Genomic DNA, 57671 nt, shown 5'->3' with positions numbered 1-57671 from the left:
GCGCGAGGAACGCCGCCATTCGCCCATGGCCGCGCCAAACACGGCGGCCATCGGGTGCACGGGCTTGGCGCCATCGGATTCGTACAGATCCTCAAGGCTGCCACCGGCCCAGAAGCGCTCCTCGAAATCGTTGGCCTGCCGGTTGACCCGGCGGATGGTGGTGAATTTATCAAAAATGATGGCCCAGACAATCACGCTGCTGGTCACCAGCCCGATCATGACGAGCTTGACCACAATCGAGGCGTGCATGAACAGCGCCCACATTGAAAGATCACCCGCTGCAGCACCCAGATTCGCTGCATTAACCGCTTGGTCCAAATACGCCTCCTGCCCACCTTGGCCGTTCGCTCAAACACGAAGATTGCCCGTTTGGCAAGCCACGGCCAACCTGCTTTCCGCACAGCCCTGCGCCACGGTCAACCCATGACACAAAAAGAACACATGCCCTGCATGGCTTTGTTACGTTCAGCCGACCAGCCCGCGCAACAGATCACGCCATAACGGCGGAAATCGGGCCGCGCGCCCGTCGGCTGCCCGCACGCAGGCCAGCCGCACATCCAGCGTGCCACAATCAGGTTTTTCAGCCGCCCCTGCCCGGTGAAAGGTCTGGAGCAGCCTGCAACTTGCAGCGCCCAGTTCCGTCAGGCGAGTCGTAACGCACACGATGTCATCAAGCCGCAGGGGGGCGCGGTAGTCCATGGCGGCATGGCGCACCACGAAGGCCAGGCCGAAATCATCCAGCAGGTCGGCGGCCGAGTGCCCCTGCGCGCGAATGGCCTCGGTGCGGGCGCGCTCGCCAAAGGCGAGGTAGCGGGCGTGATAGACCACGCCGCCCGCATCCGTATCCTCGTAATAGATGCGGAAATCAATACTATGCTGAACCATCAGTCCCCTCTCCGAGCAGGTCGCCCTGGCCGGGCACGCGGGCGGGGGGCTGGAGGCCCAGATGCCGCCAGCCCCGCTCGCCCAGCATGCGGCCGCGACTGGTGCGTAGCACAAGCCCTTCCTGAATCAGGTAAGGCTCGATCACGTCTTCGAGCGTGTCACGCGCCTCGGCCAGGGCGGCGGCCAGCGTCTCGACCCCCACCGGGCCGCCATGATGGTATTCGGCAATGCGGCGCAGGTAGCGCCGGTCCATGCCATCAAGCCCCATCGAATCGACCTCGAGGCGGGATAGCGCGGCATCGGCCAGCGCGCGGTCAACCGGGCCGCGCCCCGCCCGCGCCACGGCGGCGAAGTCGCGCACGCGGCGCAGCAGGCGGCCTGCGATGCGGGGCGTGCCGCGTGAGCGACGGGCGATTTCCTCCGCCCCTTCCGGTGTCAGGTCGAACTCCAGCTTGCGCGCCCCGCGTGAGACGATCTGGCACAGTTCCTCGGGCGTGTAGAACACCAGCCGCAGCGGAATGCCAAAGCGGTCGCGCAGCGGCGTTGCCAGCAGCCCCGCCCGCGTGGTCGCGGCCACCAGCGTGAACGGCGAAAGGTCGATGCGCACGGAACGCGCCGCCGGTCCCTCGCCAATAATCAGGTCGAGCTGAAAATCTTCCATCGCCGGGTAAAGCACTTCCTCAATGGAGGGGTGCAGGCGGTGAATTTCATCAATGAACAGCACGTCGCGCGGCTGGAGGTTGGTCAGGATGGCGGCCAGATCTCCCGCGCGCTGGATGACCGGCCCCGACGTGGCGCGAAAGCCCACCCCGAGTTCGCGCGCCACGATCTGCGCCAGCGTGGTCTTGCCCAGGCCCGGCGGGCCATGCAGCAGCACATGGTCCAGCGCATCGCCGCGCTGGCGGGCGGCGGCGATGAAGATGGCCAGATTCTCGCGGCTGGCCTTCTGGCCGGTAAAGTCATCGAGCGTCTGCGGGCGCAGGCTGCCTTCGTTGCCGTCTTCCTCCGCCCGGCGGGCGTCGATCTCGCGCTCGGGGTGCTCACTCATCGGGCCAGTTCCTTCAGCGCGTCACGGATCACCACATCAAGGTTCACATCACCCTCGAAGCGGTCGATTACGCGCTCGACCACAGGCTGCGCCTCAGCCCGCCTGAAGCCAAGGCCGGACAGCGCCAGCACTGCATCCGCCGCAATGCTGCGCGGCGTGGGCACAGTAATGGTCACACCCGGCACGCCGCCACCCGCAGGCGCACCCGTGGGCATGCCCTCGCACTTGTCGCGCAGTTCGGTCACGATGCGCTGGGCCAGCCGCGCGCCCACGCCGCCCGCACGGGTGAGCATGGTTTTGTCGCCACTGCCAATGGCCATCATCAGTTCAGGCGGCGGCAGCACCGACAGGATGGCCAGCGCCACCTTGGCCCCAACCCCCTGCACGGTGGTGAGCAGGCGGAACCATGAGCGCTCGGATGCCTCGGCAAAGCCGTAGAGCAGGATCGCATCCTCGCGCACCACGGTCTCGACCAGCACAAGGGCCAGTTCCGGCGGCTGCGGAAGGGCCGCGAGCGTGCGGCTCGAGGCCTGCACAAGGTAGCCCACGCCACTGACATCAATCACGCAGCGATCGGCCTCGACCTGTGCCAGCAGGCCGCGCAGCTGCGCGATCATGCCATCCTCGTGGCGTTGGCGATGTGGGCGGCACTGGCGCGGTGATGGGCGTGGCAGATGGCCACCGCCAGCGCATCCGCCGCATCGGCGCGCCTGAGCAGGGCGGTGGGCAGGATACGGCGGACCATCATGCTGACCTGCTCCTTGGTGGCGGCACCCGTGCCCACCACCGCGCGCTTGACCGTCTTGGCGCCATATTCGGCGACCGGAATATCAAGCAGCATGGGCACCAGCAGCCCCACGCCACGGGCATAGCCCAGCTTGAGCGTGGCGGCGCCATTGCGGTTGACATAGGTTTCCTCCACCGCCGCTTCATCGGGGGCGAAGTTGCGGGTCAGCTCCAGCAGCGCATCATGCAGGTGGCGCAGGCGCTCGGGCACGGATAGCGCCGAATCGGTAGCAATCACGCCATCGGCCACGTGGCTCAGCCGGTTGCCCTGCGCCGTTATCACCCCCCAGCCCGTAAAACGCAGGCCGGGGTCGATGCCCAGGATGCGGACCACAGGCCGGATCAGGCCGAGAGCTTTTCGGCCACGTCGTCCGGCACGTCAAAATTGGCGTACACGGCCTGCACGTCGTCATGGTCTTCCAGCGTGTCGATCAGCTTGAACACGCTGCGGGCCTTGTCCTCATCGAGTTCGACCGTGTTGGACGGCCGCCAGTCCAGCTTGGCGGAAGCGGGTTCGCCAAAGCGGGTTTCCAGCGCGTCACGCACGGCGAAGAAGGATTCGACCGGACAGGTCACCTCATGCATGCCGTCCACGGTCTCGACATTTTCGGCGCCGGCCTCGAGGCCCGCCTCGATCAGGTCATCCTCGCTCGCGGCATCGAGCGGATAGGCGATCACGCCAAGGCGGCTAAACATGAACGAGACCGAATTCGTCTCGCCCAGCGAACCGCCATGCTTGGAGAACGCGGCCCGCACATCAGACGCGGTGCGGTTGCGGTTATCCGTCAGCCCCTCCACGATCACGGCCACACCTGCGGGGCCATAGCCTTCGTAACGGACCTCGGTGTAGTCATCGCCACCGCCCGCGCCGCTGGCCTTCTTGATGGCGCGCTCGACCGTATCCTTGGGCATGTTCACTTCACGCGCGGCCGAGATGGCGGCGCGCAGGCGCGGGTTCATGGCCGGGTCAGGCATGCCCTCGCGCGTGGCCACGGTAATTTCACGGATGACCTTGGCAAACTGCTTGGCCCGCTTGGCGTCCTGCGCGCCCTTGCGGTGCATGATGTTCTTGAATTGGGAATGACCTGCCATCGTTCGTCCCTGATCGTGTTGTTCTTGGTTACTGTCTTGTCTATCGGCCCGGGTGGGGCTGGCCGTTCAGACCAGCCGCCCGTGGCAATGCTTGTATTTCTTGCCCGACCCGCACGGGCAGGCCGCATTGCGCGAGACCTCGCCCCAGCTTGACGGGTCATCGGGCATGATGGCCGCGGCCCCGATCGGCCTGCCCATGGCGGGATCGGGCAGGTTGCCCTGCGCATCCGGCATGAGGCCGGGGCCCGGCTCGTTCTCCAGCCCCGGCACCTCGGGGTCGGCATGGATTTCGGCAACACCGGCGAAGGGGTTGTCGATAGGCGGCGGCGCAATTTCCACCCGCGCCATGGAGGAGGTCACGCGCGCGCGCAGGTGGTCGAGCATGGCGTTGAACAGCTCGAACGCCTCGTGCTTGAACTCGTTAAGCGGATCCTTCTGCCCATAGGCGCGCAGGCCAATGCCCTGGCGCAGCTGGTCAAGGGCGAGCAGATGCTCCTTCCACACCGCATCAAACGTGGTCAGCAGCACCTGCTTTTCCACAAAGCGCATGACGGACGGGCCAAAATTGGCGGCCCGGCTGGCCTGCGCCTGAGCCGCGGCCTGCTCGATGCGCTCGGTCACCACCGTGCCATCCACGCCATCTTCCTCCGCCCACTCCCTGATGGGCAGCGTCAGGTTGAGCGCGGTCTGCACATCGTGGGCCAGCTCATCCTTGAGCCACTGTTCGGGGAAGGATTTCTCGGGGATGCGGCGGGCCACGATCTCGTGGATCACGTCCTCGCGCATTTCGGTGATGATGGGCGAAAGGTCTTCCGCCGCCATGTATTCGCGGCGCTGGGCGTACACTTCCTTGCGCTGGTCGTTCATCACGTCATCATATTTGAGCGTGTTCTTGCGCATGTCGAAGTTGCGGGCCTCGACCTTTTTCTGCGCGCGCTCAAGGGCCTTGTTGATCCAGGGGTGAACGATCGCCTCCCCTTCCTTCAGGCCCAGCTTCTGCAGGATGTTGCCCATGCGGTCGGTGCCGAAGATGCGCATGAGGTCATCTTCAAGCGAGATGAAGAAGCGTGAATTGCCCGGATCGCCCTGCCGCCCGGCGCGACCGCGCAGCTGGTTGTCGATACGGCGGCTTTCATGGCGCTCGGTGCCGATCACGTACAGGCCACCCGCCTTTCGCACAATATCGTGATCGCGCGCCACGGTCGCGCGCAGGGCCTCTTCCTGCCGGGCGCGCTCCTCTGGGTCTTCAATGCCGCCGAGCTTCTGGCTGATCAGCATGTCCACGTTGCCGCCGAGCTTGATGTCGGTGCCGCGCCCGGCCATGTTGGTGGCGATGGTGATGGCCCCCGGCGCGCCCGCCTGCGCCACGATCTCGGCCTCAAGCTCATGGAAGCGGGCATTGAGCACGCTGTGCTTGATGCCGTTCTTGCGCAGCAGCGAAGAGAGATGCTCGCTCTTCTCGATCGAGGTCGTGCCGACGAGCACCGGCTGGCCCGAAGTGCTGCTGATTTCCTTGATCAGGGCGGCGACCGCCTCGTATTTCTCGCGCGCGGTGAGATAGACCTCGTCATCATCGTCCTTGCGGGCGACAGGCAGGTTGGTCGGGATCTCGATGACGTCGAGCTTGTAGATATCAGCGAATTCATCGGCTTCCGTCATGGCGGTGCCGGTCATGCCCGACAGGCGCGGATACATGCGGAAGTAGTTCTGGAAAGTGATGGAGGCGAGCGTCTGGTTTTCCTGCTGCACCTCCACATGTTCCTTGGCCTCGAGCGCCTGATGCAGGCCATCGGAGTAGCGGCGGCCTTCCATCATGCGGCCGGTGAACTCATCGATGATGACCACCTTGCCGCCGCTTACGATGTAATCCACATCGCGCGTGAACAGCGTGTGCGCGCGCAGCGACTGCTGCACGTGGTGGATTACCGCCACGTTCTGGCTGTCATACAGGCCGCCATCATGCAGCACGCCAGCATTGCGCAGCAGCTCCTCAACCTGCTCGGCACCTTTTTCGGTCAGGATGACGGAGCGGAATTTCTCGTCCTTTTCATAGGCCTCGGGGTCAGCCACGAGGGCGACCATCACTTCATCGACCGAGCGGTAGAGGCCGGAACTGTCCTCGGCGGGGCCGGAGATGATGAGCGGGGTGCGGGCCTCGTCGATCAGGATCGAATCGACTTCATCGACGATGGCATGGTGGAAGGGCCGCTGGACCATGTCTTCCACGCGGTATTTCATGTTGTCGCGCAGGTAGTCGAAGCCGAATTCGTTATTGGTGCCGTAGGTAATGTCGGCGCGGTAGGCGGCGCGGCGCTCGTCCTCGGGCATGTTGGGTACGACCACGCCCACGCTCAGCCCAAGGAAACCATAGAGCTTGCCCATCTGCTCGGCATCGCGGCTGGCGAGGTAGTCATTCACGGTCACAACATGCACGCCCTGCCCCGCAAGCGCGCTGAGATAGACGGCAAGGGTGGCGACAAGGGTCTTGCCCTCGCCGGTGCGCATTTCCGCAATCTTGCCATCATGCAGCACCATACCGCCAATGAGCTGCACATCGAAGTGGCGCATGCCCAGCACGCGCTTGGCCGCCTCGCGGCACACGGCAAAGGCTTCGGGCAGAAGGGCGTCAAGGCTTTCGCCCCTGGCGATGCGGGCGCGGAATTCCGGTGTCTTGGCGGCAAGGGCGGCGTCATCCAACGCCTGGACCTGCGGCTCAAGCGCGTTGATTGCGGGCACGCGCCGCTGATACGATTTCAGCGCCCGGTCATTGGCGGTTCCGAACAGGGCGCGGGCAATACTGGCGAACATGAAGACCTTCCCGGAATGACATTCCCGCACGCCCGCAACACAATAACTGGCGGGGACGGGGCAGGCGTGCGGATAAAATTCTCGCGCGGAGACATGAGATAGGACCCACGCCGCCACGGGTCAACCGATGGACCGCAGCGCCATGGAAAAAGCGGGGGAAAACGGCCATCCGCCATACGGCCCTTGCAGGGCGGGCCGCCCTTCGCCATGATGCCTGCCGAACGCGTTCATAACTAGGGTTTTTTGCACATGCGGACTATCAGTCCGGCAAAGGCTGTCGCAACGATGGCCCTGCTTGCTTCCTCTTTCATCATTCCTCCTGCAATGGCGGCCTCCCCCGCGCCGGCGGCGCCCGCCGCACCGGCCACGGCGGACCAGAATCCGCTGCTCGCCAGCGTGAACGGGCAGGACATCCGCCTCAATGACGTGCGGCAGGCCATGGCCACGATGCCCGAGCAGCTGCGCAAGCTGCCCGACAACATCATCGTGCCGATCCTGCTCAACCAGCTCGTTGACCAGCGCGCCATCCAGCTTGCCGCCACGAAGGCCGGGCTCGACAAGCAGCCCGACGTGCAGCAGCAGATGCAGCAGGCCTCGCAGGGCGCGCTGCAGAATGCCTACCTGTCGGCCCAGGTCGCCCCGACCCTGACCGATGATGCGGTCAAGGCGTATTACGACAAGAACTACGCCAACAAGCCGGGCGCTGAAGAAATTCATGCCCGCCACATCCTGGTCCAGACCGAGGCCGAGGCCAACGATGTAATCAAGCAGCTCAAGGGCGGCGCCGATTTCGGGCAGCTGGCCACCAAGCTGTCGAAGGATCCCGGCTCGGCCAAGCAGAATGGCGGCGACCTCGGCTGGTTCAAGAAGGGCGACATGCTGCCGACATTCTGGGATGCGGCGTCTTCCATGCAGCCCAACAGCTACAGCCAGACCCCGGTGCACACCCAGTATGGCTGGCACGTGATCCAGGTGCTTGGCAAGCGCACGGCGCCCACCCCCACGCTTGACGCAACGCGCGACCAGATCCGCCAGAAGCTGATCCAGGACGGCGTGCAGAAGGCGGTTGCCAACGCGCTCGCACAGGTCAAGGTCGTGCGCTACGGCCCCGACGGCAAGCCCCTGCCTGAAAACCAGCCCGCCCACTAAAAGCGGCCTGCCGCGCGGCGGGGTCCATGCCCTGCCGCGCCACCTGAGTCCCTATCCCCGCCCCTGCACCGGAAGCCGACCGACCATGGCCAAAGCCCTGCCCGTCTCCCCCCTTGCCCAGCCCCTGCCCGAACTGCCAGCACTGGCTGGCGTGCGTTTTGGCGCGACCGAGGCCGGCATCCGCTACAAGGGGCGCACCGATCTGGTCATGGCTGAATTCGCACCGGGCACGACGGTGGCGGGCGTCTATACAAAAAGCAAATGCCCCGGCGCACCGGTGGACTGGTGCCGCGCCGCCATGGCCGATGGCCGGGCGCGTGCGCTGGTGGTCAATGCGGGCAACGCCAATGTCTTTACCGGCCGGGCCGGGTTTGAAGCGACACAGGCCAACGCGGCGGATGCCGCGCGCCTGGTCAACTGCGCCGCAAGCGAGGTGTTCCTCGCCTCCACCGGCGTGATTGGCGAGGTCCTGCCCTACCAGAAGATTTCGGCCGCCCTGCCCGGCCTGTACGCCACCCTCTCGGCTGATGGCTGGGCGGATGCCGCGCGTGGCATCATGACCACCGACACCTTCCCCAAGGCCGCGACCCGCACGGCGAAGATCGGCGACACCACGGTGCGCATCCAGGGCATTGCCAAGGGCAGCGGCATGGTCGCACCCGACATGGCCACCATGCTCGCCTTTGTCGCGACCGATGCGAAGCTGCCCGCCAGCGTGCTCCAGTCCTTCCTGACCGAGGGCGTGAACCGCAGCTTCAACTGCATCACGGTGGATTCGGACACCTCCACCTCCGACATGGTGCTGCTGTTCGCCACAGGCCAGGCGGGCAATGCCGGGATCACCGACCCCGCCTCGCCCGCACTGGCCCAGTTCCGCGCGGCCCTTGATTCGCTGCTGCTGGAACTGGCGCTGCTCGTCATCCGCGATGGCGAGGGAGTGACCAAGATGATGCATGTTGTCGTAACCGGTGCGACGTCGGATGAATCAGCCCACAAGGTGGCGATGGCCGTAGCCAACTCGCCACTGGTCAAGACCGCCGTAGCGGGCGAGGACGCCAACTGGGGCCGCGTGGTCATGGCGGTGGGCAAATGCGGCGAGCCCGCCAACCGCGATACGCTTTCCGTTGGCATTGGCGGCACATGGATCGCACAGAACGGCACCGTGGTGCCTGATTATGATGAAACTCCGGTGGTAGCCCACATGAAGGGCAAGGAAATCGAGATCACGATTGACCTTGGCCTGGCCAACGGCACGGCGCAGGCGTGGGGATGCGACCTGACGCATGGCTATATCGACATCAACGGCTCCTATCGCAGCTAACAGGAAGTAAAAGTTCCTGGGCGTCGGCCTTTGGGAAAAAGCTTCATCAAGAACTTTCTTGTGTTTTGACACAGCCGCCGGGCCTGTCTGATGGATGGAGCGTTTTTCCTGCTTCCGCTGCGCCCCGAGCAATGGCATTGCTGTACGGGTGACCCCCTTGGCAGCCAGACAGGAATGCCCTGCATGACGAACCCGTTTTCCCGCCCTGCCTCCCCCACCGAGATCTGGACCTATGCCGGGTTCTGGATGCGTGTGGTCGCCCATGTGATCGATGGCATCGTGCTCTGGGCGGTGCTGGGGCTTATGGGCCTGCTGCTGGTGCCGCCCAGCCTTTCTGTATCGGTGTTCGACCCGCAGGTGACTGGCGGCAGCGGTGGTGACTACCGCATCTCCTACATCGAGCCAGCGGGCTATACGCAGGCCGACTACACCATTGTCTCGAGCATGCCCCACCTGCACTGGAACGGGAACGGGCTGTTCGAGCTGACATCGCTCCTGCTGCCCGCGTTCTATTTCATCCTGTTTGAATCCTCGCGCTTTCAGGCCACGCCCGGCAAGCTGGCGTGCCAGATGCGCGTGACCGACCTTTATGGCAACCGGATCACGCCGCTGCGCGCGGCGGGGCGCTATTTTGGCAAATATCTCTCGACGCTACTGCTTGGCATAGGCTTCCTCATGGTCATGTGGACGCAGCGCAAGCAGGCGCTGCACGACATTCTGGCCGGTACCTGCGTGATCCGGCGCGAGGCCCGCGCCCTGGCCCCACAGCCCCCGCAATGGGGCTGAAAAACGCAAAAAAGGCATGCCAAGGATGCAACCATGCAGGCTTTGGCAATCTTTTGTCCTGATATTGCATGTTTTCAGGCGGTAAGATGGCACACCCCCGCGCAGTGATGGGCGGGGGTGCTGTGTCATTCGACAGGGGAGCCTGACCCCGCTCCGGCGGGGCTTTAATATTTTCAAGGAGGTGAACAATCGGCATGTCAGCCCATTTCACGACGCGCGCCCATCCCGTATCCAGACAGTCCCGACGGGGCGGCATCCTGACAGTGCTGGCGGCTTTCCTGCTCGCCCTCCTGCCCTGCATTCCCCACGCCCATGCCGCCGATCCCGGCACCGCGGCCGCCCAGGCCACGGGGCAGACCATCACCGCCCAGCAGGCCCAGCAGGTGCTCGCGGTGATGAACGACCCGCAGAAGCGCGAGGAATTCACCCACACCCTTGACGCCATCGCCAAGGGTCTGCCCGCGCCGACCACGCCTGCCGCAGCCCCGGCACCTGCCCCGGCTCCCGCCAAGAAGGCTGCCGCAGCCAAGTCCGACGTGGAAGTCGAGCCAGGCAGCATCAGCAGCGAAACCATGAACGAGCTGAGCCATATCCGCGATATCGCGCTGAAGCAGGGCCAGAACTTCATGGCGCTGTTTGCCGATCTGGCCTTCGTGGGGCGGTGGGTGCACTCCATCCTGTCCAATACGGATTCACGCCAGATCCTGCTGGATGCGATGGGGCGCGCTGGCATCATCTTCATCCTCGCCCTCGTGGCCGAGCGTGGCCTGTCCATTGCCCTGCGCAAGCCGCTTGCCGGCGTGACCGCGCGCGCGGTGGCCACCGAGCAGCGCCTGAACCAGCGCCTCGCGCGCGAGGACCAGGCCGATGCCGACCAGCCTACTCCCCCGCCCGCCACCGCAGCCGATGCCCAGGCCGAACAGCAGACCGAGCAGACCCGCGAGCAGGATGACCGCAAGCAGCATGAAACGCTGCGCATCATCACGCGCATTCCCTATTCCCTGCTGCATTTCCTCATCAAGCTGCTTCCGGTCGCCCTCTTCTTCGGGCTGGGCTATGGCGCCTCCGCGCTGTTCGCCACCACCCACCAGGCGGCGATGGTCACCATCACGCTCACCAACGCCTATGTCATCGCGCGCGTGATCTACCTGCTGCTCGAGACCGTGTTCGTGCCGCACTCGCCCACCATCCGCCTGTGCAGCGCATCCGATGCAACGGCGCGCATGGTCACGCGGTGGTGGAACTTCCTTGTGGCCGCGCCTTCCATCGTGGTCTGCCTGTCCACGCTTGGCGGCGTGTTCGACATGCCCGCCCGTGGCACCGAGGCCATCATCCGCGCCGTGGTGCTGATCGAGCACATGCTCATCGCCATCTTCATCTGGCGCATCCGCCACCATGTGGGCGCGGCGCTGCAGCCCTCGGGCCGCCTGCGTGACAAGCCGTTCTGGATGTTCGTGGGCAAGATGGTCCGCTTCTGGTGGATCCCGGCCATGTTCTTTGACTTCGCGCTGTGGCTGGTCTGGGCTACCCAGATCCAGGGCGGCTATGCGTGGATCCTGCGCACGCTGTCACTGACCATTGTGGTCATACTGGGCGCGCGCCTGCTCTCGGTGCTGGCCTTCAGCCTGCAGAACAAAATCTTCCACGTGCCCGAGGCAACCGAGAAGCGCTATCCCGGCCTGCAGGCCCGCGTGGACTACTACTACCCCATGGCGCGGCGCACGCTGTCGGTGCTGCTGGTGTTCTTCACGGTCGTGCTGCTGCTGCAGTCATGGGGTCTGCCGGCCATCCGCTTCTTCGTGCATGGCTCGCTGGGCACCAAGATCGTGGGCGCGATGCTGACGATCATGATCGCCTACACCATCGCCATTGTGGTGTGGGAAGTGGCCAACGCAACCCTGCAGAACCAGATCACCCGCTTCGAGACATCGGACCAGGCCTCCCGCGCGACACGGCTGCGCACGGTGCTGCCGATCATCCGCACGGTGCTGCTCACCTTCATCATCATCATCGTAACCGTGACCACCCTTTCGCAGATCGGCATCAACGTCGCCCCGCTGCTTACGGGTGCGGGCATCATGGGTGCGGCCATCGCGTTCGGTTCCCAGAGCCTGGTCAAGGACTTCATCACCGGCTTCTTCATGCTGGTTGAAAACGCCATGCAGGTGGGCGACTGGGTCACGGCGGGCGCCGTTTCAGGCACGGTGGAGCATCTGTCCATCCGCACGCTGCGGCTGCGCGCGGTGAACGGGGACCTGCACATCATCCCGTTCTCGTCGGTCACCTCGATTGCCAATACCTCGCGCGACTACAACCTCGTGGTGGTCAGCTTCATGCTCGACCTGTCGGAAGACCCGCACCGGGTGGCTGCAATCCTGCAGGATGAACTGGCGATCCTGCGCAAGGACCATGTGTATGGCCCGCTCATCAAGTCGGACTTCTCCTTCCTCGGGCTGGAACAGGCTGATGGCAATGGCTCCAAGTTCCTTGGCTCCATCCGCACCTCGCCGGGATCGAAGTGGAAGGTCTACCGCGAGTATTACAGCCGTCTGAGCGCGCGCATGGTGAAGGAAAAGGTCAAGTTCCCGATCCCGACTTCGATGAACCTGCTGACCAACGGCCCCTCCGGCACGCTGCAGATGAACATGGAGGAGAACTTCCCCAGGGCCGCCCTCGACAGGCCCGCGCAGCCTGAAACCGGAGACAGCGCAACCGATGCGCCAAAGGTTGAAGGCCCCAAGGCCGAAAACCCCGAAGCGGACGCCGCGCCAAAGGGAAATGACTCCACCCATGGCTGAGGATACGGCAAGCGCTCTGGCCCGCCTTGAGGCTCCCCTGCGCGCGGATGGCTTCGCCTTCGTGCCCGCGGGGGCCATGCGCGCCCTGCTTGGCCAGCAGGCCGTGGCGGACTGGGCCAGCTTTGCCGCAAGCTGGAACCGGCTGGGGCTGGACCGCTACATGGCCGATGGCGGGCGCTACCGCCGCCGCCGCCATGCCACCTTCGCCATCAGCGCCGGGGGCATAAGCCGCAAGAAGCACCAGCCCCATTACCAGAGCCGCGACTACAACGAGCTCAATGGCGGCATCGAGCGCTGGTTCCGCGCCATCGAGCCCGAGATGGGCGCCCACCCTGCCCTGCTGGCCATATTGCAGCTCATGCACCGCATCGTGACCGACCTGAGCGAACCCGCAAACCGGCCCGACGTGTGGCATACCGAGGTGCACCAGTTCCGCATCGAGGCGCTGGAGAACAACCCCGGCCAGCCCACGCCCGAGGGCCTGCACCGCGATGGCGTGGACTGGGTGATGGTAATCATGGTGCGGCGTGAAAACGTCATGTCGGGCGAGACCTCCATCCATGACCTGCAACGCACCCTGCTGGGCGGGTTCATGCTCGACCAGCCGCTTGATACGGCGGTGGTCAATGACAACCGCGTCTATCATGGCGTGACGGCGGTGCGCCCGCTCGACCCCACCCGCCCGGCCTACCGTGATGTTCTGGTCGTGACGTTCCGCCATCAATGAGGCGGCCCACGCGGGCGGGGCAGGCAGGCCCATGGCGGCGCTTTGCCCTGCTGGCCCTGCTGGCGACAGTGGTGACGGGAGGCGGGCTCTACCTGTTCATCGTCACGGTTGACCCGTGGAACATCCTGCCCTTCTCGCCGCGGCTTGCGCGCATACCCGTCACGTCCAACGCCCGCTACACCATGCCCGCGCTGGCGCGCGCGCCACGGTTTGATTCCGTCATCATCGGCACCTCGACCAGCCGCCTCATGCAGCCTGCCGTGCTGGGGCCGCCGCTGGGCGCGCATTTTCTCAACATGGCCATGAACAGCGCCAGCCCGTGGGAGCAGTCGCGCGAACTCGACGCTTTTCTGCGGGCTCATCCGGTCCCGCGCATTATCATGATCGGCATCGACGCCGCCTGGTGCCACCCCCGCCCCGGTAGCCTGAGCGGCCCCAACCGCCCCTGGCCGGAATGGATGTACGGCCACCCCGCATGGATGGGCTACCTGCACATGGCCAGCCTGTATGCCCTGCAGGAAGCGGCCAATGAGTTCTGGTGGCTGGCCGGGCGCAAGGCCCAGCGCTTTGGCACCGATGGCTATACCAGCTTCGTGCCGCCCGACGGGCAGTACGACCCCGCCCGCGTGCAGGCCATTTTCAGCCGCTGGGCCCCGCCAGACAATACCCCTGCCCCGCCCGGCATGGCCGAAACCCCGCCACCAGGCATGGACCTGCTGGCTGACATGCTGGCGCGCATGCCTGCCGCCACGCTGCGCGTGGTGTGGTTTCCACCCGCCTCGGACTTTCTGCACGGCACGCCCGGCAGCGTGGCCGATGCGCGACTCAAGGCCTGCCGCCTGGGCGTAAGCCGGGTGACAGATCCCCGCCGCGACACGCTCGTGCTCGACTTCAACCATGACACCGCCCTGACCGGAAACCGGGACAATTTCTGGGATCCGCTGCATTACCGCCAGCCCGTCGCCCGCCGCGTCATGGCCGACATCACTGCCGCCATCATGACCGGGCATGTGGATGACCCTGTGGTGGACATGCCCCACGCCCCCACCCCGCCCTGAGCACAGGCGCGCCAAAGCCATGCGCTGCCATCGCGGAGCCTTCACGGCAGCGGGGCTTGTGCCGGGCGGGTCATCTGGTATTGAAAACAGAACACCGTGAGAGACCCGCCACCTGCCTGCCAGCAAGCAGGCGGATGACGAGAACGGGGATCGTTTTGTGCATGCCGCCCCGCAACCGGGTGGGCGAGGTTGCGGCACTGAGGTTGGAGAGGCTGGTGAAAACGTCCGTCAATGGTGCGCCGCAATGGCATCTGCAGCCCGAGGCGAACCGGACCCTTGTCACATTATCCGGGGACTGGATTGCACAGCAGGGCCATCTTCCCGACTTTCCGGAATCCGGGTTCAGGGATGTGCCACACGGCGAACCGGTTGAATTCAGCACCGACCAGCTTGGCAAATGGGATACCTCGCTGATCAGCTTCCTGTGGGAGCTCAAGCGCACCGCCCGCGAAGACAACGTGCAGCTGCGCATCGACACCCTGCCGGAATCCGCGCGCAAGCTGCTCGACCTGCTGCCCGAAATCCCGCCCACACCCGCGCCACCGCCGCCACATAAATTCCAGCCCGTCACCGCCGTGGGCCAGTTCACGCTCGATACGCTGAACGAGGTCGGCTGCGTGAGCGAAATGGGGGCCGCCGCCGCCAAGGGCGGGTTTGCCGCCGTGGTGGGGCGCGGCATGATGCGCACCGTCGATCTCATGTCCGACCTGAGTGCGGCGGGGCCTGCGGCGCTGCTGATCGTGGGCGTGGTCAACTTCCTTGTCGGCGCGATCCTGGCCTTTGTGGGGTCGGTGGAACTGCACAAATTCGCGGCCGACATCTATGTGGCAAGCCTCGTGGCCATTGCCATGGTGCGCGAAATGTCAGCGGTGATGACGGCCATCATCATGGCGGGCCGCACCGGTGGCGCCTATGCCGCGCGCATCTCCACCATGCAGGCCAATGAGGAAATCGACGCGCTGCAGGTGTTCGGCATTCCGGTTTCGAGCTACCTGATCCTGCCCTCGGTGCTGGCGCTGGCCTTCACCATGCCGCTGCTTTACCTCTATGGCTGCCTGATCGGCATGCTCGGCGGGTTCTTCGTCTCCTACATCATGCTCGACGTCTCGCCGCTGGGTTACTTTCATGAAACCCTGCATGCTCTGCCGCTTGACCAGTTCACCTTCGGCTTCATCAAGAGCCTCGTGTTCGGCACCTTCATCGGGCTGACAAGCTGCCGCATCGGCCTCAAGGCCGGGCGGAGTGCCGCCGATGTGGGCATCGCGGCCACCAAGGCCGTGGTGGTGGGCATTGTGGGCGTGATCGCGCTTGATGCGGTGTTCGCGGTTATTGCCAATGTTATCGGGATCTGATCACCATGAATAACCAGATGCCCTCCACCGATGACCGCCCCGTCATGATCGACGTGAATGACGTGACACTGGCCTTCGGCTCGCGCGTGATCCAGCATGATGTCTCGTTTCAGGTCCGGCGCGGCAGCATCTTCGCCGTGATGGGCGGTTCGGGCTGCGGCAAGAGCACGCTGCTCAAGAGCATGATCGGCCTGCTGCGCCCCACGCACGGCACCTACATGGTGCAGAAGGATGATTACTGGTCCGGTGATGATGAAAGCCGGGTCAAGATCGGGCGGCGCTTTGGCGTGCTGTTCCAGAGCGGGGCGCTGTGGAGTTCGATGACCGTGGGCGAGAACGTGGCGCTGCCCATGCAGATGTTCACCAAGCTTGAACCGCATGTCATCCGCCAGCTTGTCGAGCTCAAGCTGGGGCTTGTGGGCATGCTGCACGCCATTGACCAGTATCCGTCCGAGCTCAGCGGCGGCATGCGCAAGCGCGCGGGGCTGGCGCGCGCCATGTCGCTCGACCCCGATATCCTGTTCTTCGACGAACCTTCGGCCGGGCTCGACCCCATTACCTCGGCAAGGCTCGATGAGCTGATCCTGAACCTGCGCGACGGGCTCGGCGCCACGATCATCATCGTCAGCCACGAGCTGTCCAGCCTGTTCCATATCGCTGATGATGGCATCTTTCTGGATGCCGACCAGAAAACCGCCATCGCCCATGGCTCGCCCACCTGGCTGCGCGACCACTGCACCGACCCCACGGTGCATGCCTTCATGCACCGTGAACAGCTGGACAGTTCCGGCACCCATGGAAACGGGTAATGCCGATGCCCGGCAGGCAGACACTGATCGGCGCGGTCGTGCTCGGGGTGGCGGCCGTGGGGCTTGGCGTGCTGGCGGTCAAGGGCAACCTGCCCCTGCCCGGTCGCAGCAGCGAGGCCGTAGTGGTGTTTGAAAGCCCCACGAACGGGCTTGATATCGGCTCACCGGTCAATTTCCGCGGGGTGCCGGTGGGCGCTGTCGAGCGGATTACGGTCAAGGTGGACCCGGTCGATCACCACACCTACATGCCGGTCTATATCCTGTTCGACCCGGCCCATGCGCCGGGACGGGGCGACCTGCCGCCGCTGCCGCAACTCGTGGCCAACGGGCTGCGGGCGGACATGATGCTGCACAGCCTGGTCACGGGCCAGACCGAACTGGACCTCGACCTCGACCCCGGCACGCCGGCGCGCCTGCACCCCGACCTGATGACCGACCTGCCCGAAATACCGATGGGCCAGACCGCGCTGCAGCAGCTTGAAGCCATGATGGTTTCCACCTCCATGCAGGGGCTGCGCCACGACCTGGCCGCCGCCCTTGCCAGCGTGCACAGGCTCGCAATCGACATGAACGACACCATGCCGGGCATGATGACCAGTATTCATGACACATCGGCGCACAGTGACGTGGCGGTGCGCCAGATCCGCGCCGCCGTGATTGATGCACAAAACCGGGCCAACGTGACCATAAACAAGCTGGACAGGCTGATTGCCACCAACACCCACCAGTTCGAGGGCCGCCGTGCCGAACTGCTGGCGCTCATTGCCAACACAAGGCAAACCATGGCGCAATCGCGTGAAACCCTTGCCAGCCTGCGCGCCCTGCTCGACCCGCAATCGCGCGACAGGCTCAATCTGGACGATATGATGCGTGATATTATGGAAGCAGGCTACGGGCTGCGCGGATTCGCCAATGAAGTCGAAAGTAATCCGCAACTTCTGCTGATGGGACGCAATCAATGAAAACGCGCCAGCCCGCTCTCTCCCTTTCGCGCCTGTATCCGGCCCTGCGGGCGGGGGGTGGCCTGCTGCTGTCAGCCATGGTGCTGTCGGCCTGTTCCTCGGCACCCGTGCGCTTTTACACGCTGGGCGCGCCTGCCATCGCCACGGGGGCGGAAGCCACCTCCACCACCCCCATTACTGACAGCACGCCAGTCATTGAGGTCGAGCGCGCCCGCCTGCCTGACTATCTGGACAGCCAGGACATCATGGTGCGCAATGGCCACGAGATCGAGCGCAGCGGGCTGGGCCGCTGGGCCAGCCGTCTTTCCGTGGGGGCGACCGACCTGATAACGGCGCGCCTTGCGCAGAAATGGCCGAACCTGTTCGTGACCGACCAGCCCCAGCCTGACCGCCCCACCTGGCGGCTGCAGCTCAATATCAGCCGCCTTGATGTGAGCCGCGATGGTTCCTCCGCGCTGAATGCGGACTGGGCCATCATTCCGCAGGATTCGCGCCAGCCCATCCAGCGCAACCGCACCATCATTCTGGGCAGCGGGGCGACTGGCAGCAATGACAACATTGCCAAGGTGACCGAGGGCCTGCTGAACCAGCTGAGCGACCGCATTGAGGCGAGCTGGCCCACGACAGCGGCAGAACCGGCCGCCAGCACCCGCCGCCACGGGCGGAGCTGAAGTATATTTTGCATGAAGCTCGTTTTAAAACGCTTCAGGGAATGCCGCTTTTATTGAAAACAGGCGGCACCCAAAAGCCTTTACCATTTTTATATTTATCAAAATACAATTCATGGGATTGAAAACTGGCTGAAAGGCCAGTTCGAATTCGGTGAAGCTGTTATTTTGAAGTCACCCCCTGATGGCCTTATGCAGGAATACGGCATGGAACCCTGGGGGCTGATGCGCATTGGGTTCGCAATAGCTTCATCGTTGCGGGAGTGTGCCCTTCATGCCGTGTATCCGTCGCCTGCTGCGTGCCATCGTGCTCCCTGTCGTGATCATGGGGCTGCCGGGCGTGAGTGCTGGATGGGCGGAAGGTGGCCCGGTGATTCTGGCGCAGCATCCGGGCACCGAACTCGACCGGCAGGCCCGGCTGCTGGTCTCGCCCGACCTGCATGACGCAGCCACCCAGAATGAACGCCCGGTGCTGCTGACCGGCTCAGGCCGCCTGTCAGATGATCCGCCACGCACGGCGCTGTTCGTGCAGTTGCAATCAGCCAGCCTGTGTGGCTCGGCGGGGTGCTCCACCTCCGTTTACCTGCCCGACGGCCGTAAATGGATACAGATTCTGGATTCCGTCAGCGGTCCGATCACCATTGCGCCCGAGATGCATGAGGACATGCACGACCTGCTGGTGGATGGCACGGATCGCTGGATATGGAACGGCAGCACCTATACCGACACGCAGGCTACTGCCGAACCCGCCCCGGCCCGCTGAAACGGCAGCAAACCCCAAAAGTTTTTGATAAAGCTTTTTTCCAAAAAGGCAGTGCCCAAAAACTTTTATTCTTTAAAATCATTGCTGACACATAATATTTTATTTTACTCAGCATGGGTCATCATATGAACCTGTGGGGCTTTTTTATATACCGGGAATAGGATTTCCCCTCCCTGTATTAATACAAAAAGCATCTCGAATTTTATAATTATACTTTAATTGTCCAGTTTTTATTTAGAGAATTCTGTGATTAGATTGATGCATATCCAGAGTTCTTGAGATAATTGGCGCATTCCTGTGGAGAGAAGCATTTGATGAGTGCGCCGATGCGTTTCCATGTTGTCTCAACGGATCGCTCCGCGGCTTTTCGCAGCAAAGTCTTGAGTTTGGCGAAGGCCTGTTCGATCGGATTGAGATCGGGACTGTAGGGCGGCAGGAAGATCATCCTCGCCCCGACAGCCCGAATGGCCTTGCGAACCGCATCGCCCTTGTGACTGCCGAGATTGTCGAGCACGACGATATCGCCCGGCTTGAGTGTTGGAACCAGAAACTGCTCGACATAGGCCAAAAAACTGCGCCCGTTGATCGGTCCGTCGAGAACGCCGGGTGCGGTGATCCGGTCATGACGCAAGGCAGCCAGAAATGTCAGTGTCTTCCAGTGGCTATGAGGGACCCTGGCTTTCAGTCTCTCACCTTTGCGGCACCGGCCGTGCGTGCGCGTCATGTTGGTCTTGGCCCAGGTTTCGTCGATAAAGACCAGACGGGTGGGATCTATGTTGGCCTGATAGCGCTTCCAGAACCTGCGCTTGCGCGCGACGTCAGGCCGGTCCTGCTCGCAGGGCAGCACGCTTTTTTTTGAAGCTGATCCCTTCGGATTGGAAAAAGCGTGAGAGCATGCCCGTGTCGGCCTGAACGCCACGTTCCTCGCGCAGTCGGATCGACAGCGCCGCAAGGGTGATATCAGGTTCGGCATCAATGAGGGCCAGCAGCCAGGCCCGTTCAGGTCTGGTTTTCGAGGGACGATGCCCGCCCGTGCCGGCGCAGCACCGATCCCCGACGCGTCTTGCGCGCTGCACCCATTTGATCGCTGAAGCATCACTCACGCCGAAGCGCCGCGCCGCTGCCCGGCAACTCATGCCGTCTTTCTCCACCGCATCAATTACACGGTCTCGTAAATCCTGCGAGTAGGCTTTCGGCATGAAGGCTGGCCTCCTTCGCCAGTCTTCATCTTGAATCACATCAGACGCCCTTTGGGAATCCTATGATTCAAGCCATTCGCAGCGCGCTCTAAATATACAAGAAATTTTTAGAAATCAGAAAAGTCTTTGGGTGCTGCCTTCTGAAGCTTTTTGAGAGCAGCTTTACCAAAAACTTTTATCGTTTCAGGATATTATTGATCCTGCTTTTCAAGCAGCCACCAAGGCGACCTGACAGGCCAGCGGCACGTGCCTGGCTGGACCATCATGACCACAATCAGGATAACGATTTTTGGGGAAGCTGGAGCGGGTGAAGGGAATCGAACCCTCGTATGCAGCTTGGGAAGCTGCCGTTCTACCATTGAACTACACCCGCAGGCCCGCCCTCTATACTGCACAAGCATGGCAGATGCAATCACCCCTTTACGGGGCAGGCCAGCAGTTGACGCACCCGGCCCTGATCCGCAATAAGCATGCATGCCCGTGCAAGGTTGCGCCCGGGCCCTCGTGATTTGATACGGCCGGCTTGCGGCGAGGTAAAACATACGCGCTAAAGAGGCCTGATCCCGCCGGTGACAGGGCGCGGGCATCATGGTTTCCACGGTCGTGCGCCGCCTTCGGGCCAGACTGCCGGGCATCAACCGGCGCTGGCCTGCTTTCACACCACCCTGTTTGCAGGAACTGCCACCCACCATGACTGACCAGCCCGACCCCAAGTCCTTCCGCCCCGCCACGCGCCTGATTAATGCAGGCCTCGAGCGCACGCCCTATGGCGAGACCAGCGAGGCGATGTTCCTGACCTCCGGCTTTGTCTATGACAGCGCCGAGCAGGCCGAAGGCACTTTTACCGGCGATGTTTCGCACTACCAGTACACCCGCTTTGGCAACCCCACGGTGGCCAGTCTCGAGCGCCGCCTGTGCGACCTTGAAGGCGCTGAAGCCTGTGCGCTGACTTCCACAGGCATGGGGGCCGTCTCCTCCGCGCTGCTGGCGCAGGTGCGCGCGGGTGATCGCGTGGTGGCCTCGCGCGCACTGTTCGGCTCGTGCCACTGGATCGTCTCCGAACTGCTGCCGCGCTACGGCGTGGAGACAGTGTTCGTCGATGGCGGCGACATGGCCGCGTGGAAAGAAGCGCTGGGCAAGCCCACCCGCGCCGTCCTGCTTGAAAGCCCGTCGAACCCGATGCTCGACGTGCTCGACATCCGCATGATCTGCGATCTTGCGCACAAGGCCGGGGCGACCGTGGTGGTCGATAACGTGTTCGCCACCCCGCTGTACCAGAAACCGCTCGAACTCGGGGCTGACGTGGTGGTGTATTCATGCACCAAGCACATTGATGGCCAGGGCCGCGTGCTTGGCGGCGCCGTGCTGGGCACGGAAAAATGGATCAACGAGGTGCTGCGCCCCTTCCAGCGCAATACCGGCAACAGCCTCTCGCCGTTTAATGCCTGGGTCATGCTCAAAAGCATCGAGACCCTGGCCCTGCGCGTAAACGCCATGACGCAGAATGCGGCGAAAGTGGCCGACTTCCTGGCCGGAGCACCCGGCATTGCCCGCGTGTTCTATCCCGGCCGCAAGGACCACCCGCAATACGAACTGGCAAAAACGCAGATGTCGGCGGGTTCCACGCTGGTAGCGTTTGAGGTCGAGGGCGGCAAGGCTGGAGCATTTGCCTTCATGAACGCGCTGCGGCTGATCTCGATCTCGAACAACCTTGGCGATGCCCGTTCGCTGGTCACGCATCCGGCGACGACCACCCACATGAAGCTGGCCCCTGAAGAGCGCGCCCGCCTTGGCATTACCGATGGCGCGATCCGCTTCTCGGTCGGGCTGGAAGATGCCGATGACCTGATCGATGACCTCAAGCGCGGCCTCGCGGCGCTGGCCAACCGGTAGCAGCAGGAGCGTCGCCACCATGAGCAAGAACAGGCCTTTCCTTCCCCCCGGCGGGGAAGGCGCTGACACAGCATTGGGCGAGACACTGGAGAACACGCCGTGTTTCGAGGCGACGACCGACAGGGTGCGCGTGGTGGTCCAGACCTTCTGGCTCGATGACCAGTCCGAACCCGATGAGCACCGCTACGTGTGGGCTTACCGGGTGCGGATCGAGAACCACGGCGACACGGCGGTGCAGCTCCTGCGCCGCAGCTGGCGCATCGTGGACGGACAGGGCCGGATCGAACGGGTGGAAGGCGAAGGCGTGGTGGGCGAGCAGCCCCTGATCGACGCCGCCGCCAGTTTTGAATACATGTCGGGCGCCGCCCTTGAAACGCCAACCGGCTTCATGGGCGGGCAGTACCACATGGTCCGCCCGGGCAGCCGGGAGCACTTCGATATCAGCATTCCGGTCTTCAGCCTCGACAGCCCGCACCATCCGACCATCCTGCATTAAGTTTTTCCTCCGTGGCCTGTCCCTGCCGGGCGGCCCCTGCAACAAGAACCCACAGCATGACCCCCATCGATTCCCACCCCACCCGCACGGAAGCAGAAGAAGCCGTACGCACCCTGCTGCGCTGGGCGGGCGAAGACCCCGACCGCGAAGGCCTGCGCGACACGCCTGCCCGCGTCATCAAATCCTATGGCGAGTTCTTCGCGGGCTATGCCGAAGACCCGGTGGACATGCTGCGCCGCACCTTCTCCGAGGTGGATGACTATGACGAGATGGTGCTGCTGCGCGATATCCGCGTGGAGAGCCACTGCGAGCACCACATGGTGCCCATCATTGGCGTGGCGCATGTGGCCTACCTGCCGCGCAAGCGGGTCGTGGGCATTTCCAAGCTGGCCCGCGTGGTCGATGCCTATGCGCGGCGCTTCCAGATCCAGGAACGCCTGACCGCGCAAATCGCCAACACGATCAATGAAGAACTGCAGCCCTACGGCGTGGGCGTGGTGATCGAGGCGGCGCACCAGTGCATGACCACGCGCGGGGTGCACCGCCCTGGCGTGTCGATGGTGACCAGCCGCATGCTCGGCACGTTCCGCACCAATTCCGACACCCGGCGGGAATTCCTGTCCATTCTCAACCGCCCGGCCATGAGCAGCGCGGGTATCTGAATACCGTGCAAAGTTTCTGGTGAAGCTTTTTTCCAAAAAAGGCAGCACCCAGAAACTTTTATCCGCTTTTACGCGAGTGTCACCTTCGCACCCAGCACGGCAGCAAACTGCGCCAGCCATGCCGGGTGCGCGGGCCATGCGGGCGCCGTAACCAGCATGCCATCGGTCACCGCGGCATCAATGGCAATATCGGCATAAACGCCACCCGCCAGTTCCACATCGGGGCGGCAGGCGGGATAGGCGGAAACACGCCTGCCTGAAATGACGCGGGCCGCCGCCAGAAGCAGGGCGGCATGGCAGATCGCGGCCAGCGGGCGACCGGCAAAGGCGCGGACGAGTTCAATCACCCGCCCGTCGAGTCGCAGATATTCCGGCGCGCGGCCACCGGGCAGGATCAGGCCCGCGTAATCCGCGTGATTGATCGCCTCAAAATCGGCATTGAGCACGAAGCGGTGGCCCGGCTTCTCGCTATAAGTCTGCGCGCCCTCGAAATCATGGATGGCGGTCAGCACGTAGTCGCCCTTTTTTTTGCCAGGGCAGACCGTATCAACCGCGTAGCCGAGCATGGTCAGGGCCTGGTAGGGCACCATGATCTCGTAATCCTCGACATAGTCGCCCGCCAGCAACAGCAGCTTTTTCGTGCCTGTCATGCCTGTTCTCCTCAGCCTGCTTCAGCCCGGCGCCGCCTTTTTGAATAAAGGGGGCACCCGGAAACCTTTATCCTTTTCCCCGCGTTTCGCGCATCAGTCATGATGGGCGGGCGGCAGATGTTCACGCAGACGGGGCATGAGTTCAACAAAATTGCAGGGCACATGACGGCTATCAAGCTGCCAGACCAGAATATCATCCCACCCGTCCTTCACCGCGCCGGTCGATCCGGGCAGGGCAAACAGATAGGTGCCCCCCGCAACGCCTGCGAGCGCGCGCGACTGGATGGTGGAGGTGCCGATCTTCTGATACGACAGCATGCGGAACAGCTCGCCAAACCCTTCGATGCGCTTCTCGATCACCCGGTCGAAGGCCTCTGGCGTGACGTCACGCCCGGTCACGCCCGTGCCCCCGGTGGAAATGACCACATCGACCTGCGGGTCGGCAATCCAGCCCGACAGCGCGGCCACAAGCTGCCCCGCATCATCAGGCACGATGGCGCGGGCAGCGACTTCATGGCCCGCCGTGGCGATGCGCGCGGCCAGTATATCGCCCGACCTGTCCGTATCCGGCGTGCGGGTGTCAGATACCGTGAGCACGGCGATGCGAACGGGCAGGAAAGGTTTTTTCATATCAAGGCGTGACATGGGGCCATGTTCACCATTCTCACGGGGTTGCGTCAACGGAGTACGGCATCATGCGCCTGGACAGGGCAAATGAGTAATATGTGAGAACAAACACAAAATTCTGATGTATTTGTGCATTGCACAAAAAAACACCTTCAGGAATAGTAAGATTTTACATAAATCTATTGATATAACATAAAAAATATCTTTACCATTATTTTGCAAAATATTAGTTTTTATACAATTCCCCTGCCAAGGTTTATATTCGGCATGAAATATGCTACCGATATGCGAATGACCCGAAGATTTATCCGCTCTTTTGCGCTGTTCCCCCTGTTTCTTCTTGCCTTTTTCACCTGTGGCGAAGGCGCACAGGCACAGGCCCTTCCGGGGGAAGGCCAGGGCGTTATCGGCGCGCAGCCCAGCCTCAACATCAACTCGCGCCGTAATGTGACGGTGCAGGATCCGGGGCTGTTTTACAGCGCGCCCTATGGCAACCAGCACTTTTTTGGTGACTGGGCAGGGCTTCAGCCCTTCCTGCAGAAGCACGGCGTGCACATCGAGGCCGACGTGCATGAGGAACTGGCAGGCAACTTCCGTGGCGGCGCCAAGCAGGGCGTGACCGATGCCGGCCAGGTTGGCGTGGAAATCGATATCGACTGGCACAAGCTGGCAGGCGCGCCCAAGAATTTCTGGACCCACACCATGATCGTGAACGGTCATGGCCGGAACGCCAGCACGGACTACATCCACGATTCGCTTGCAGGCGTGCAGCAGATCTACGGTGCGCGTGGTAACGTGGTCGCCCACCTTGTGTACATGTATGCCGAACAGTCACTGTTCCATAACCGGCTCGACATCAGCGCGGGCTGGATTCCGGTGGGCAGCTTCTTCGCCGCATCCCCCCTGTTCTGTGACTTCATGAACGTGTCGATCTGCGGTAATCCCGCGCCGGGCAAATACGTGCCGGGCGGCCGCGACTGGCCTTCGGGCAACCTTGGCGTGGTGATGCGCGTCATGCCCACGGTCGATACCTACATCATGGCCTCGATGTTTGCCGTCTCGCCACATTCCTATAACGGTGGCATCTCGGGCTGGGCCTGGGCGCAGAGCGGGCTGGGCAAGTTCTCCACCCCGGTGGAATTCGGCTGGCTGCCCGAATTCGGCAAACACCACCTCGCCGGTCACTACAAGGCGGGTTACGGCTATGACAACTCGCAGTACAACGACCTGTATTCCGACATCAACGGCAACTCCGCCGTGCTGACGGGCAAGCCCTTCCGCAAGCAGTCCGGTGTCAGCACGGCCTGGTTCCAGGCCGACCAGATGTTCATCCGCAACGGCAAGGGGCCGACCAACGGCCTGATCGCGCTTTCAGGCATCATGTATACGTCAGGCAAGGTCTCGGCCATGAAATACCATGCCTGGGCCGGCATGGTGGAAACAGGCGCCGCATGGGGCCGCCCGCTCGATACGGTGGGTGCGATGTTCCATTATTTCGAGATGAGCCGCGCCTCGGTGCTGCAGCAGGAATCCTCGGTGCTGGCAGGCACGCCTTACCTGAACAACCAGTGGGGCAAGGCCTGGGGCATCCAGACGCATGAGGATGTGTACGAAGTCTTCTACAACATCCATACCGCGCGCGGCATGAGCTTCCAGCCGGATTTCCAGTATATCAACCGCCCCGGCGGCACCACCACCTATCATGATGCGGCGGTGATGGGCCTGCAGTTCAACTGCATCCTCTGACGCACCCTTCATCAATACGCGCCCAGGCGGTATGGGAGAGGGATCATGACCGATCCCGCCTTCCTTTACCGGCTGGCCCACGCAGCGCTGGCCCAGTACCCACTGCGTGACGCGCGCGCCAGCCTGCTTTCCATTTCAGAAAACGTCGTCTTTCGCATCGATACGCCATCCGGCCCGCGCCATGTGCTGCGCCTGCACCGGCCCGGCTATCATACCGCCGCTGAAATTGGCAGCGAACTGGCCTGGCTCGATGCATTGCACGAAACCGGGCTGGACGTGCCCCAGCCCCGGCCCGGTCTTGATGGCGGGCGCATCCGCACCCTTTCCGGCGCCGATGGCATACCCCGCCACGCCGTGCTGTTTGGCTGGATGGAGGGCACCGAACCCACCACCGATATCGACCCCGCCGCCTTCGCCCGGCTGGGCCGCGTAACCGCCCGCCTGCATGCCCACAGCCGCCACTGGCAGCGCCCGCCCGGCTTCACCCGCAAGGTCTGGACCCCCGCCACCATGACCGGCCCCGATGCCCTGTGGGGCCGGTGGCCCGACGCCCCGGGCATGACCGCCCCCGCCCGCGACCTGATTGCAGGCTGCCTGCGCACGGTTGCGGCGCAACTGGCGGATTATGGCACCGGGCCGGAACAATTCGGGCTGATCCATGCCGACCTGCGTCTGGCCAACCTGCTGGTCAGTGGCACGCACACCCGCCTGATCGATTTTGATGACTGCGGCATAAGCTGGTTCATGCACGATCTGGCGGCGGCACTGAGTTTTTATGAAGACCACCCGCAGGCTCCGCGCTGGGTTGACCACTGGCTGGCGGGGTATGGCGCAACGGGCAAGCTGACGCAGGCTGACCTTGATATACTGCCAGCCCTCGTCATCCAGCGCCGCATCCAGCTCCTGGCATGGACGGGCACCCATGCCCAGACACAACAGGTGCAAAGTCTGGGCCGGGACTGGGCCGGACGCACGTTCGCCCTGTGCCACGCATGGAAAAACGGGCAGTTCCTGCGTCATCTCGGCTGAAGGCGGGGCGAACCATCCGTATTTTTCCAGCCAGAGGACAAATTTAGATAATTTTTTAATTCATGCTGGTCGATAAAGCGCTCAGATTACCGCACGGAAAGATTCCGGAGGAACAGCGTCCTATTTCTGAGTTTCATATGATAAATTAAATGTGAACGATAAAGCGAGCTTTTCGGTCCAGTATGTCTTTTATGCCTCAATTCTGACATGTATGAACATTAGGTAATGTGTCGTTCGGTTAACAACCCGACTCACCGGAGCATGTCCTGTCCTTGGCACACAACGGAAAAACAGCAATGACCCCTGCAGTTGATACGATCGCCCCGTCTGCCGCAGCTTCATCCATCGCAGCCGGTGGCCTTCCGTTAATCCCGGATGAAACCCCGACCCGGTCCCTGACCACCCGGATGATCCATGCCCGTCACCGCCGCGCGCTGCTCGATTATGCCCGCACCCTCGATACGCCAGCCGACCCGTCCTGACCCTTCGCCTTATCTGAGACCGAATCGCCCACGGCAACCACGACAAAAATCAAACTTTGTCATTTTTTACAATTCAGGGTTGCCCTGCGTGCCAGTTCCTCCACCGCATGGCGGGTGGGGGTTGTCAGTTCTTCCGGCAGGGCGTCGAGCGCAAACCAGCGCGGCCCCTCATGCCTGTCTGGCTCCATAAGCCGCGGCGTGCCGCGCCATGACGTGACCAGATATACCGGGGAAACCCAGAAATACCCTGCCGTGGTGTCGCGTTCCTCCACCAGGCACAGGAACTCAGGGGCCTTTACGCTCAGGCCCACTTCCTCCTCAATTTCACGCGCCATGGCCTGGCAGGTCGTCTCAAACGCCTCCACCTTGCCACCGGGCAGGCCCCAGCACCCCGCCTGCGGCTGGCGCAGGCGCCTGAGCAGCAGAATGCGCCCTCTCCCATCCATAATGGCGGCGCCGCAGCCCACGCGCGGGCCGGTCTGTCCGGTCATGTCAGCCATCCTTTGTGGTTGAGGGCTGCCCCATACAGCAAGGGGGTGCCCGAAGGCACCCCCGCTTTCATGCCATAAAAGCTCTGGCGCTTCAGCGCGCGGAAGGCGGCCGGGCGTTGGCGGACGCAACGCGCCGCCCCCATGAGATCAGGTCGCTCGTGCAGTCATCACGATCGATCTGACATTCGATCAGGGTCGGGCCTTCTTTGTTGGCAAGGGCTGCGGCAATCGCCTTTTCCATCTCCGCGCCCGTGGTGGCACGGAAGCCCAGGCCGTGGCCGTCCTCGGCGTTGAACACCTTCATCAGCCCGGCATAATCCCAGTTCTTGACGTTGTTGTACGGACCGTCATGAATCTGGACTTCGATGGTGTAACCCCGGTTATTGACCAGGAAGATGATGACCGGCAGCCTGAGCCGCACCATCTGGGCCACTTCCTGCGCGGTCAGCTGGAAGGAGCCATCGCCGATCATGGCGATGATCCGCCGCTCCGGCTCGGCCACGGCGTAACCGAAGGTGGCGGGCACGGACCAGCCGATATGGCCCCACTGCATCTCCAGTTCCACGCGCGCGCCACGCGGCAGCTTCATCTGCATGGCGTTAAACCACGAATCGCCCGTCTCGGCGATGACCGAGGTGTTCGATGTCAGCAGCGCCTGGATCTGGCGTGCCATCTCGGCGCGCACCAGCGGGGCATCGGGGGCGGCAGGCGCGACCGGGGCCACGGGAGCCTTGATGCGGTTGTATTCAACCAGCGTCGCATCCTTTTTGGGCTGACCCTTGATGCGGGCAATCAGCGCCTCGATCACGTCGCGCAGGTGCACGCCATCATAGGTGGTGCCAGCCGCCTCGATATGCCGCGCCTCCATCAGCGCCACGTTGTCGCCCTTAGGCCACGCGGTCCAGCCAACGGTGGAGTAATCATTGAACACCGGTGTCAGGCACAGCACGCCATCCGCCCAGTCAAAGATCTGCTGCGCGCCAGGGCTACTCACATCGCCCCAGTAGGTGCCGGCATAGGCCGGGTGATCCTCGGGGAAGAAGCTCTTGGCCGCCGCCATGCTCACCACGGCGCAGCCCAGCGCATCGGCCAGGCGGATGGCCGCCTCTTCGCAGCCTGCGGCCCGCAGGCGGCTGCCGACCAGGATGATGGGTTTCTTGCGCGCATCAAGGAAGCGGGCCAGTGCATCAACCGCCACTTTCAGCGTGGCCGGGTCGGAGGGCACATCGGCCACGATGGCGCTGACCGGGCCGGGGCGCGAACAGGGCTGGGAGGCAACGTTGCACGCAATCTCGATATAGGCGGGCTTCTTCTCGCGCAGCGCCGTGCGGATGGCATGGTCGATCTGCACCGGCGCGTGCTCGGCCGCGGTGATGGACACCGCCGCACAGGTCAGACGCTTGGCAATTTCAAGCTGGTAGCCATAATCCGGCGTGCCGGTGGTGTGGTGCAGGATATGCCCGCTGCCATGATCGTTTGAATTGGGCGCGCCCGAAATCAGGATGACCGGCAGGTTCTCGGCATAGGCCCCCCCAATGGCGTTGAGTGCCGAAAGCGCGCCCACGCTGAAGGTGACAACCGCAGCGCCCGCCCCGTTGGCGCGGGCATAGCCCTCGGCGCTGAAGCCACAGTTCAGTTCATTGCAGCAATAGACCTGGCGCAGGCCCTCGATTTCAAGAAGCTGGTCGAGCAGGACAAGGTTGTAGTCACCCGCCACCGCGAAATGATCCCTGAGCCCGATCTGCGCCAGGCGTTCACCAAGGTAATGGCCAACTGTATATGTCATTATGACGACTTTCCTTCCCTTGCGTGGCGGGCGCGGCGGGCCGCGCCCCTCCCCCATCGGGGGGAAGATCCACATGAATGGCCCGCAGCCGGACCATCATGCCAAAAGCACGGTAAGGCTATGCGCGCCTTACCCTACGCTTTCGGCAACCCAGTTCCGGCGCTTGGTTGCCTGACCAATGCCGGGATTGAAACAGTTGCACGGGTCAAGCTGGCGGTAATGGGCCAGCACGTCCTCGGGTGCCTGATAGAGATGACCGAAATTATGCTCCGCCGGATAGCGCGCGCCGCGCTTGTCCAGGCCCGGCAGCATGCGGTGCTCGAGCGCCACGCAGTCATAACCCTTACGCACCACGTAATCCTGATGCATCACGTGGCACAGGAAATGGCCGTAATACAGCTTGACGATGATCTCGTCCTCGATGTCCCTGGGCAGCACCTCAAACCACTCACGGTCGTTACGGCGCAGCGCCACGTCGAGGGCTACGATATTCTCGGTCGTGTCGGTGTGGACATTGCGGTACCGCACGGCGGCCCCTGCGGCGGCAAAGCGGTGCAGGAAAGCCTTGGCCCCTTCATCGGGCGTGCATTCGAAGAATTCGCCCTCATGCGTGGCAAAATGGCTTTTCAGGAAGTCACGCGCCTCCTGCGCGCCCGAGGCGCTGACCTTGAGCATGAGGTGATGCTCGAAGCGGTCACGGTAGTCACGCATGCGCGCGGGCAGATGCTGCGGAAAGAAATGGCTCATGAACTGCATGAACCGGTCACTGAAATGCCTGGGCAGGAACCCGATTTTGTCCGCGATGCGGTCGAACGCATTTTTCATGGCGAACATGGCGGGCAGGCGGCTGGTGCCGATCATGCGGATGATGACGAAGGTGTCCTTGCCGTATTTCTCGGCAATGTTGAACGCATCGCGGTGCAGGTATTCGCCTGCGATCGGCAGTTCCTTGAATTCCGACAGGATATGGCGGCGCACATCCTCGAGCACATCGGTCTGGTTGGTGCCCATGTAGAAGACGACCGGGTCCTTTTCCGCCTCGAATGTATCAAGACGCACGGCAAACAGGCCGAGCTTGCCCGCGCAGCCTGAGCCTTCGTGCAGGCGCTGGAGGTCGGCGTTGTAGCGTGCGGGGGTATCGGCGTTCACGTCGCGCACATGGGTGGCGTACCCATCGTCATGCCCGCGACCGGCCTGCCAGTTGATGCTGGCATCGGGGAAGTTGCCTTCCTCCGCACGTTTGAGAATTTCCTCGGGGTCGGCGCCAAGCTCGATGCCAAGGTGGTTGACGAGCTGCAGCTCGCCCTGCGCCGAGACCTGGGCAAACAGCGCCATGTCGGTATAGGCCGGACCACGCCGCACCAGCGCGCCGCCCGAATTGTTGCTGACGCCGCCAAACACCGAAGCGCCGATGCACGAGGAGCCAATGACCGAATGCGGCTCCCGCCCGATGGGCCTGAGCATGGTCTCGAGCTGATCGAGCGTGGCGCCCGGCAGGCACACCACCTGCCTGCCGCCGCCAATCAGGTGGATCGTGCGCATGCGCATGCTGTGCACGATCACGACATCACGGTCATAGGCGTTGCCATCGGGCGTGGAGCCGCCGGTCAGCCCGGTATTGGCCGCCTGCATGATTACGATCACGCCCGCCTTCACGCAGGCCTGCAGCACGCGCCACTGCTCCACCAGCGAGCCAGGCATGACGACCGCAAGGGCACGCCCCTCGCCAAAACGGAACCCGCGCCGGTAGGGCAGGGTTGCCCCGTCCTCGGTCAGCACATGGTTGTTGCCCACGATCTGCTGGAGTTCCGTAACCAGTTGCGCGCCCGATGTGGATGCCATGTCCTGTGCCGCTTTCAGCATTTTATTGTCCTTCGGTGTCATTCCCGCATGCTCCTGCGCCAGTACCGGCCTGGGGGCATTCGTAAAATGATGTTGCATAGTCTGGCATGTTCCGCATCGGACGACGTGCGCATAAAATGCTGAGGTCGCATGCCCAAACAGAACGGCCCGCCCGCCGGTCAGGGCGTGGCGGGCCGGTTTTCAAATACGCCGGGCCAGGTTTTACGCCGCAGCCGAGGTCTCGCCCAGTGTTGCCAGTGGCTTCATGAGCAGATGGTTCTGCGAGTAGTCGACCGGCACCGAAATCACGACCGGGCCTTCAATATCCATGGCCTCGCGCAGGGCGCCCGCCACGCCATCGGCGGAATGGACGGCAATGCCGTGCGCGCCACACGAGCGGGCGAACATGGCGAAGTCGATCGGCCCGAAATCCACGCCCGAGCCGCGACCGTATTTCTTCTTCTCCTGCATCTCGACCATGTTGTAGGCCTGATCAACCCAGACCATGTGGATGAGGTTGCACTTCAGCCGCACCGCCGTTTCCAGTTCCATGCACGACATCATGAACCCGCCATCGCCCGAGATCGAGATGACCTTCTGCCCCGGGTTGACCAGGCTTGCGGCAATGCCCCACGGCAGACCCACGCCCATGGTCTGCTGGCCGTTGCTGATCAGCATCTGGCGCGCGCGGAAGGACAGGAGGTAACGCGCCAGCCAGATGTGGAAGGTGCCCATGTCGAGGCACATCGTCACGTCAGGCGTTACGAACTGCTCGAGTTCACGCACGATCTGCAGCGGGTGAACGGCGGTGTTCGAGGTGCTGCGCGCCCCCGACAGGGCGGCAAGGCGGGTGGCGTGATACTGGCTCAGGATCTCTTCAAGCTGCGGCGCGCGCGCAAGCTTGCCCGCCTGCGCCGCCAGCGCGCGGATGGAGGCCGCGATATCGCCCACCAGTTCCACCGCCGGGTCGTAATGCGTGTCGAGCTCGGCGGCGACCACATCGACATGCACGATCTTGCGGCCGTTATCGACATTCCACAACCACGGATCATATTCAATCGGGTTATAGCCAACCGAAATTACGAGATCGGCCTCATGCAGCAGCTGGTCGCCCGGCTGGTTGCGGAACAGGCCCACGCGGCCGCCAAAGCGGTCGGACAGTTCCTGCGATACCGCACCGGCGGCCTGGTAGGTGCCAATGACCGGCACGCCCGTGGTCGCCACCAGCGCCCGCACCGCATCAGACACGTCAGGGCGGCTGGCCAGCAGGCCGAGCAGGATGACCGGGCGCTGCGCCTTGCGGATCAGGCCCAGCGCCTCGTTGATGGCCTCGACCGGAGCCGCACCATTCCTGGGCAGTTCGCGCCCGGCCAGCACCTTGCCTTCCGCCGGCATGGACAGGATATCCATCGGCGTGCTGACAAAGGCGGCGCCGGGGCGACCGCTCTCGGCAAAGCGCAGCGCATTGGCGATGGATTCGGATACGGCGGCAGGCGACGTGATTTCCGCGCTGTATTTGGTAATGGGCTGAAACAGGGCCACCGTGTCCATGCTCTGGTGGGTCAGCTTCAGGCGGTCGGCCAGCTTCACCGCGCCACCAATGGCCAGCACCGGGTCACCTTCGGAGTTGGCGGTGGCGAGACCGGTCACGAAGTTCGAGGCGCCAGGGCCGGATGTTGCGATGGCAACGCCCGCCTTGCCGGTCAGGCGGCCAATGCCACCGGCAATGAAGGCGGCATTCTGCTCATGGCGGGTCACCACCGTCTCGATCGGGCTGTCGACCAGCGCGTCGAACAGGCGGTCCACCTTGGCGCCGGGAATGCCGAATACGTGGGTCGTGCCGTGCGCCACGAGGTTGCGCACGATCATGTCCGCCCCGCACTCAGGCGCGGCCGATTTGGTCCTGTCAGTCATTGTTTCAGCTATCCTGAAAGATTATGTGCCGCAGCCTGGGCTGCCGGGCAGGGAAGGAGCGGGAGGGTTAACCCCTCAACCGCCCTCGGCCACGCGAATGGCCTCGTGAATGTTCTCGGGTGAAAGGTTGGCCTTCGCGAACTGCTCGGTACGGGGCAGCTGGATCTCGACATCGGAGATGATGCCCACCTCGAGCCTGCCCTTGAGCACGGCGTAATCGGTCAGGTGGCCGCCACGGCGCCCGTCTTCCGTCAGGAAGTGGAGGTGATAGCCCGCCACGTTCACGCCCTGCATGTAGCCCGGCGTGCGGAAGCCGAGCATGGTGCCGGTGGCGGCGCCAAGCTGCATGGTCGGCTGGCGGCTGACCACCTCGAGCATGGGCGGGTACGGGTGGCACTGGCAGAACACGGTGCGGGTCTCGACACGCTCGAACAGGCCGGTAAAGCGCACGGCGGCGAACAGGTTGGGGTTGTTGACCAGACGGTCGACAATCGCCTCGAAGCCTTCCTTGTCCTGCGCGGTGTCGATCATGTACTCCTTCTCCGGGTTGAAGAAGGTGACGCAGGCGAACGGGGTCTTGAGGTCGCCCGGCACGCGACCGGCCTGACCGTCGGCGCGGAACTGATGGATGACACTGTCATTGACGATCATCTCGCCATCGAGCGCGTTGAACGTGCCAAGGCCGAAATTGCCGTGCAGCAGCAGTTCGTCAAGCGTGGTTTCCCCATCATAGACGGCATCGAGCAGCGCGGCCATGGTGGAGGTCTGGTACAGGCGGTTCATGCGCGGACGCACGCCCGTCGCGTCAGCGGCGCTGGAGCGGGTATCGATATCGCCTACCGAGTAGCATTTCAGCTTCAAGACCTGGGTCTCCTGCAACGGGGCGGCGGCACAGCGTGGCACGGCCTGCTTCCCGATCATGTGTAGATGGCACGATGATGGTGCGGCAGGCTGGTCAGTACGTCCAATATATATTCAAGGCTATTTCCATATTCAAAATATATGGATTGGCGTGGACCGCAGGGCGGCTACACGGGGCTTGCGGCTTGCCCTGCCCGCGCCCCGCCTGCATTGTGAACGGTCAATGAACATGCAGGATTACCCGATGATGAAACCCCTCCACATGGCGATCGCAGCCCTGGGCCTGACCGGCATGATCGCGGGTGCTGGCGTGGCGCGCGCCGACCAGCCCGACCCCACCCCCCCCTATGGCCCCGGCGCCTATACGGGCGAGTGGACGGCGCTTGGCCTCCAGCCCGTCACCATCACCGCCAACAAGGCGCTGGGGCCTGCGGCGCGGCTTTACCTGAAACTGCCGGATTCGCTGGGCAAGATCACGGGGCTGACCGGCCGCACCATCGAGCTGAAGGTGCAGGATGACACCTCGCTGCGCTCGGTCAATGATGACCCGCGCACCGTCTTCCGCCTGACCTCGCCCAATGCCGCCGACCTGCAGATGCAGGGCGCCAAGCCGGGCCAGAAGCTGGACCTGCCGCTCAGCCGCGCGGACTGAACCATGAAAAACCCCCGTGGCCGGATGCGGCTACGGGGTCGGGGCGTGTCAGTCCTGCGCGCTGGTGAGCAGGCCACGCAGCCTGCTGCGCAGTTCGTTCTCGCGCGGGATGCTGATCGCCTCGCGCAGGCGCAGCATCTGGCGGCGGGCGGCATAAAGCTGGTCGAGCAGAGACAGCACCACCGGCATGCCTTCGTCATTGATGCCCATATCATTGCGCAGTTCGACGATCAGCCGGGCCCGCGCCTCATCGATTTCACGAAACAGGTAATGCCCCGGCGCGCCCTCGGGCCGCAGCCAGTCACTGTCGATCCATGCCTGCACGTCGCGCTCGGGCACATTGCCAATGCGCAGGCACAGGGTCTCGATCGTAATCATGCTTTCTTGCCCTCCGCAGGCTCCGCCTTCTCATCCGCCGTGCCATTGCGCAGGAATTCCTCCAGCGCCGGGTCAACCTTGCCCAGTGTCACGACCAGCTTGACATACAGGTTGCCCGCCTCGGTCTTGCCATGCGCCTTGACCCCGCGCCCGCGCAGGCGCAGCACGCTGCCACTGTCGGAATGGGCGGGCACGTTCATCTTCACCGACCCGGCAGGCGTGGGGATGGTGATGCTGCCGCCCAGCACCGCCGTTTTCAGGTCCACCGGCAGCGACATGCGGATGTCGTTGCCATCACGCGTGTAGGTGCTGTCGGGGGCCACGGTGATGGTAATCAGCGCATCGCCCGCAGGCCCGCCCTGATGCCCCGGATCCCCCTTGCCGCGCAGGCGCATGACCTGCCCGTCGGTCGTGCCGGGGGGGATCTTCACATCGGTCTGGGCGCCACCGGGCAGCGTGATGCGCGTGGTGCCGCCATTGACGGAATCAAGAAAGCTTACGGTCAGCGCGTACTGCCGGTCCGCCCCCTTCATCGGCCCCTGCGGCCTGCGGCGGAAGCCACCGCCACCACCGCCAAACATACCGAAGATGTCGCCAAGGTCATCTTCCGAGAACTGGCCACCACCGTAATGGAAGCCCTGCGGCCCTTCGGCATGGTCACGGTAGCCGCCACCACCACCGCCAAAGCCGAAGCCTTTTTCCTGCCCGGCCGCATCGATTTCGCCCCGGTCGTAGCGCGCGCGCTGCGCCTCATCGGACAGCAGGGCGTTGGCTGCGCCCACGGCCTTGAAATGTTCCTCGGCCACCTTGTCGCCGGGGTTGAGGTCGGGGTGGTACTTCTTGGCCAGCTTGCGGTAAGCCTTGCGGATATCATCCTGGCTGGCCGAGCGCGTCAGGCCAAGTACTTCGTATGGATCCTTGCTCACTTAAAAATCATCCCTCCGTCAGGAATGGGCCAGCCCGGCCATGCGCCACGCCCGTACCCCCTGAACACCATCAATACAGCCTTGCGGCCCTTCATGCTTCAATAATGGGAAGTGGGGAGAGCGGGGTCAATGAAGGGTGAGGAAATCTTCGATCCACGCATGGCTGGCAGAAGAAAATAACACAACAGGAACTTCAAAATAACATCTTTTGTATTTTTAATTCATGCAAAAATGAAGTATTTCCGCAATGCAATAGAACTATAAAAAAGACCACGCCAGATGCATGCCGTTTTCATCACCCTTGCATTACTGACCGTTACCGGGATCAGCAGCCTGATTTCGCGCGTGGGGCGCATTCCCGTGCCTCTGCCACTGATCCAGATCGCGGTGGGGGCCATCGCGGCGCTGGCGGGGCTGAATATCGGCTTCGACCCCGACATGTTCCTGCTGCTGTTCATTCCGCCGCTGCTCTATGCCGATGCCTACCGCATGCCGATGCGCGAGTTTGGCGAACTGCGCAACATCATCGTCATGATGGCGCTCGGCCTGGTGGTGTTCACCACGCTGGCCTGCGGCTACTTCATCCACTGGCTCATTCCGCCCATCATGCTGCCCGCGGCCTTCGCGCTCGCCGCCGTCATGTCCCCCACCGATGCGGTCTCGGTGGGCAGCATGATCGAGGGCGGTCGCGCGCCCGCGCGCGTGGTGCACATCCTGCATGGCGAGGCGCTGCTCAACGATGCCTCGGGGCTGGTATGCTTCAAGTTCGCGGTGGCGGCGGCCATGACGGGGCTGTTCTCGTTCCAGCAGGCGCTGGGCAGCTTCATCTTCATGGCGGCGGGCGGCATCGTGATCGGCATTGTCGTGGCGTGGGCCGCGTGCCGGGCGGAGCACATGCTGCTGGTGCGCGGCTATGACGACCCGCCCACCCACATCACCCTGGCCATGATGCTGCCCTTTGGCATCTACCTGCTGGCCGATGCGGTGCAGTGCTCGGGCATTCTCGCCGCCGTGGCGGGCGGCATGACGGTCAAGTTCACCGGCGTGATGAACGAGGCCCGCACCGAAACCCGCCTCAAGGCCACCACGGTGTGGGACATGGTGAACTTCACGTTCAATGCCGTGATCTTTCTGCTGCTGGGGCTGCAGCTGCCCGATCTGGTGACCGGGGGCGCCGCCATTGCGCGGGCGGGCGGCATTTCGCCGTGGTTCCTGATTCTGGCCATCGTCGGCATCCAGCTCATGATGAGCCTGATCCGCTTTGCGTGGATCTGGATTTCCATTTCCGCCCGGCGGCTGTTCGCCCATCTGCGCCACCGCAACACGGTCATTCCGTCCGCGCGCAACGTGCTGCTCATGACCGTGGCGGGCACGCGCGGGGCCATTACGCTGGCGGCCGTGCTGTCGCTGCCGGTGGCAACGCTGGCGGGGCCGGGCTTTCCGGGCCGCGACCTGCTGGTAACGCTGGCGGCGGGCGTAATCATCTGCTCGCTGGTGCTGGCGAGCCTGGCCATTCCCCCGCTGCTGCACGGCATGAGCACCGATGAGGACGACCCCAGCCTGCACGAACTGGACATGATGCGCATCGAACTGGCGCAGACCGCCATCGAGGCCCTGCATGCCGAGCAGGCCATTCTGGCGCAGCAGGAACTCGACACCATGCCCGAGGGCTCGGAAAGCGTGGACCTCAAGCAGGAAGCCATTGGCCGCCTGCTGCACGAATATCAGGATACACTGCGCAGGCTGGACAATTCACGCGCGGCGGAGGCCAGCATCCGCGCCACCGCCATCCGCGAAAAGCGGACCGAGCTTGCGCTGCGGTTCCGCCTCATCCGCCACATGCGCGAACGCCTGCACATGCGGGTGGTGCAGAAACTCATTAATGACGAGACCGAACTGAGCATCAACCAGGAGCTTGATTTCATCGAGCAGGAACTCCAGATCGAGGCCAGATCCCTGCCCCGCCCCGATGGCCTGCCGCATGCCAGCACCCATGATGGCGCAGCCCTGTCTGAAACGGGATGCATGGCACCCGCCATGACAGACTGATAAAAGGGCCTCCATTCTCCAGGCAGACCGAAACCACAAGAGGAACCGCCCCATGCTCCCGCGCATCCGTATCCTGCTGGCCTGCCTGTGCCTCGGCACCGTCGGGGCCGCGGGCGCACAGGCCCGCTCGCACCACTTCAACGTGCGCGAACATCATCCGCATGGCAGGTCGCCCTATGGTGATATCAGCGGCTTCGTACCTACCGTAAGCCAGAAAGACCCCCGCTACGTCTCGGCATCGCAACGGTGCCAGAGCAAGGCTGGCGTTGGCGCCATGGGCGGCGGAAACAGCGGCAGCGCCCAGACATGGGTGGGCTCGTCACATACCACTTTCTTCTCCGAATGCATGGTCGAGGCCGGGGTATGGCAACCCCGTTACGACAGCAACGTGGGCGACTCGGTCGACCCCTGAGCCCTGCGCAAGCCGCAGGGCCCGGGGCCGCGCGCCCGTCAGGCCCCCGGAGGCGCCATGAAGCCGGGGCCAACCGGGTCGGGGATGCAGCGGGTCAGGATCGCATCGATCTCGCGCCGGTCATCAGCACTCAGGTGCCAGCCCATCGCATCGGCCACGGCGGCGATCTGGTCGGGGCGGCGCGCGCCCCACAGCGCAATGGTCGGCCCCTGGTCCAGCACCCAGCGTATGGCCAGCGCGAGCAGCGACTTGCCGTGCTTTTCACGGGCGAAGTCCTGCAGTTCGCGCACGGCCTGCAGGTAATGCGCAAAGCGGGGCGGCTGGAATTTGGGGTCGGCGCTGCGCAGGTCATCGGGGCCGAATTTCGTCTCCGCCGTCATCTTGCCTGAAAGCAGTCCACGGCACAGCGGGCCATAGGCCAGAATGGCCAGGTCGTGCTGGCGGGCATAGGGCAGGATGTCATGCTCCATCGCGCGCTCGAACAGGTTGTAGGGCGGCTGCACAGCACAGAGCGGAGCGAACTCCCGGAAGGCATCCATCTGTGCAATGGAGAAATTGCTCACGCCCAGCGCCAGTACCTTGCCTTCGCGCACCAGGGCCTCGAGCGTGCGGGCGGTCTCTTCCATCGGCACCGCGGAATCGGGCCAATGCACCTGATAGAGGTCGATGTAGTCGGTGCGCAGGCGGCGCAGCGAATCCTCGATTTCCTTGCGGATGCGCGCGGGGGATGAGTTACGGAAAGGCTTGTGGTCATCCTTCCAGTCCAGGCCCACCTTGGTGGCGATGGCCACCTTTTCGCGCCGCCCGGCCAGAGCCTGGCCCACGATCTCCTCCGAATGGCCAAAACCGTAAACCGGGGCGGTATCGACCAGCGTTATGCCCAGATCAAGGGCTTCGTGGATGGTGGCGATGGCATTGCGGTCATCCGGGCCGCCCCACATCCACCCGCCAATGGCCCATGTGCCCAGCGCAATGCGCGAGACGGGATGCCTGAGCCCCCTGATCTCGATGGTTTCCTTAACAGGCGCCTGCGTCATGAAGTGCTCTCCCTTGTGGTAAAACGGTCGTGGCGATGGGGTAACCGCCCGCCACATTATGCCACGACGCGGCACGCGGCGTTACCCACCCCGCCACCTGCCAAGGCATGCCCCGCCTGCTCCCCACAACACGAAGCGCGTGGCGGCGTTGCGTTCTTTTTCGGGCCGGGAAGGGGCGCACCCCTTCCGCAAGGCCGGTCCGCGCCGTATGGGTAGAGGCACGTCACCTGTTACGGAGTGCCCCTTGCGCAAGACAGTCCTGCTCGCCCCCCTGCTCGTGCTGGCTGCGTGCGCGCATGCGCCTGCCGATCAGGCCCATCGGGCGACTACCCCGGTCGCGCAGTACGCCAACGGGGCCGGGCCGCTGGCGGTCAACCCGCACGTGCCCGATTTCGCCACCCGTAACTACGAGCCCTTCAACCGGCAGGATGTCGTGGCCATCGCGCTGCGTGAATGGCGGCTGTTCGGCCAGCCGGTCAGTGATGACGACCCGCTGCTGCGCCCCGAACCGACCACCCCGGTGGTCAAGCCCGAGCGCACGGCCGGATTGTGGCAGCGCGTGGGCGAATACTGGTGGATTGGCCAGGACCCCGCCGAGACCGAATCCTCATGGGATGGCAAGCATGACGCGGACGGCCACATCACCGATTTCGTGCATGATGGCTATTATGCCTGGTCGGCGGCGTTCATCTCGTATGTAATGCGGGTGGCGGGTGCCAATGACCGCTTCGCCTATTCCCCCAACCACGCCACTTACATCAACGCTGCCGCATCAGGGCAGGAGAAGGGCGTCAAGGCCCGCAATCCCGCCCGTTACGCGCCAAAACCGGGCGACCTGATCTGCGTGGGACGCGGGGCGAGCAAGTCGGTGCGCTTCCGTGACCTGCCCACGCCGCAGGGCTTTCCCGCCCATTGCGGCATCGTGGTGGCCGGACCACATGATGATGCGCCCTTTGGCCATGAAATCAGCATCATTGGCGGCAATATCGATGATGCCGTGGCCCTGACGCATGTGCCTGTTGCCCCGAACGGCCGACTGACCAACAGCCACGGCGCGAGCCTCGATCCGCGCTACCCGTGGTGCGTGGTGCTGCAGGTGCATTACGACGCCGAGCGCGAACCGCAGGCCGACCAGTAAGGCAGGCTTGAAACGGAAAAGTGTTTGGGTGTCGCCTTTTTTCAAAAAGGCGACGTCTTCCGAAGCTTTTTGAAAAACGCTTCACCAAAAACTTTTATTTTTCAAACACCTGCTCAGCCACGTGTCCATGGCAGCTCGGACGCCTGCCAGCCCGCGAGGCGACCCCGGCTGCCGGTGGCGTCTTCCGGTCCCTCGAAGCCATCGGCCACGTTGAAAACATTGTGATAACCCGCGTCATACGCTGCGTGGGCGGCTGCCATGCTGCGCGCGCCGGAGCGGCAGATGAAATAGATCTCGTCGGTCTTGCCAATGCCCGCCTGTTCCAGCGTGGTCAGGAAATCCGGGTTGATCTGGCCTGCGGGCGGCAGCTGCCAGCTATCGCGCACCAGCGTACGGCCCGCGCCAGAAAGATCAGGCACGCCAATATGTTCCCATTCCATGGGGGTGCGCACGTCCACCAGATGGGCGTTGGGGCGGCCACTGACCGCAGCCCAGGCGGCGGCGGGGGAAATATCGTCAATCATCATGTTTCCTTTCGGCTGGAAAAACCTGTGGAGGGAGGATATGCCAGCCCTGCCCCATTCCTGATAGTAAGGATGCAACAGGCACTGCATGGCCACCATCCGGCCTGCCGTGCCGCATGGTACGACCCAGATCAAGCGAAGGTGCTGCCTTATGGCCGAAAGTGCAAATCCCGTCTCCTCCCCCAGTGCTGACATGCCCGCCGCGATCGGCCATACGCCGCTGATCCGCCTGCGCCATGCATCGGACATCACGGGGTGCGAGATATACGGCAAGGCGGAATTCATGAACCCCGGCGGCTCGGTCAAGGACCGCGCGGCGCTGGCCATCATCAACGATGCCGAACGGCGCGGCACGCTCAAACCCGGCGGCACGATTGTGGAGGGCACGGCAGGCAATACCGGCATTGGCCTCACGCTCGTGGCCAATGCGCGCGGCTACCGCTCCATCATCGTCATGCCCGAGACCCAGAGCCGCGAGAAGATCGACTTCCTGCGCATGATCGGGGCAGACCTGCGCCTCGTGCCCGCCAAACCCTTCCGCGATCCGGGCAACTACGTGCATGTCTCGCGCCGCCTGGCGGAAGAGACCGGCGGCGTATGGGCCAACCAGTTCGACAACACCGCCAACCGCGAAGGCCACCGCCACACCACCGCGCCCGAGATCTGGCAGCAGATGGGCGGAAAGCTCGATGCCTTCACCTGCTCGTGCGGCACCGGCGGCACGCTGGCGGGGGTGACGCTGGGGCTGGAGGATGAAGCCCGCAAGGCCGGCGTCGCGCGCCCGCGCATCGTGCTGGCCGACCCCGAAGGCTCGGGCCTGTATGGCTGGGTGAAGTCGGGTGATCTTTCGGTCAGCGGGTCTTCCGTGACCGAAGGCATCGGCCAGTCCCGCGTGACGGGCAACCTCGAGGGGCTGCATTTCGATGATGCCGTGCGCATCCCCGACCCCGAGGCGCTGGAGCAGATCTACAGCCTGCTGATCCATGAAGGGCTTTCGGTCGGCGGGTCGGCGGGCATCAACATCGCCGCCGCCATCCGCGTCGCCCGCGCCATGGGGCCGGGGCACCGCATCGTCACCATCCTGTGCGATGGGGGCGCGCGCTACCAGTCCAAGCTGTTCAACCCGGAATTCCTGCGCGGCAAAAACCTGCCCGTGCCGTCCTGGCTGGCCTGAACAAACCGCGGCCCGCGCCATTGCAACGGAGTGAAACACCGGGTGCGGGCCTGCGCGCCATGGTGTAGGATGTGCGCATGAACCCGCTGCCGCATATCCTCATCATCGATGACGACCGCGAGATCCGTGACCTGCTGGCACGCTTCCTCGAACGCAACGAACTGCGCGTCACCACCGCGCGTGACGGGCAGGAGGCCCGCCGCCGCTGGGCGGAGGGGCATTACCAGCTGGTCATCCTCGATCTCATGCTGCCAGGCGAGAGCGGGCTGGACATCTCGCGCTGGCTGCGCACGCAGGCCAACGTGCCCATCGTGATGCTGACCGCCATGGGCGATGACACCGACCGCATCATCGGCCTTGAACTCGGCGCGGATGACTACGTGCCCAAGCCCTTCAACCCGCGTGAGCTGCTTGCGCGCATCCGCGCCGTGCTGCGCCGGGCCAGCGACACCCCGGACCCGCGCAGCGTGCCGGTGCTGCACACGCTGCGCTTTGCGGGCTGGACGCTCGACACCGGGCGGCGGCGGCTGCACAACCCCGAAGGGGTGGAAGTGCCCCTGACCGGTGGCGAATACGACCTGCTGCTCGCCCTGCTCGACCGCGCCAACCGGGTCATGACGCGCGACATGCTGTTCGACCTTTTGCGCGGGCGGCAGGCCGGTCCGTTCGACCGCGCCATTGATGTCGCCATCAGCCGCCTGCGCCGCAAGCTCGAAGATAACGGCCGCAACGCGCAACTGATCAAGACGGTGCGTGGCGGGGGCTACGTTCTCGCAGCCGAGGTCGAGCGCAGCTGACCCGCCCCATGCAGCCGTTCTCCGGTTCCTCCTTCCTGTCCGCGCCACCACCTGAGGAAAAGCCGCCGGGTGCATGGCCGCGCCTGTGGCGTCGTCTCCTGCCGCAGTCGCTTGCCGCGCGCACCACGCTGCTGCTGATCGGGGGGCTGGGCATCATCCAGATCATCGGGCTGACCATCCATGCGCTGGACCGGTTCGATTTTGACCAGCGCATGATCTATGAGCGCGCGCGCAGCAAGATGTTCACCTATTACCGCGCCATCGTGGAGACCGCGCCCTCGGACCGCGACCGCGAGCTTGCAGCGCTCCATCTGCCTGACAGCGTGCACATCACCCTCACCCCCGGCCCCGAGCCGGACATGATCAACGCCATGGCGCTCCCGCCCCACCCCCAGCACCACATGCCGACGGGTGAGTGGAATGGCGGCCACATGCCCGATGACATGGGGCCGGTGCCCTTCAGCCATGGTGGTCCGCACAGACCCGGCGGCCCCTTCGGCCCCGACAGCCCCGGCGGCCCGCATGGCTTCGGCCCGGAAAATGACCCCGGCATGGGGCCGCTGCCGCAATCCATGCGCCCCGAGCAGGTGCTGATCTCGCCCACATCAGGGCGCAGGCGGACGGTTGCCTTTCTGCTGCCCGATGAGCGGCGGTGGGTCACGATCCATTACATCCTGCCCCGGCCCAGCCCGTTCCGTTCGCCCACCTTCCCCATTGCCTTCCTCATCATGACCTTCGCGGGCGGCATCCTGATCCTGTGGGGCGTGCGCAGGCTGATCGCGCCCGTCAGCACGCTCGGCGCCGCCGCCGAGGAACTTGGCCGCAACGTCAACGCGCCCCCCATGCCCGAGGACGGGCCAAGCGAGGTGGCGCGCGCCGCCCATGCCTTCAACACCATGGCGCACCGCATCCGCCGCTACCTGACCGACCGCACGCTGATGCTGACCGCCATCGGCCACGACCTGCGCACGCCAATCACGCGCCTGAAACTGCGCACCGAATTCATCGAGGATGACGAGATGCGGGCCAAGATGCTGGCTGACCTCGATGAACTCGAGGCCATGGTGGCCGCCACCCTGGCCTTTGGCCGCGACGCCTCGCAACGCGAGCCGATGGGGCAGGTCAACCTGACCGCCCTCCTGCAGACCATTGCCGATGAAGCCGCCGAGACCTACCTCGATGAGGCGGACAACATCGCGTTTTCATCGGAAATGCCAGACGTGCTGGTGCGCGCGCGCCCAATGGCGCTCAAGCGCGCGCTGAGCAACCTTGTCACCAACGCCATAAAATATGGCGGCGGCGTGCGGATCGTGCTGCTGCCGCCCCACAAGGGCACGGGCGAGGACGGCGCGGAATCCACCGTCACCATCCTGATCGAGGATGATGGCCCCGGCCTGCCCACCGAGGACCTCGAGCGCATGTTCGACCCCTTTGTGCGCGCCGAGCACAGCCGCAACCGTGAAACCGGCGGCACAGGGCTGGGCCTGTCGATTTCGCGCAACATTATCTGGGGGCTTGGCGGCGATATCCGGCTAGGCAACCGACACCCGCATGGATTACGTGTGACTGTCACACTTGTCTGCTAAGGTCCGATTCCAGTACGGACAATTCAGGATATAGCGCTCGATGCCGGACAGAACACACCGTTATCAGGTCTCACTTTTATGGACCGGAAACGGCGAACATGACGGGGCTTCCCGGCAGGCCCATCATCAACGCAGCTACGAGCTGCACTGCACGGGCCGGCCGGTCATTGATGGCTCGGCCTCGCCCGCCTTTCGCGGCGATTCCCAGAAATGGAACCCCGAGAAGCTGCTGCTCGGCGCGCTGTGCGCGGACCACCAGCTCTGGTTCATCCATCTGTGCACGGCGATGGGAATCGGCATTCTTTCCTATGCCGATCATGCCGAGGGCATTCTGGAGGAATTCGAGGACGGGTCATTCTCCTTCACGCAGGTCATCCTGCGGCCCCATGCCGCCCTTTCCACCGCGCATGACGTGCAGCAGGTGATCGACCTGCACCATGATGCCGCCATGCGCAGCTGCATCGCACGCTCGGTCCGCTTTCCCGTAACCTGCGAGCCACGCGTAACCCGCGCGCAATAATTTCTTGCCGCAGGCAGGCGGTTAATGGCATTGCCCGATAATGCTTGATCGCCTGTACTCCCGCATCATCGCGCTGGCTTCAAGCCGGCATGCCGTCATCTGGCTGGCGGTCATCGCCTTTGCCGAGGCCAGCGTCTTTCCGCTGCCGCCCGACATCATGCTGCTGCCGATGGTGCTGACACAGCGCGAGCGGGCCTTCCGCCTGGCCGCCATCTGCACCGCCGCCTCCGTGGCGGGGGCAGTGCTGGGCTGGTGCATCGGCTCGTTCCTGCTGGAATATGCGGCCATGCCAATCGTGCATTTCTATCATGCCGAGCACACATTGCAGACTTTGCAGGAACGCTTCCGCGAATGGGGCATCTGGATCATCCTCATCAAGGGGCTGACTCCCATCCCGTTCAAATTCGTCACCATTGCCAGCGGGGCGGCGCATCTGTCGCTGGTGCCGTTCCTGCTGGCCTGCGCGGTAACGCGCGGCACGCGCTTCTTCCTGCTTGCGGCCCTGCTGCGCCGCTATGGCGCGCCGATCCAGGGCTTTATCGAGCGCCGCCTGCCGCTGGTGGCCGGGCTGTTCGCGGTGATGCTGGTGGGTGGCATCGTGGCGCTGAAATACATCTGAGGGAGGCAGCCCGGCCTGCGTGATGGTGTTCGCCCGCCGCAGGCCGTGATAGGGTGCCGATCCTGATCTTGAGCCCGCGCGGCGTTGCCCGCGCGGTCCTTGTTACCAACGGGTGGGAGCATCATTCATGCCGCAGCAGGTTGCCGTCATTACCGGAGCGGGCGCGGGAATCGGCCGCGCCACGGCCCGCACACTGGCCCGGGCCGGGTGCGATGTCGCCCTGCTTGGCCGCAACCGCGACCGGCTCAATGATGCCGCCGCCGAACTGCGCGAACTCACCGTGCGCACCCATATCGTATGCGCCGACGTGGCGGATGCGGCGGCAGTGGAACAGGCGGCTGAGGAAATAGAGGAAAAACTCGGCCCCATCACGCTATGGATCAACTGCGCCGGGGCCACTGTAACCGGTCAGGTCGCAGCCCTTGAGGCCGATGAGATCCGCCGCGCGACCGAGGTGACCTATCTCGGCACCGTCAACGGCACCCGCGCCGCGCTTACGCGCATGCGCCGTCGCGGCCATGGCACCATCGTCAACCTCGACCGGCTGGCCAGTCTGCGCCCGCCGCCGCTGCAGGCGGTGGAAAACGGGGCGCGTGCCGCCGTGCGGGCCTTCTCCGAGAGCATCCGCCCCGAAATCCTGCATGATGGCGACCGCATCCATATCGCGCTGGTGCACCTGCCCGCCATCAACACGCCGCGCTTTTCATGGACACGCAACCACACCGGCAAGCGCCTCAAGCCGATGGGGCCGGTCTATGAGCCTGAAATCGCCGCCGAGGCCATCTGCCGCGCCGCCTTCGGGCGCGAGCGCGATATCTGGGTGGGCCTGTCGGGCGTGCGCAAATGGGCGCTTTCCACCTTTCTGCCCGGCCTGTCAGACCGCTGGCTGTCGGGCAAGGGCTACGCGAAGCAACTGGAAAAGACCCCGGTGGCAGGCAATGAGCCTGATGACCTGTATGAAACCGTGCCCGGCGCCTATGCCGCCCATGGGCGGTTTGACATGGTCACCCGCAAGGCCATGCCGTTCCTGCTGACCAGCCGCCATGCCCAGCTTGCCACCGTAACGGGGCTGATGGGCATCGTGCTGCTGGCCCTGCGCCGTAAAAAAAGCTGAAAACCGGATAAAAGTTTTTGGCGAAGCTTTTTTCAAAAAGCTTCGGAAGACGCCGCCTTTTTGAAAAAAGGCGGCACCCAAAAACTTCTATCCGTAAAACGCCCTTCCCGCTCAGGCGGGGATAGATGTCCGCACATCCGCACTGCTGCGGCACAGATCACCCGCCCACACCCACCAGTGCGCGCCAGCCTGCTGCACGGCGGCCTGTGCCGCACGGGCGGCGTCGGGGCTGTCGAACAGGGCAAAGCACGTGGCCCCCGACCCACTCATGCGCGCAAGGCGGCAACCGGGCGCTGTCCGCAGGGCATCGAGCACGGTCACGATTTCCGGGCAGATGGCACAGGCGGCCTCCTGCAGGTCGTTGGTCTGGGTGGCGAGGTCGCGCACCATATCGGCCAGCGTGGCCCAGGTGGAGGGCAGCGTGGCGCGGGGGGTGAAAACCGGCGCGCGGGCCTTGAACACCTGCGGGGTGGATACGCTCTGCCCGCAATTGACCAGCATCATGCCACAGGGCGGGAGACGGGGCGCGGGTGAGAGTTCCTCACCGATTCCCTCCATGCGCGCGGCACACTGATCGAGGCAGACCGGCACATCCGCACCGAGCCGCGTAGCCAGCGCCATGAGTGTTGCGCGCGGCAGGTCAAGATTCCAGACCCCCAGCAGCAGCCGCAGGGCGGCAGCGGCATCAGCCGAGCCGCCGCCAATGCCCGAGGCCACGGGCAGTTCCTTGTGCAGCGTGATCTCTACATCCGGCAGGCTACGCGCGGCATCCTTGCCAATCTGTTCGCGCAGGATCGCCCCTGCGCGTACGATCAGGTTATCGGTGCAGTCCTCATCCCCCAGCCTGGCGGAAAACCGGCCCTTGATGTCAAGCGCCACATGGCCGCCCTGCCCGCTGCCCGTTTTCAGGTCCAGCCGGTCTGCGGCACCAGCGAATACGGCAAGGCTGTCAAGCAGGTGATAGCCATCTGCCTGCCGTCGCCCCGTGACATGCAGGTACAGGTTGATCTTGGCATGCGCCAGTTCGTGCAGCGACGACATCAGTGACGGGTTCCATTTGGCTGGGAAGGGGAAGAAGGCGGCGTTGCCACCGGCTTGAGGTCGGCAGGCAGGGCCATGGGCCTGTGGGCCTGCCACGCATGGGCATAGTCCAGCGCCGCCGTGATCTTGCGGCGATCCATCGGGTCAGGCTGGAACTGGATGGCGTTCTGCCATTCATTCACCGCCTCCAGCCTCCGGCCCGCCATCCAGTACGCCACGCCAAGGTGGTAGTTGATGGCCGGGTCCTGCGGCATCTGCTCAACCGACTGCTCAAGCAGCGGCAGGCCCTCCGCCACATGGCCCAGACGCATGAGCACCCAGCCCACGCTATCGCGGATCTGGTTATCGGAGGGGGCAAGCGCGAGTGCGCGGCGCAGGTAGGCTTCGGCCAGGGCCGGGTTCTCGCCGTGCTCAACCATGGAATAGCCGAGGTAATTCAGCAGTTCCGCCTCATTGGGCGCAAGCTGGAGGGCATGCTGCAGCAGAACCCGCGCCTGCGGCCAGTGATTCTGGCGCTCCTGCGCTATGGCCTGACCAAACAGCAGCCGCCAGTCATCACCTTCCAGCCGGTGGGGGGTGAGGGCGATGGCATGCTGGTAGGCATCAAGGGCTTCGGGCCATTTCTGCTGGTCGAGCAGGGCATCGCCGAGGCTGCTCCACAGCATGCGGTCATCGGGGGACTGGCGCAGCAGGTCGCGCAACTCCTGTGCCGCCTGTTCCTTGTGGCCCAGCACCACGTCAAGATCGGCCTGTTCGGCGTGATAGACGGGCAGAAGGGGATCACTGCCCGGGGCGCCATCAAAGGCGGCGCGCGCCTGCCGGTCCTGCTTGCGGGCGTGCAGCATGGAGGAGAGCAGCAGCCGCGCCTCCGAATCCGCAGGGTCAAGGGTGAGCGCCATGCGCAGCATCATCTGCTCGGTGCCGCGCAGGGTGCCGATTTCCAGCGCGGCATCACCCGCATGGTCTTCATCCGCGCCTTCATGGGCATAAAGCTGCTGGTCGATCAGCAGCGCCACCAGTCCGTAGGCCTGTGCCAGACCCTGCGTGGCATGGCTCACCACCGGGTGCTGGAGCATGGCCATGATGTTGCCGCGCGCCGTTTCCAGCACCGGCATGGCCGTGATGCGCTGGTTAATCAGGTCGCGCGCCGCCGCCTCCTGCCCCTGGGTGACCAGCCAGCGCGCCATGACCACCGTGGTGAACAGATCGCCGCTGCCCTTTTCCGCCGCCTGGCGGAACAGCGTATCAGCCCGCATCTGCATGCCGCCAAGCTGGGCGATCAGGGCCGAGTGCAGGATATAGTACCCACCCAGCCGGGCATCCACTTCGGCGGGCGCGAGGGCTGCGAGGGCCTCATCCGTCTTGCCCGCGCCCTGGAGCGCCCAGGCGCGCAGCAGCGGGCGCAGCAGGCCCATGATCTGGTCGGCTGGCGCGTTCTGATAATGTGTCACCGCCTCATCCCACCGCCCCGCAAGGGCTGCGGTGTTGCCCATGACCAGTTCGGGCATCACGCCGGAGGGCTGCGCGCGGGCGAGCGCACCCGCCTCCGGGCTGCCCGCCAGAATGCTGTAGAAAAACGCCCGCTCGCCAAACAGCCGGAAGGTGGGCGCGAGCCCTGCCGCCACGCCATAGGCCCGCGCGGCCTCGGCATTATCGCCCTCGGCCGCAGCTACGTTGCCAACGAGCAGATTGGTGGCCAGATCCTGCTTTCCGGCCTCCATGATGGGGTCCACCGGCGGGGCGGCCCGCATTTCACGGTTGGGAATCCCGGCAAGGAGCGGTACAACAAGGGAGGCCACGACCATGCGTGACAGACGAGGTAAGAGCATGACGCCAGAATCTACCGCGCGCGGCGTCCGCTGCCAAACCCTGAGCGGGGAGGCAGGATGGCGCGCGGCTGCATGGCCCGTGCCGGTGCGGGATATATCCATCCGATGACTGATTCCCTGTCCCTGTTACGCCTTTATGTAGAGTGGGGCGCGGATGACGCGCTGGACCCCGACCCGCATGACAGGCTCGCGCTTCCCACTCCGGCACGCAACCCTGCCCCTTCCGTTCAGCCCACCCCCATACAGCCAGACGCGGGGAATGGACACCCAAAACCCGCCCGCAGGCCACGCCCGCCTGCCCCCCCCTCGCGCGCCACGCTGATTGACGAGGCCGTGGCGGCTGCCCGCACGGCAGCGGCAGCGGCTGATACGCTGGCCGCCCTGCGCGCGGCCATAAGCGGCTTCGAGCCATGCGGGCTGCGGGCGACCGCCACCCATAGCGTGTGCGTGGAAGGCCCGGAGCAGGCCCCGCTGATGCTGATCGGCGAAGCGCCGGATGCGGATGAGGACCGCAGTGGCCACCCCTTCGCAGGGGAGAGCGGGGCGCTGGTCACGACCATGTTCGCCAGCATCGGCATCGACCGCGCCGACCTGCTCGCCGCCCCCGTCATTCCGTGGCGGCCGCCCGGCGGCAGGCCGCCTTCGGTGGCGGAGGCACGGATCTGCCTGCCCTTCATCGAGCGCGCCATCGTGCTCGCGCGGCCGGGGCGGGTGGTACTGCTTGGCAATCTCGCCATTTCCCTCATCACGGGGCAGAACACCACGGCGGCGCGCATGCGCGGGCGGTGGCGCGACATCACGCTGCCCACCGGCCCCGATGGCGCGCCCGCCACCACGCTGCCAGCCCTTTCCATGCGCCATCCATTGCAGTTGCGCGCCAGCGCCACCGCCCGGCGCGATGCGTGGAAAGACATGCTGCTCATACGCGAAACAATCGGAAACATCCCCTTAAAATCATAAAGGGTATTAACATAATCATTCCGGCATATTAGCCTGCACAAACCAGCTATTCATTCCTGTTTGTGCACATGTTTCGTGGTGTTTACATAAGTTCCCTCATTCTGTTCTGAAAACTTATTTACCGCCACGAAATGCGTTAGCTATTGCTTTCCTTGCACGCACGGCTTACATCCGCTTCGCCATGCGAGGGACAATCAATACCCCCCATCACGCGGTGGCAGCCTTTCTGGCTGGCGCCGCATTTCTGGCAGGAGCGGCGTTCGCGCCGCTGCGTGCCCAAACAGTGGCACCTGGCCGACTGGACGATGATCCAGCCAGCCTTGGTGACCATAACGAGGAAACGGCGCTCGCCCTTCCGCGCCTGCACGCGCACGGTAACGCCGGGATGCCCCGCCCGCTCTCGCCCGAGGATGTCAGCCATATCCGCCGGGTGTTCCGCCTGCAGGCCGATGGCAAGTTCGATGCCGCCATCCGCGAGACGGCGGCCATCCATGATGACACCCTGCTTGGAGACATCCTGGCCGCCCGCTACCTCAACCCGGCCTATCACCCCAATGCGGGGCAGCTCCGCCTGTGGCTGCGCACGTTTTCGGGCCTGGCTGATTCACCGGCCATCTATTCCATGCTCGCCGCCATGCCCGCGCCGGTCCGTGGGGGGCCGCTGCCCCCGGCACCCGCCCATGACACGCTGGACAGCAGCCGCCCGCCGCAGCACATCCACCTGCCGGAGGAGGATGACCCCTCGCTGCGGGTATTCACGCGCAACAGCATGCTCGACCGCACCGTGCGCGAGCGCGCGGCCCAGGGCGTAAAGGGCGCGCGCAGCGCCCTGCACCTGATTGCCATCACACCGGGCATGAATGACCTGTACGCCGCCCACCTGCATGCCGAAATTGCCATGACGCTGTTCAGCAGCGGCGAAAACCGGCTGGCCATGTCGATTGCACGCGATGCGTTTGCCAAATCCGGCCAGAGGCTTGGGCTTGCGGGCTATGTCGCCGGCCTTGCCGCCTGGCGGGAAGGCCGCGCCGACATGGCCGAGCCCCTGTTCGAGGCAGCATCACGCGCCAGCCTGACACCGGGCAGCATCCGCGCCGGTGCGGCCTACTGGGCGGCCCGCGCGCACCAGGCCACCGGCGATGTCGCGGCCTATCACCCATGGCTGCACCGGGCGGCGGCGGCTCCGCATACCTTTTATGGCCTTCTGGCCTCACAGATTCTGGGCCTGCGGGCCGCACCGGCCAGCCGGTCGGTCCACAACACGCCCGATACCATCAGCACCGATGCCGACATGACGCTCGCGGCAGCCCAGCAGACAATCCATGCCGGCAGCCCGGTGCTGGGTGAAATCGATATCGAGGCCGTTGCCGCGACCCCGGCCGGGCGCAGGGCGTTTGCCCTGATGCAGGTGGGCGAGCGCGAGCGGGCCGAAACCGCGCTGCGGCGGCTGTGGCCCGATATCCAGAACGATGCCGCCCTGTGCCATTCCACCCAGATGGTGGCCGACGCCATGGGGCTTAAGGAGCTGTCATCGCAGATGCTCCTGCTGATCGACACCAACGAGAGCGAGCACAACACCCACGCCGCCCGCTTCCCGCTGCCGCCGCTCCAGCCCGAGCATGGCTTCCGCATGGACCCTGCGCTTGTCTATGCGCTGACCCGGCTGGAATCCAATTTCGACAGCAATGCCGTTTCCGGCTCCGGGGCGCATGGGCTGATGCAGGTCATGCCGGTCACCGCCGGTTTTGTGGTGCATGACAAGGATCGCTTCACCCGCCGCCCCGCCGACCTGCACGACCCCGCCACCAATCTCGATATCGGGCAGCGTTACGTGCTCTACCTTGCCCAGCTTTCCACCCAGGCGGGGGGCACGCATGTGCCCGCAGGCGGCGACATGATCCGCATGCTGGCCAGCTATAATGCCGGCCCTTCGGCCATCTCGCGCCGCAGTGCGACGATGGACGAGGATGAAGATCCCCTGCTCTATATCGAGAGCCTGCCCAATGGCGAAACGCGCGATTACGTGCGCCGGGCCTTTACCTATCTATGGATCTATGCCGACCGGCTCGGTGTCGCGGCACCCTCGCTCGAGGCGATGGCGCGCAATGAATGGCCCGGCTTTGGCGCAGAAATGGCCATGGCGGGCCACGCAGGCCACACCATCCACTAAACTCGATAAAAGAGTAATAATGTCGCCTTTTTCCAAAAAGCGACATCTTCTGAAGCTCTTTGAAAAAAGCTTCACCAGAAACTTTCCTGGATTTTCAGGCGCAGGATCTCAGTTCTCGGCCAGAAGCTGGCGACTGGCCTGCACGCGCACCACGCGGCGGCCTTCCATTTCCAGCACCTCGAACAGCCAGCCCGAGAAGACGACCTTGTCCCCCTTTGCGGGCACGCGGCGCAGCAGGGCCAGCACCAGCCCTGCCAGCGTGTGGTAGCTGCCCTCGGCTGGCAGGTCGGACAGGCCGAGCCGGTCCTTGACCTCATCGGCAGGCATGGCGCCATCGAGCACGAGCACATTGTCATGCGCCAGGCGCTGGGGCGGCGTATTGCCCGGTTCATGCTGCTCGCCCACAATCGCGCCAAACAGGTCGGATGAGGTCACGATCCCCTCGAACGAGCCATATTCATCAAGCACCAGCGCCATGCCCAGCGGGGAAGCCCGCATGCGCTCGAGCATGTCAAAGGCGGACAGCGTATCCGGCACCGAGATGGGATGACGCAGCCCGATCTCGACCGAGGGGCTCTTGCCATCAAGAAACCGGTCGAGCATATCCTTGGCCAGGATCACGCCCACCGGGTTGTCCACACCGCCTTCGCACACCACGATGCGTGAATAGGTGGTCGAGCGCAGCACCTGCAGCAGTTGCGCGCGCGGCACGTGGCGCTCCACCCAGCACAGTTCGTTGCGCGGCGTCATGATGGCGCGGACCGGGCGCTCGGCCAGGCGCAGCAGGCGCTCGATCATGTCGCGCTCCTCCTGCTCCAGCACACCCGCCTGGGCGCCCTCGGCAATATAGGCGCGCAGTTCCTCCACCGAGACCGACTGGCGGATCGCATTGCCAATGCCCATCACCCTGAGCACCAGCTCCGATGAGCGGCCAAGCAGCCAGACGATGGGGCGCGTGAGCCAGGCCATCCATTCCAGCAGCAGCGACAGGCGGGCGGCAATGAGTTCGGGCTGACGCAGCGCGATCTGCTTGGGCACCAGTTCGCCCAGCACCAGCATGACCGCCGTAATGGCGCTGACCACGAGGAACATGGCCAGTTCATCGGCAATCGAGCGCAGGGCCGCAATGTGTGAAAGCCACCGGCTGACCCCGGCCTCGATGCTGTTGCCGCCAAACGTGCCCTCGAGAATCGAGACCAGCGTCATGCCGATCTGCACGGTGGGCAGAAAGCTCTGCGGGTCGCCTGCCAGTTTCAGCGCACGGTCTGCGCCTTTGGTGCCATCACGCGCAAGAATGGCAAGCCGCGCCCGGCGGGCGGAAATCAGCGCCAGTTCGCCCATGGCAAAAAGCCCGTTGAGCAGAACGAGGCACAATATGACAATCAGGGAGACAAGCATGATCCCACGCTCTTACAGCATATTCAGCCAGACGGGCATATTTTGCCCCCGTCTCGCGCGCAAAAGAAAAGGCGGAGCACATGCCCCGCCTTCCTTTAACCATCCGGTCGATATGATGCCGGAATACGTGCTCAGTCGGCTGCGTCTGCCGTCTCGGCCGGGGCCGCCGCAACTTTCTTCACGCGCGGCGGGGCCGCGGGCTTCTTGCGAGCGGCAAGCTCGGCCATCTTGGCATCGACGTGCTGGGTAAACACGTATTCCGCCGGGCGCTGGTGCTCGAGCGAGATTTCCGGCGCCATCGGCTTTTCCGTCTCGGGACCGAACAGCGCAACCTTGGCAATGTGCCAGGGCCTGCGGACCGCATCCATCACCGCCGTCGACTCGTAGCCCGAATGGACCATGCAGTCGGCGCATTTTTCGTAGTTGCCGGTGCCGTAGGCATCCCAGTCGGTATCGGTCATGAGCTCGTTGAAGCTCTTGGCATAACCTTCACCAAGCAGGTAGCACGGGCGCTGCCAGCCAAACGGGTTGCGCAGCGGCTTGCCCCAGGGCGTGCAGTGATACTGCTCGTTGCCGGCCAGGAAGTTCAGGAACAGCGGCGACTGCGTGAAGCGCCACTTCTTGCCCTTGCCCAGGCGGAAGATGTCGCGGAACAGCTGCTTGGTCTTCTGCCGGTTGAGGAAGTGCTCCTGGTCAGGCGCACGCTCATAGGCATAGCCCGGCGCGGTCATGATGCCGTCCACGCCCATGGCCATCACTTCATCAAAGAAGGTGGCGATGCGCTTGGGGTCGGCCCCATCGAACAGGGTGCAGTTGATCGACACGCGGAAGCCGCGCGCCTTCGCCTTCTTGATCGCAGCCACGGCGCGTTCGTACACCCCGTCCTGGCAGACGGAGGCATCGTGCATCTGCGGGTCGCCATCAAGGTGCACATCCCACGAGAAGAACGGATTCGGCTCGTAATCGTCCATCTTCTTTTCAAGAAGGAGGGCGTTCGTGCACAGATATACGTACTTCTTGCGCGCGATCAGCCTACGGATGATCTCGGGCATTTCCTTGTGCAGCAGCGGCTCGCCACCGGCCACGGCGATAACGGGCGCACCGGCCTCGGTATCCGCATCAAGGCATTCCTGCACGCTCAGGCGCTGGTTCAGGATCTGCGCGGGGTAGTCGATCTTGCCGCACCCGGCGCATGCCAGGTTACAGCGGAACAAGGGCTCGAGCATAAGCACGAGCGGATAACGTTTACGCCGCGTGACATGCTGCTTGACAACATAGGCGCCGACGCGGACTGCCTGCATAATAGGAACGGCCATGAAACCTCTGCTCCTGCACCGGCCCAACCGCCGGTCTCATATTTCAAGTCTGGTAGGTCGGACTATGGACACATCCACCTACAAGAAAACAAGCCCAACATCACTCAGCCGTGCACATAGAGCATGCCGAGGTTGCGGACTTGTACGACACATGAAGCCTTTCGCGAGGGTATAGGACAGAAAGCATCCTGTATTCAATTGCTATTGCCTTCAGTGTGGCCAATTAACAACAGTCAGGGAATTAGAGACTGTATTTGCACGCCTAACCGGAGTAACACATCGCGATTACGCTACGGTCGCCATGGTCTGTTTGCCATGAGCCGCCATTCATCGCCGCCGGGGCAGCCCGCCCGCCCCCTTGCCGGGGCGCGGGGCCTAACCGAAAACCGGGTCGGTTCCTCCCATATGGGCAAGGGCCGACACAGAACAATGGACGCGAACATCATGGATCAGACCAAACCCGCGATTCCGACCCTTGGGCGCTACGCCCAGCTTGACCGGGTGCAGTGGCCGCACGACATGCGCAACCTCTCGGTCGAGCAGCTCAAGCAGCTTGCGGAGGAACTGCGGTCGGAAACGATCGATACCGTGTCCACCACCGGCGGCCATCTTGGCGCATCACTTGGCGTGGTTGAACTGACGGTCGCACTCCATGCCGTGTTTGACACCCCGGCCGACCGCGTGATCTGGGATGTGGGCCACCAGACCTACCCGCACAAGATCCTGACCGGGCGGCGCGACCGCATCCGCACCCTGCGCCAGCCGGGCGGGCTTTCGGGCTTTACCCGCCGCAGCGAGAGCGAATACGACCCGTTTGGCGCGGCGCACTCCTCCACCTCCATTTCCGCGGGCCTCGGCATGGCCGTCGCCCACCACCTGCGCGCGGAGGAAGACCCCTCCTACCGTGAACGCAACGTGATTGCCGTGATCGGCGATGGCTCGATCTCGGCGGGCATGGCGTATGAGGCCATGAACAACGCATCGCATTGCGGCCCGGGCGCGGAGCGCCTGATCGTGGTGCTCAATGATAACGAGATGTCGATCGCGCCCCCCGTGGGCGCGATGTCGAGCTATCTGTCGCGGCTGATGTCGTCGCGCAAGTTCCTCTCCCTGCGCGAACTCGCCGCCAAGATGGCCAAGCGCCTGCCCGGCCGCCTCGAGCGCACGGCCAAGAAGGCCGATGAATACGCGCGCGGCATCATGACCGGCGGCACGCTGTTCGAGGAGCTCGGCTTCTATTATGTCGGCCCCGTTGACGGGCATGACATGAACCAGCTCGTCCACATCCTGCGCAACCTGCGCGATGCCGAGGATGTCGGCCCCGTGCTGCTGCATGTCATC

53 protein-coding genes, 1 tRNA gene and 1 riboswitch (1 of these 55 running past the window's edge) are annotated in these 57671 nt (G+C 64.1%); of the genes, 30 read left to right on the top strand and 24 right to left on the bottom strand.

The window, feature by feature from the left end:
- From tolQ to secA, 7 genes are all read right to left on the bottom strand, one after another.
- A protein-coding gene (gene tolQ / locus CDI09_RS02665) for a protein TolQ (RefSeq protein ID WP_078524996.1) crosses the window boundary here: on the bottom strand, positions 1-264 show its beginning. It extends 402 nt beyond the left edge of the window; only the first 264 of its 666 coding nucleotides appear in the window; its start codon is at positions 262-264; the stop codon falls past the left edge of the window.
- 201 nt (positions 265-465) lie between these two features.
- A complete protein-coding gene (locus CDI09_RS02660; RefSeq protein WP_078524998.1) occupies positions 466-885 on the bottom strand; it encodes a YbgC/FadM family acyl-CoA thioesterase in 420 nt (139 codons plus the stop codon).
- Complete coding sequence (gene ruvB / locus CDI09_RS02655) at positions 872-1933, bottom strand: Holliday junction branch migration DNA helicase RuvB (protein ID WP_078525000.1); 1062 nt, start codon at positions 1931-1933, stop codon at positions 872-874. Before ruvB ends, CDI09_RS02660 begins: the two co-directional genes overlap by 14 nt.
- Positions 1930-2550 (bottom strand): Holliday junction branch migration protein RuvA, encoded by a 621-nt coding sequence (gene ruvA, locus CDI09_RS02650; RefSeq protein WP_078525002.1) that lies wholly within the window; start codon positions 2548-2550, stop codon positions 1930-1932. Before ruvA ends, ruvB begins: the two co-directional genes overlap by 4 nt.
- Entirely contained in the window at positions 2547-3053 is a 507-nt protein-coding gene (gene ruvC, locus CDI09_RS02645) for a crossover junction endodeoxyribonuclease RuvC (protein ID WP_078525004.1), read from the bottom strand. The genes ruvA and ruvC overlap by 4 nt, the downstream gene beginning before the upstream one ends.
- An 8-nt stretch (positions 3054-3061) precedes the next feature.
- A complete protein-coding gene (locus CDI09_RS02640) occupies positions 3062-3811 on the bottom strand; it encodes a YebC/PmpR family DNA-binding transcriptional regulator (RefSeq protein ID WP_078525006.1) in 750 nt (249 codons plus the stop codon).
- Positions 3812-3877: 66 nt separating this feature from the next.
- Positions 3878-6619 carry a preprotein translocase subunit SecA gene (secA, locus tag CDI09_RS02635; RefSeq protein ID WP_078525008.1) on the bottom strand — a complete coding sequence of 914 codons (2742 nt, stop codon included), beginning with the start codon at positions 6617-6619 and terminating at the stop codon, positions 3878-3880.
- A gap of 285 nt (positions 6620-6904) precedes the next feature.
- Here secA and CDI09_RS02630 point away from each other — a divergent pair, with 285 nt between their 5' ends.
- The 11 genes from CDI09_RS02630 to CDI09_RS02580 all read left to right on the top strand — a co-directional run bounded on the left by CDI09_RS02630 (position 6905) and on the right by CDI09_RS02580 (position 19012).
- Positions 6905-7768 (top strand): peptidylprolyl isomerase, encoded by an 864-nt coding sequence (locus CDI09_RS02630; RefSeq protein ID WP_078525009.1) that lies wholly within the window; start codon positions 6905-6907, stop codon positions 7766-7768.
- A gap of 85 nt (positions 7769-7853) precedes the next feature.
- On the top strand, positions 7854-9089 hold the full coding sequence (gene argJ, locus CDI09_RS02625; protein WP_078525011.1) for a bifunctional glutamate N-acetyltransferase/amino-acid acetyltransferase ArgJ: 1236 nt from the start codon (positions 7854-7856) through the stop codon (positions 9087-9089).
- A 183-nt stretch (positions 9090-9272) separates the two neighbouring features.
- A complete protein-coding gene (locus CDI09_RS02620; RefSeq protein ID WP_078525012.1) occupies positions 9273-9875 on the top strand; it encodes an RDD family protein in 603 nt (200 codons plus the stop codon).
- A 194-nt stretch (positions 9876-10069) separates the two neighbouring features.
- On the top strand, positions 10070-12673 hold the full coding sequence (locus tag CDI09_RS02615; RefSeq protein ID WP_205836677.1) for a mechanosensitive ion channel domain-containing protein: 2604 nt from the start codon (positions 10070-10072) through the stop codon (positions 12671-12673).
- Positions 12666-13400, top strand: coding sequence for a 2OG-Fe dioxygenase family protein (locus CDI09_RS02610; protein WP_078525014.1), 735 nt, complete (start codon positions 12666-12668; stop codon positions 13398-13400). Before CDI09_RS02615 ends, CDI09_RS02610 begins: the two co-directional genes overlap by 8 nt.
- Positions 13397-14458, top strand: coding sequence for a hypothetical protein (locus CDI09_RS02605; RefSeq protein ID WP_078525016.1), 1062 nt, complete (start codon positions 13397-13399; stop codon positions 14456-14458). The genes CDI09_RS02610 and CDI09_RS02605 overlap by 4 nt, the downstream gene beginning before the upstream one ends.
- Positions 14459-14619: 161 nt before the next feature.
- Positions 14620-15810, top strand: a complete 1191-nt coding sequence (locus tag CDI09_RS02600; RefSeq protein ID WP_408884483.1) for an ABC transporter permease — start codon at positions 14620-14622, stop codon at positions 15808-15810.
- Between the two features lie 5 nt (positions 15811-15815).
- Complete coding sequence (locus CDI09_RS02595; protein WP_078525018.1) at positions 15816-16619, top strand: ABC transporter ATP-binding protein; 804 nt, start codon at positions 15816-15818, stop codon at positions 16617-16619.
- Positions 16619-17581: an MlaD family protein gene (locus CDI09_RS02590; protein WP_078525019.1), complete on the top strand. Its 963-nt coding sequence runs from the start codon at positions 16619-16621 to the stop codon at positions 17579-17581. Before CDI09_RS02595 ends, CDI09_RS02590 begins: the two co-directional genes overlap by 1 nt.
- Entirely contained in the window at positions 17578-18252 is a 675-nt protein-coding gene (locus CDI09_RS02585) for a PqiC family protein (RefSeq protein WP_078525021.1), read from the top strand. Before CDI09_RS02590 ends, CDI09_RS02585 begins: the two co-directional genes overlap by 4 nt.
- Positions 18253-18523: 271 nt before the next feature.
- Positions 18524-19012 (top strand): hypothetical protein, encoded by a 489-nt coding sequence (locus CDI09_RS02580; RefSeq protein ID WP_236944641.1) that lies wholly within the window; start codon positions 18524-18526, stop codon positions 19010-19012.
- A 250-nt stretch (positions 19013-19262) separates the two neighbouring features.
- Here the strand turns inward: CDI09_RS02580 and CDI09_RS02575 are convergent.
- Both CDI09_RS02575 and CDI09_RS02570 read right to left on the bottom strand, forming a co-directional pair.
- Positions 19263-20211 (bottom strand): IS630 family transposase gene (locus CDI09_RS02575; protein WP_110571172.1). Its coding sequence is split into 2 segments (ribosomal slippage): positions 19263-19847 and positions 19849-20211, totalling 948 coding nucleotides; the frame shifts between segments, so codons are not numbered across the junction.
- A gap of 299 nt (positions 20212-20510) precedes the next feature.
- A tRNA-Gly gene (locus tag CDI09_RS02570) sits at positions 20511-20584 on the bottom strand.
- A gap of 118 nt (positions 20585-20702) precedes the next feature.
- Positions 20703-20783, top strand: a riboswitch (SAM riboswitch).
- A gap of 118 nt (positions 20784-20901) precedes the next feature.
- On the opposite strand from CDI09_RS02570, the gene metZ reads away from it, so the two are divergent.
- The 3 genes from metZ to folE all read left to right on the top strand — a co-directional run bounded on the left by metZ (position 20902) and on the right by folE (position 23262).
- Positions 20902-22104 carry an O-succinylhomoserine sulfhydrylase gene (metZ, locus tag CDI09_RS02565; protein ID WP_078527798.1) on the top strand — a complete coding sequence of 401 codons (1203 nt, stop codon included), beginning with the start codon at positions 20902-20904 and terminating at the stop codon, positions 22102-22104.
- An 85-nt stretch (positions 22105-22189) separates the two neighbouring features.
- Positions 22190-22600, top strand: a complete 411-nt coding sequence (gene apaG, locus CDI09_RS02560; RefSeq protein WP_078527800.1) for a Co2+/Mg2+ efflux protein ApaG — start codon at positions 22190-22192, stop codon at positions 22598-22600.
- Positions 22601-22656: 56 nt separating this feature from the next.
- On the top strand, positions 22657-23262 hold the full coding sequence (gene folE, locus CDI09_RS02555; protein ID WP_078525023.1) for a GTP cyclohydrolase I FolE: 606 nt from the start codon (positions 22657-22659) through the stop codon (positions 23260-23262).
- 68 nt (positions 23263-23330) lie between these two features.
- Here folE and CDI09_RS02550 read toward each other — a convergent pair whose 3' ends face one another.
- Positions 23331-23912: a DJ-1/PfpI family protein gene (locus CDI09_RS02550; protein WP_078525025.1), complete on the bottom strand. Its 582-nt coding sequence runs from the start codon at positions 23910-23912 to the stop codon at positions 23331-23333.
- A 93-nt stretch (positions 23913-24005) separates the two neighbouring features.
- Positions 24006-24557, bottom strand: a complete 552-nt coding sequence (moaB, locus tag CDI09_RS02545) for a molybdenum cofactor biosynthesis protein B (protein WP_078527802.1) — start codon at positions 24555-24557, stop codon at positions 24006-24008.
- 249 nt (positions 24558-24806) lie between these two features.
- On the opposite strand from moaB, the gene CDI09_RS02540 reads away from it, so the two are divergent.
- The 3 genes from CDI09_RS02540 to CDI09_RS02530 all read left to right on the top strand — a co-directional run bounded on the left by CDI09_RS02540 (position 24807) and on the right by CDI09_RS02530 (position 27796).
- The gene (locus CDI09_RS02540) at positions 24807-26285 is read left to right on the top strand and encodes a carbohydrate porin (protein WP_078525027.1); all 1479 of its coding nucleotides are present in this window, start codon (positions 24807-24809) and stop codon (positions 26283-26285) included.
- Positions 26286-26330: 45 nt separating this feature from the next.
- Entirely contained in the window at positions 26331-27314 is a 984-nt protein-coding gene (locus CDI09_RS02535) for a phosphotransferase enzyme family protein (RefSeq protein WP_078525029.1), read from the top strand.
- Positions 27315-27610: 296 nt separating this feature from the next.
- Positions 27611-27796: a hypothetical protein gene (locus tag CDI09_RS02530; RefSeq protein WP_078525031.1), complete on the top strand. Its 186-nt coding sequence runs from the start codon at positions 27611-27613 to the stop codon at positions 27794-27796.
- 59 nt (positions 27797-27855) lie between these two features.
- Here CDI09_RS02530 and CDI09_RS02525 read toward each other — a convergent pair whose 3' ends face one another.
- From CDI09_RS02525 to budA, 5 genes are all read right to left on the bottom strand, one after another.
- Positions 27856-28287: an NUDIX domain-containing protein gene (locus CDI09_RS02525; protein ID WP_078525033.1), complete on the bottom strand. Its 432-nt coding sequence runs from the start codon at positions 28285-28287 to the stop codon at positions 27856-27858.
- Between the two features lie 91 nt (positions 28288-28378).
- Positions 28379-30073 carry an alpha-keto acid decarboxylase family protein gene (locus tag CDI09_RS02520; protein WP_078525035.1) on the bottom strand — a complete coding sequence of 565 codons (1695 nt, stop codon included), beginning with the start codon at positions 30071-30073 and terminating at the stop codon, positions 28379-28381.
- 129 nt (positions 30074-30202) lie between these two features.
- On the bottom strand, positions 30203-31936 hold the full coding sequence (gene dld, locus CDI09_RS02515) for a D-lactate dehydrogenase (RefSeq protein ID WP_078527804.1): 1734 nt from the start codon (positions 31934-31936) through the stop codon (positions 30203-30205).
- Positions 31937-32137: 201 nt separating this feature from the next.
- On the bottom strand, positions 32138-33829 hold the full coding sequence (alsS, locus tag CDI09_RS02510; protein ID WP_078525037.1) for an acetolactate synthase AlsS: 1692 nt from the start codon (positions 33827-33829) through the stop codon (positions 32138-32140).
- 75 nt (positions 33830-33904) lie between these two features.
- Positions 33905-34708, bottom strand: a complete 804-nt coding sequence (gene budA, locus CDI09_RS02505; protein WP_408884484.1) for an acetolactate decarboxylase — start codon at positions 34706-34708, stop codon at positions 33905-33907.
- 226 nt (positions 34709-34934) lie between these two features.
- Here budA and CDI09_RS02500 point away from each other — a divergent pair, with 226 nt between their 5' ends.
- Positions 34935-35342 carry a hypothetical protein gene (locus tag CDI09_RS02500; protein ID WP_236944643.1) on the top strand — a complete coding sequence of 136 codons (408 nt, stop codon included), beginning with the start codon at positions 34935-34937 and terminating at the stop codon, positions 35340-35342.
- Between the two features lie 48 nt (positions 35343-35390).
- Here the strand turns inward: CDI09_RS02500 and CDI09_RS02495 are convergent, their stop codons facing one another.
- Both CDI09_RS02495 and CDI09_RS02490 read right to left on the bottom strand, forming a co-directional pair.
- A complete protein-coding gene (locus CDI09_RS02495) occupies positions 35391-35720 on the bottom strand; it encodes a chaperone modulator CbpM (RefSeq protein ID WP_078525039.1) in 330 nt (109 codons plus the stop codon).
- Positions 35717-36646: a DnaJ C-terminal domain-containing protein gene (locus CDI09_RS02490; RefSeq protein WP_078525041.1), complete on the bottom strand. Its 930-nt coding sequence runs from the start codon at positions 36644-36646 to the stop codon at positions 35717-35719. Before CDI09_RS02490 ends, CDI09_RS02495 begins: the two co-directional genes overlap by 4 nt.
- A 279-nt stretch (positions 36647-36925) precedes the next feature.
- Between CDI09_RS02490 and CDI09_RS02480 the strand changes: the two genes are divergently transcribed.
- Positions 36926-38695, top strand: coding sequence for a Na+/H+ antiporter (locus tag CDI09_RS02480; RefSeq protein WP_078525043.1), 1770 nt, complete (start codon positions 36926-36928; stop codon positions 38693-38695).
- A 52-nt stretch (positions 38696-38747) separates the two neighbouring features.
- Positions 38748-39107, top strand: a complete 360-nt coding sequence (locus tag CDI09_RS02475; RefSeq protein WP_078525045.1) for a hypothetical protein — start codon at positions 38748-38750, stop codon at positions 39105-39107.
- Positions 39108-39145: 38 nt separating this feature from the next.
- Here the strand turns inward: CDI09_RS02475 and CDI09_RS02470 are convergent, their stop codons facing one another.
- On the bottom strand, positions 39146-40144 hold the full coding sequence (locus CDI09_RS02470; protein WP_078525047.1) for an aldo/keto reductase: 999 nt from the start codon (positions 40142-40144) through the stop codon (positions 39146-39148).
- A gap of 244 nt (positions 40145-40388) precedes the next feature.
- On the opposite strand from CDI09_RS02470, the gene CDI09_RS02465 reads away from it, so the two are divergent.
- Positions 40389-41282, top strand: a complete 894-nt coding sequence (locus CDI09_RS02465) for a DUF2272 domain-containing protein (protein ID WP_236944644.1) — start codon at positions 40389-40391, stop codon at positions 41280-41282.
- Positions 41283-41395: 113 nt separating this feature from the next.
- On the opposite strand, the gene CDI09_RS02460 is transcribed toward CDI09_RS02465, so the two are convergent.
- Entirely contained in the window at positions 41396-41806 is a 411-nt protein-coding gene (locus CDI09_RS02460) for a rhodanese-like domain-containing protein (protein ID WP_078527811.1), read from the bottom strand.
- Between the two features lie 151 nt (positions 41807-41957).
- On the opposite strand from CDI09_RS02460, the gene CDI09_RS02455 reads away from it, so the two are divergent.
- The 6 genes from CDI09_RS02455 (at position 41958) to CDI09_RS02430 (ending at position 47616) form a co-directional block, all read left to right on the top strand.
- The gene (locus tag CDI09_RS02455; protein ID WP_078527813.1) at positions 41958-42980 is read left to right on the top strand and encodes a cysteine synthase A; all 1023 of its coding nucleotides are present in this window, start codon (positions 41958-41960) and stop codon (positions 42978-42980) included.
- A gap of 77 nt (positions 42981-43057) precedes the next feature.
- Positions 43058-43777 (top strand): response regulator, encoded by a 720-nt coding sequence (locus tag CDI09_RS02450; RefSeq protein ID WP_078525051.1) that lies wholly within the window; start codon positions 43058-43060, stop codon positions 43775-43777.
- A gap of 8 nt (positions 43778-43785) precedes the next feature.
- A complete protein-coding gene (locus CDI09_RS02445; protein WP_078525053.1) occupies positions 43786-45363 on the top strand; it encodes an ATP-binding protein in 1578 nt (525 codons plus the stop codon).
- Positions 45364-45403: 40 nt separating this feature from the next.
- A complete protein-coding gene (locus CDI09_RS02440; protein ID WP_078525055.1) occupies positions 45404-45883 on the top strand; it encodes an OsmC family protein in 480 nt (159 codons plus the stop codon).
- A 40-nt stretch (positions 45884-45923) separates the two neighbouring features.
- A complete protein-coding gene (locus CDI09_RS02435; protein WP_078525057.1) occupies positions 45924-46502 on the top strand; it encodes a YqaA family protein in 579 nt (192 codons plus the stop codon).
- Between the two features lie 127 nt (positions 46503-46629).
- Complete coding sequence (locus CDI09_RS02430) at positions 46630-47616, top strand: SDR family oxidoreductase (RefSeq protein ID WP_078525059.1); 987 nt, start codon at positions 46630-46632, stop codon at positions 47614-47616.
- A gap of 111 nt (positions 47617-47727) precedes the next feature.
- On the opposite strand, the gene CDI09_RS02425 is transcribed toward CDI09_RS02430, so the two are convergent.
- Together CDI09_RS02425 and CDI09_RS02420 are read right to left on the bottom strand one after the other, a co-directional pair.
- Complete coding sequence (locus tag CDI09_RS02425; RefSeq protein WP_078525061.1) at positions 47728-48657, bottom strand: 4-(cytidine 5'-diphospho)-2-C-methyl-D-erythritol kinase; 930 nt, start codon at positions 48655-48657, stop codon at positions 47728-47730.
- Positions 48657-50588 (bottom strand): tetratricopeptide repeat protein, encoded by a 1932-nt coding sequence (locus tag CDI09_RS02420; RefSeq protein WP_249033988.1) that lies wholly within the window; start codon positions 50586-50588, stop codon positions 48657-48659. Before CDI09_RS02420 ends, CDI09_RS02425 begins: the two co-directional genes overlap by 1 nt.
- A 3-nt stretch (positions 50589-50591) precedes the next feature.
- Between CDI09_RS02420 and CDI09_RS02415 the strand changes: the two genes are divergently transcribed.
- Both CDI09_RS02415 and CDI09_RS02410 read left to right on the top strand, forming a co-directional pair.
- The gene (locus CDI09_RS02415; protein ID WP_078527815.1) at positions 50592-51446 is read left to right on the top strand and encodes a uracil-DNA glycosylase; all 855 of its coding nucleotides are present in this window, start codon (positions 50592-50594) and stop codon (positions 51444-51446) included.
- Between the two features lie 181 nt (positions 51447-51627).
- Entirely contained in the window at positions 51628-53616 is a 1989-nt protein-coding gene (locus tag CDI09_RS02410; protein WP_110571171.1) for a lytic transglycosylase domain-containing protein, read from the top strand.
- Positions 53617-53724: 108 nt separating this feature from the next.
- On the opposite strand, the gene CDI09_RS02405 is transcribed toward CDI09_RS02410, so the two are convergent.
- Together CDI09_RS02405 and hpnH are read right to left on the bottom strand one after the other, a co-directional pair.
- A complete protein-coding gene (locus CDI09_RS02405; protein WP_078525067.1) occupies positions 53725-55014 on the bottom strand; it encodes a hemolysin family protein in 1290 nt (429 codons plus the stop codon).
- Positions 55015-55145: 131 nt separating this feature from the next.
- On the bottom strand, positions 55146-56330 hold the full coding sequence (gene hpnH, locus CDI09_RS02400) for an adenosyl-hopene transferase HpnH (protein WP_078525069.1): 1185 nt from the start codon (positions 56328-56330) through the stop codon (positions 55146-55148).
- A 444-nt stretch (positions 56331-56774) separates the two neighbouring features.
- On the opposite strand from hpnH, the gene CDI09_RS02395 reads away from it, so the two are divergent.
- A partial coding sequence (locus CDI09_RS02395) for a 1-deoxy-D-xylulose-5-phosphate synthase N-terminal domain-containing protein (protein WP_282956653.1) occupies positions 56775-57671 on the top strand: 897 nt, incomplete at its 3' end.

Origin of the sequence: Komagataeibacter nataicola (assembly GCF_003207795.1) — a bacterium.
Lineage (GTDB): Bacteria > Pseudomonadota > Alphaproteobacteria > Acetobacterales > Acetobacteraceae > Komagataeibacter > Komagataeibacter nataicola.
This window is presented reverse-complemented; position numbering and strand designations above follow the sequence as displayed.

Coding starts and splice junctions, on each gene's coding strand:
- CDI09_RS02520 (WP_078525035.1), bottom strand. CDS start 30,073: ATGACATATACAGTTGGCCATTACCTTGGTGAACGCCTGGCGCAGATC.
- CDI09_RS02595 (WP_078525018.1), top strand. CDS start 15,816: ATGAATAACCAGATGCCCTCCACCGATGACCGCCCCGTCATGATCGAC.
- CDI09_RS02450 (WP_078525051.1), top strand. CDS start 43,058: ATGAACCCGCTGCCGCATATCCTCATCATCGATGACGACCGCGAGATC.
- CDI09_RS02430 (WP_078525059.1), top strand. CDS start 46,630: ATGCCGCAGCAGGTTGCCGTCATTACCGGAGCGGGCGCGGGAATCGGC.
- CDI09_RS02495 (WP_078525039.1), bottom strand. CDS start 35,720: ATGATTACGATCGAGACCCTGTGCCTGCGCATTGGCAATGTGCCCGAG.
- CDI09_RS02440 (WP_078525055.1), top strand. CDS start 45,404: ATGCCGGACAGAACACACCGTTATCAGGTCTCACTTTTATGGACCGGA.
- CDI09_RS02445 (WP_078525053.1), top strand. CDS start 43,786: ATGCAGCCGTTCTCCGGTTCCTCCTTCCTGTCCGCGCCACCACCTGAG.
- CDI09_RS02640 (WP_078525006.1), bottom strand. CDS start 3,811: ATGGCAGGTCATTCCCAATTCAAGAACATCATGCACCGCAAGGGCGCG.
- CDI09_RS02535 (WP_078525029.1), top strand. CDS start 26,331: ATGACCGATCCCGCCTTCCTTTACCGGCTGGCCCACGCAGCGCTGGCC.
- CDI09_RS02550 (WP_078525025.1), bottom strand. CDS start 23,912: ATGACAGGCACGAAAAAGCTGCTGTTGCTGGCGGGCGACTATGTCGAG.
- alsS (WP_078525037.1), bottom strand. CDS start 33,829: ATGACTGACAGGACCAAATCGGCCGCGCCTGAGTGCGGGGCGGACATG.
- CDI09_RS02605 (WP_078525016.1), top strand. CDS start 13,397: ATGAGGCGGCCCACGCGGGCGGGGCAGGCAGGCCCATGGCGGCGCTTT.
- CDI09_RS02600 (WP_408884483.1), top strand. CDS start 14,620: ATGCCGCCCCGCAACCGGGTGGGCGAGGTTGCGGCACTGAGGTTGGAG.
- CDI09_RS02410 (WP_110571171.1), top strand. CDS start 51,628: ATGCGAGGGACAATCAATACCCCCCATCACGCGGTGGCAGCCTTTCTG.
- CDI09_RS02540 (WP_078525027.1), top strand. CDS start 24,807: ATGAAATATGCTACCGATATGCGAATGACCCGAAGATTTATCCGCTCT.
- CDI09_RS02630 (WP_078525009.1), top strand. CDS start 6,905: ATGGCCCTGCTTGCTTCCTCTTTCATCATTCCTCCTGCAATGGCGGCC.
- CDI09_RS02435 (WP_078525057.1), top strand. CDS start 45,924: ATGCTTGATCGCCTGTACTCCCGCATCATCGCGCTGGCTTCAAGCCGG.
- CDI09_RS02530 (WP_078525031.1), top strand. CDS start 27,611: ATGACCCCTGCAGTTGATACGATCGCCCCGTCTGCCGCAGCTTCATCC.
- ruvB (WP_078525000.1), bottom strand. CDS start 1,933: ATGAGTGAGCACCCCGAGCGCGAGATCGACGCCCGCCGGGCGGAGGAA.
- CDI09_RS02455 (WP_078527813.1), top strand. CDS start 41,958: ATGGCCGAAAGTGCAAATCCCGTCTCCTCCCCCAGTGCTGACATGCCC.
- CDI09_RS02585 (WP_078525021.1), top strand. CDS start 17,578: ATGAAAACGCGCCAGCCCGCTCTCTCCCTTTCGCGCCTGTATCCGGCC.
- CDI09_RS02660 (WP_078524998.1), bottom strand. CDS start 885: ATGGTTCAGCATAGTATTGATTTCCGCATCTATTACGAGGATACGGAT.
- CDI09_RS02480 (WP_078525043.1), top strand. CDS start 36,926: ATGCATGCCGTTTTCATCACCCTTGCATTACTGACCGTTACCGGGATC.
- CDI09_RS02470 (WP_078525047.1), bottom strand. CDS start 40,144: ATGACGCAGGCGCCTGTTAAGGAAACCATCGAGATCAGGGGGCTCAGG.
- CDI09_RS02620 (WP_078525012.1), top strand. CDS start 9,273: ATGACGAACCCGTTTTCCCGCCCTGCCTCCCCCACCGAGATCTGGACC.
- CDI09_RS02525 (WP_078525033.1), bottom strand. CDS start 28,287: ATGACCGGACAGACCGGCCCGCGCGTGGGCTGCGGCGCCGCCATTATG.
- hpnH (WP_078525069.1), bottom strand. CDS start 56,330: ATGGCCGTTCCTATTATGCAGGCAGTCCGCGTCGGCGCCTATGTTGTC.
- dld (WP_078527804.1), bottom strand. CDS start 31,936: ATGCTGAAAGCGGCACAGGACATGGCATCCACATCGGGCGCGCAACTG.
- CDI09_RS02460 (WP_078527811.1), bottom strand. CDS start 41,806: ATGATTGACGATATTTCCCCCGCCGCCGCCTGGGCTGCGGTCAGTGGC.
- CDI09_RS02475 (WP_078525045.1), top strand. CDS start 38,748: ATGCTCCCGCGCATCCGTATCCTGCTGGCCTGCCTGTGCCTCGGCACC.
- secA (WP_078525008.1), bottom strand. CDS start 6,619: ATGTTCGCCAGTATTGCCCGCGCCCTGTTCGGAACCGCCAATGACCGG.
- CDI09_RS02615 (WP_205836677.1), top strand. CDS start 10,070: ATGTCAGCCCATTTCACGACGCGCGCCCATCCCGTATCCAGACAGTCC.
- moaB (WP_078527802.1), bottom strand. CDS start 24,557: ATGTCACGCCTTGATATGAAAAAACCTTTCCTGCCCGTTCGCATCGCC.
- CDI09_RS02405 (WP_078525067.1), bottom strand. CDS start 55,014: ATGCTTGTCTCCCTGATTGTCATATTGTGCCTCGTTCTGCTCAACGGG.
- argJ (WP_078525011.1), top strand. CDS start 7,854: ATGGCCAAAGCCCTGCCCGTCTCCCCCCTTGCCCAGCCCCTGCCCGAA.
- CDI09_RS02415 (WP_078527815.1), top strand. CDS start 50,592: ATGACTGATTCCCTGTCCCTGTTACGCCTTTATGTAGAGTGGGGCGCG.
- CDI09_RS02420 (WP_249033988.1), bottom strand. CDS start 50,588: ATGGATATATCCCGCACCGGCACGGGCCATGCAGCCGCGCGCCATCCT.
- ruvA (WP_078525002.1), bottom strand. CDS start 2,550: ATGATCGCGCAGCTGCGCGGCCTGCTGGCACAGGTCGAGGCCGATCGC.
- CDI09_RS02580 (WP_236944641.1), top strand. CDS start 18,524: ATGCCGTGTATCCGTCGCCTGCTGCGTGCCATCGTGCTCCCTGTCGTG.
- metZ (WP_078527798.1), top strand. CDS start 20,902: ATGACTGACCAGCCCGACCCCAAGTCCTTCCGCCCCGCCACGCGCCTG.
- CDI09_RS02500 (WP_236944643.1), top strand. CDS start 34,935: ATGATGAAACCCCTCCACATGGCGATCGCAGCCCTGGGCCTGACCGGC.
- CDI09_RS02610 (WP_078525014.1), top strand. CDS start 12,666: ATGGCTGAGGATACGGCAAGCGCTCTGGCCCGCCTTGAGGCTCCCCTG.
- CDI09_RS02590 (WP_078525019.1), top strand. CDS start 16,619: ATGCCGATGCCCGGCAGGCAGACACTGATCGGCGCGGTCGTGCTCGGG.
- folE (WP_078525023.1), top strand. CDS start 22,657: ATGACCCCCATCGATTCCCACCCCACCCGCACGGAAGCAGAAGAAGCC.
- CDI09_RS02425 (WP_078525061.1), bottom strand. CDS start 48,657: ATGTCGTCGCTGCACGAACTGGCGCATGCCAAGATCAACCTGTACCTG.